The organism is Streptomyces sp. NPDC001508 (assembly GCF_040298665.1).
In the GTDB taxonomy this organism is placed as follows: domain Bacteria; phylum Actinomycetota; class Actinomycetes; order Streptomycetales; family Streptomycetaceae; genus Streptomyces.
Genome location: NZ_JBEPAP010000004.1, coordinates 1 through 57,671, shown reverse-complemented (window position 1 = coordinate 57,671; position 57,671 = coordinate 1). Strand labels below are relative to the sequence as shown.

The window sequence follows — 57,671 nt, the reverse complement described above, 5'->3', positions numbered from 1 at the left end:
GCCGGGGCGATCGGGTCGGGACGCATCAGGCTGAGGGGGTAGTGCTCGATCAGGTCGCCCACGTCGCCCTCGGAGACGACGGACAACCGGCGTCGGCCCGTGACCTTGCGCGCCCATCGACCGGCCCGCTCCTTGAGGCCGCCCTCGGTGGTGGCCGCACGGCCGGCGTCGGGGGTGCCGTGCGCGTCCCCGGTGTCCGTGACCTCCAGGCTCAGCCGGAGCCGGTAGCGGGTGACGTACTCGCCGTGCGCCTGGGTGGTCGTCGCCGTGGCGATGCGGACGCTGCCCTCGGAACGGTTCTGGCCCACGTTCTGCTGGGTGGAGCCGACCTCGGAGTAGGTGGGGCCCGCCGCCCGCACCGTGTCGTTGCCGGTGTGCACGCCCTCGGTGACGACGGTTCCGATGCTGGCGCCCGAGGCCCGGTCGCGGCCCTCCTGCACGGTCTCCACCGCCTGCCGGTGCTCCTCCAGCTCCACGCTGTGACCGAGGCCCGCGAACCCCGGCCCGTCACCCTCGGTGTCGGTGTCGGCCCGGGTGCGCGGCACCCGGACCGGAATCAGTTCCGCGCGGGCCCTGGCCTGCCGCTCACCGATCCAGAACTGCACGCTCTTCGAGCCCCAGCGGCCGATTCCCGCGCTCACCGAGGAACCGGAACCGACCATCTCCTTGCCGAGCGCCCGCACCACCCGGTCCGACATCAGCCGCAGGACGGCGTCCCGGTCCGCCTTGGACCAGCCGAGCGGGCGCAGCTTCTGGTCGAAGTCGAGCAGCACGGACGCCGCGTTGAGCGAGTTCACCGGGAATCCGCCGAAGGGGTTGTCCAGCAGCCACGGCTGCGGTGACCAGGAGCGGCGGGTGTAGAGGGGGACGCCGCCCTGGCGGTCGACGCTCCAGTGGTCGGTGAGCAGGCCCAGCCGGTAGGCGCTCTTCTCCGGGATGTGCCCCGTCCAGCCGTCGTCGACCCGCAGCCGCCGCCCGGCGGACCCGGCCAGCCGGCGCGGTATCCCGCGCCATCCGAGCGCCTTCTGGCCGACCGTGGAGGAGGCGGCCGCGATCTCGTGCTGGACGTCACCGTTCACCAGGACCTGGCGGTTGAAGTCCTTGCGGTTGATCTCGGCGACGGCGGACCGCGACACGGTGAGCACCCGGGAGCGGTCGAGCCGGTACGGGCTGACGGCGACACCGTAGGTGCCGGTCACTCCGGGGCCGGTGTGGTGGGAGTGCAGGTAGCCGAGCTGGCCGCCGAAGAACAGGGTGCTGACGCGGGAGTTGCGGCCGGCGGCCGGGGTGATGCCGCCGATGGTGGTCTCGGTGTCCACCGGGATGGCACCGGTCAGCGCGGTGAGGCTGCGGGGCACGATCGTCGTACGGTGCGCGAGGACCGAGGAGCGGTTCAGGTACGGCGCCTTGTCCCACAGCCCGGACACCCGCCAGGCCAGCGGGCCGGAGGTCTGGTCGAAGTTGGCGGTGAGGTACTGGCTCTGGAAGGCCCGCAGCACGGCGTCGTGCGAGGGGGCGCCTTCCTGCGACAGCAGCCATGAGGCGTCGGACGCCTCCTCCAGCGTCTCCTGGGCGGCCTGGGCGAGCCCGGGGTGGGTGGTGACGGTCAGGGTGGAGAAGGGGTGCCTCTGGTGCTCCTGGGGGCGGCGGCGCGCGGCCTGGTCGAACAGGGCGGGGGTGGCCAGGGCCAGATCGCGGGCGAGGCGGGGCGGCATGCGCAGCGGCATGCCGTGCAGGGGGTGCGGGTCACGGGGGGTGGTGCGGGCCGTGGGGACGTGTTCCACCGGGATGCTCAGCAACACCCGTCCGACCACCTGCGGGGGATCGTGCGGGGCCGGCCCGAGCAGATTGCTCTCCCGCTCGGAGAAGACGAACGGCTGGGTGCCCAGCAGGTTCAGGAAGAGGATGCCGCGCAGCAGGCTGCGGAACCGCCAGAAGCCGCCCCGCCGTGCGGTGATGGTGAGCTGGTAGCTGTAGAGGTGGGAGCCCTTGGTGCCGATCGACATGGCCTCGTGCGTGACGCTCGGGCCGTGGGAGCTGTCGGAGTCGTGCCGGGTGCCGTACCGTCCGCCGAGCGAGGCCGTGCCCGCGTGCAGCGGCACGCCGATGTTGTCCGTGCCGGCGTCGCGTGCCGAGAGCAGGCCCTCCGCGCCGATGTGCAGGCCGCGCCCGCCGCTCTGCTGCCCGCCCAGGTTCTCGCTGCCGGGCGCGCTGAACCGCAGCCGCAGGTCCTTCTGCGACCCCTCGAACCGCCGCCCGGTCAGACTGGCGTCGATCCACACGTACCGCAGGCCCCGGGTGATACGGCCGGAGTCGACCAGCGCGACGCGCAGCCCGCTGGTCATCATGGTTTCCAGGTTGCCCGCCATGCTGTGGTGGGTGAGCGTGTTCAGGACCTCCAGGGTGTTGGAGAGCACGATCTGGAAGTGGTCGGCGTCGCGCCAGCGCGGGTTGTCCGGGTTGAGTTCGGCGAGCGGCGCGACCAGGTCCGGGTAGACCCGGGCGACCTGGGCGACCATCTGCTCGGCGAGGTGTTCGGGGAAGGTGCGCTCCCGGCCGCCGTCGGTGCGGGTGAAGGCACCGTCGGCGAAGGTGAACTCCTCCGGGCGGGCCATGCCGAGGGTCGTCGGGTCGTCCTCGGCGAGATACGGCGGCACGGCGGGCTCGGCGCCGTGCGGCGGGTCCGCGTCGAGTCCGGCCAGCCGCCGGGCCTCCGTACGGGTCAGCCGTTCCACCGCCCAGGTCTGGAAGGTCTGGCTGCGCGGCGGCAGGCTCCACGTCCCCGGCGGGTTCTTGCGCAGCCTGCCGGGCCGCTCTTCCCCATCGCCCCGCTGGTCGGGCAGCGGGGCCTTGGTGTCGGGCGGCACGGTGACGGTGATCGTCTTCTGGACGATGTAGAGCCCGGTCGGGTCGCCCTTGGCCTGCCCCGCGGCCTTGATGGCGCCGGTGCCGCCGGTCGTCGAGGTACGGCCGCGGGAACTGCCGTAACGGACGTTGATCCCGAGCAGCAGACGCAGGTCGAACGCGCCCCGTTCCAGGCCGAAGAACTGGAAGGACGGCCCGACCGAACCGCCGACCTCGGTGTTCTTCGACCGGCCCACCACCCGTTCGTTGCGGATCGTGGCCTGGGTGATGTCCCGCAGTTCGGCGGCCTTGGTCTCGCTGATGCGGACCGCGTCGCCGGAGCGGACCTCCACCGAGAAGACGCCGAGCGGTGACTGGCCCGCCGAGTCACGGAACAACGGCGGTGTGGTGGTCCGGCCGGCGTTCAGCACCCGGCTCATCCGGTGGAAGCCGTCGGTGGAGAAGAAGTCGCTCAGCTGTGATCCGGCGACGCTGTCCGACTTCACCCCGGCCTGTTGCAGCGTCCACTCGCGGATGTGCGCCACGGGACCGTACGCCTCGGTGTTGACCAGGCGGTAGGAGGGTCTGCCGCCGAGGTCCATCCGGTCGGGCAGCGACTCCGGGAGCGCCTTGTCATGGGTGAGGCTGTCGGCGAGCCGGGCTCCCACCCCGTCCCGGACGGCGAAACCGAAGCGGACCGCCCCAGTGCCGCCGTCCCGGACGGCCTTGCCGGTCTCGTCGACGGGACGGCCCAGGCGGTCGGTGACCTTGACGTCGTACCAGACGTCCCCCAGGTGGGGGTGGGATCCGTCGGTGGTACGGGTCTCGATCTGGTTGAACGTCTGGTTCTGCATCGCGTACTGCGCCCGCTTGCCCCAGGACTTGCGGAAGTGGACCCGGCCCCAGACGTGGAACTGCTCCTTGACGGGCCCGAGCGGCACCAGCGGCACCAGCGAGGTGGATGTGCTGTTGACGGCGGTCCGGCCGGTCGTGGTGGTGGACCGCTGCATGGTGTCGACCTTGACCGGGTTGGCGTAGCCGAACGTGAACCGGCTCCAGTTCCCGTACGGGCGGGCAGTCACCGTGACGACGCGGGTACGGCCGCCAGCGGTGCGGTACGTGAACCGCTGCCCGTCGCCGAAGAAGCCGCGCGGATTGCGGGCCAGCCGCTGCTGTACGTTCTCCCGCAGGCTCCGCCCGGCGGTGCCCCACCGCTTCTTGGGCGCGGCGGCGGCCACCCGGCCCGGGAGCCGTCCGACGACCTCCGCCACGACCTGGTCGGCGCCGCGCAACTCGGGGTCGCTCTGGCCGAACGTGTAGGAACGGCGCACGACGTCAGCGGAGAGCCCGGGATGCAGGGCGGCGATGCCGCCCATGTAGGCGGGCAGCCGGGACCCGTCGGCGAACCGCACCGGTCCGCCGCCGTCCAGGGGGGCGGGAGGCAGGTCACGGTCGATACGCGGCGGTCGCCGCCGGTCGATGTCCTGGCCGACCCAGGTGGGCGGCCGAACCCCGCGAGGCGCCGGGGCCGCGGGCGGCGGCGCCGACGGCGGCACGGGCGGCGGCGCCGACGGCGGGACGGGCGGCGGCAAGGTCAGGGGCGCGTCCTCCGGGACGGTGGTCAGCGGGGTGGCGCGCGAGTGCCTGCGCGGGGGCACGGCGAAGCGGGAACGGCCGGCAGGGGGCGCGCTGTCCCTGCTCTCCGTCCCGACGGACCCGACGGCCCGCGTCACGGGAGCGGAGGACGACGTCTTCGGACCGCCGGGCTTGTGGGTGGCCGGTTCGGTGGTCGCTTCGGCGGACGGCGAGATGCCCGCCGACGTCACAACCGGGCCCGGCGGGGTGCCGGTGGGTGGATCGATGGCCGGCGGGGGGCCGGTGGGCGGGCCCGCGACCGAGGGCGTGTCAGTGGACGTTTCCCCGACGGGCGGGGCGCCGGAAAACAGGTCCGCGACAGGCGGCGTATCGGAGGACGTGACCACCGGGACCGGCGGGGTGTCCGAGGACGGGGTCGCGACGGGCGGGGTGTCGGAAGACGTGACGGCCGGGGGCGGGGTCGGCCGTTTGAGGGAACTGGGGCGGGCGGGTGTCCGCGCCCCGCCGGGGACTCGGACCGGCAGGCCCAAGCCGTCCCGGAGGCGGTCGGCGAGATCGGTGGCCGACCGCGGGTCGCCGCCCGTCACCAGCACCTCGGCGACCTGCCGTACGGCGTCCCGGTACGGTGCCCCGGCATACCGGAAGTCGGCGAGCACGGGGTGCGCCTCCGGCGGCAGCACCAGCGCCGTGGCCGTGTTCCACGCACGGGACGGGTCCTCGGCCGGGCTCCCCTTCGTCTCCCCCGCCGTGGAGTTCACGAAGTCCGTGTACGCGTCCCCCCACAGCCGTCGTGTCACGTTCGCGGCGATGGCGTCGAGGGACTGCGGCCACGGCCCGGGATCCAGCATCAACACCCGAACCTGCTCGACCCTGGACAACTCGATGCCCCGCAACGGGAATTGATCGACGCCGAGTTGCTCCTGCACCAGCATCGCGGGCGGGATCGTGATCCCGGCCGCCCTGAGCGCGTCGAGACCCACCGTGCCGTCGGCCTCGGGGTCCGGCGTGCCGGGGGGCAGATCCTCGGCGGAAACCTGTTGGCCGATCCACGCACGCTCGACGCCGTCATGGGGAACGACCGGAACGATGTCGGGCTGGGAGTCCGGCACAGGGCCGTACGGATCCACGCCCAGGTCTCGCAAGTGGCCCTCGATCCGGGCCACATCCGCCCAGGCACGCTCGGCGTCGGCCATGGCCTCGTGAAGGCCGGCGTCGTCGGTTGCCGCGCCCGGCTGCGTACCGTTCCGGAGTTCGGCCACGGAGTGGACGGCGTCTGTGAACGCCCGTATCGCCTGGGCGTGTTGGTCACGGGCGAGGGCGAGGTCCGCGTCGGACGCCGTGTCGATGTGTTCGCCGTCCGTGAAGTCGCCGTGCCTGTCGACCTCCGGCAGAGGTGACCTTCCCCTCGTGTTGCCGTCCGGGCCGGTGCCGGACGGGTTCGGCGCGCGCTGCCCGGGCACGTCCGTGGCGTGGCCGGCGTTGGAGGACGTGGTCACCGGGGACGGTGACGGGGCGGGCGGGGCGGGCGAGGGCGAAGGGGTGAGCGGGGCCGTGTTCGCATCCGGCTCCCTGGTCTCCCTCAGGTCCTGGCTCTGGTCCGGCTTCGCAGTCCCGGCCAGACCTTGACTCTGCTCCGGCTTCGCAGTCCCGGCCAGACCTTGACTCTGCTCCGGCTTCGCAGTCCCGGCCAGATCCTGGCTCTGCTCCGGCTTCGCAGTCCCGGCCAGATCCTGGCTCTGCTCCGGCTTCGCAGTCCCGGTCAGATCCTGGCTCTGGTCCGGCTCCCGGTTCTGGTTCTGGTCGGTCTGTGTGTCGACACGGTGCGTGGGGGTCTCGGAGCCGCTGTCAGAGCCGTTCTCGTCACCGTCACCGACGCTGTCGCCGTTGTCATACGTGGTGCGGTGACCGGTGGAGGACCCCGGAGCGGCGGTGTGCGGTGCCTCGCCGCCGACTGTGGGCGCCCGGCCGCCAGGGACGTCGTTCGTGCTGTCGGCCGAACTCCCCTCAGGCGTGGACTCCTCGTGCGTCTGGTCCTGGCCGGAGTGACCGGGAACGTCCGGGGCGGTCGAGGAGGAGGTGATCGGTCTCCCCGTGTCTCCGGACACACCCTGAGGCACCCCGCTGGACGACGGCGGAACAGTCACGCGCTGCGTGCCACCGTCAGCCGTCGACGGACGGCCGCCGGGAACCTCCGTCGTACGGTCGGCCGAACTCCCCTCAGGAGTGGACTGCTTGTGCGTCTGGTCCTGGCCCTGCTCCCCTCCCTCGCCCTGCCCATCGCTTAGGCCGGAACGAGCGGGGACGTCCGGGACCGTGGAGGACGAGGTGACCGGTCTCGCACCGGTGCTGTCACCAAGGGGCGGTTGTTGCGTGTTGACGTCCGCGTTGGCTGTGCCGGTGACGTCGACAGGGCCGCCGCCGCTGGTGCGCGGGCCATCGGAACTCCCGTTGAAGCCACCGAGGTTCCCGTCGACGCCCCCCACACCCCCGGTGAAGGTCCCCACGTTGCTCTCGAAGCGCCCCACACCCCCGGTGAAGTTCGCGACGTCGCCCTCGAAGCGCCCCTCGCTCCCCCCGTCGAAGCCCCCGCTGTCGAAGCCGGTACCGAAGTTCGTCGGGCCGCTTGTCAGGTCGAGCGAGGACGACAGTCCGCCGTTGGTCGCCCCGGTACCGTCGGCCCCCCGGTTGCCCCCGCCGCCGCCCTCCCCGCGACTGCCGGACGTATCGCCATGCCCGGACCTGCCGCCCATGCCGCCCGTGCCGCCGGAGGACCTGCCGCCCCAGTCCCGCGTGTTCGTGTCCCTGAAGCCGTTCGACGAGGGGCGCTTGAACGTCAGGTCATGCAGCGAGCCGAAGACTTTCCCGATGCCCGCCTCCAGGCCCGCCTCGACCCGTTCGCTGAGCCCGGCCCCGACGAAGGTCATCCAACTCGCGCCGAAGTTCCCGTAGAACGCCCCCATGGTGATGGCCTCGGCCAGCCACTCCGCCCCACCGTCGGCGACGAACTGCAAGGGCTGTTCCTTGAGATCGAAGTCGTGCTCGTCATCGTGGTGGCCCTTGCCGTCGCCGTGGCCGTCACCGCTCCTGGGGCCACCCGTGTCGTCCGGGCCGCCGCGGTGGTTGCCGTCGGGGAAGTCGTGGTGGTTGCCGTTCGGGACGTCGTTGCCACCACCCCGGTGCCTGCCGGGGCCGTTGATGTCGTCGGGGCCGAAGTTCTTGCCCCATTTGTTCGGCGGGTCCTTCAGGGTGTTGTCGAAGACCTTGTCGATGAAGCCGGTGACGTCCTTCGCGATGTTGCTGAAGATCGACGCGAACCCGCCGGCCAGCCCGCCGACGAACGCGCTGATCCCGACGTCCTTCCAGTCGATCCCGTCGGGCCGCTGGCCGTCCGGGCCCCACTTCATCAGGGCCAGCCGGACCACCAGGGTCTGGAACGCCTCCTCGATCGCCTCCGTGATGCTCGGCAGGAAATGCAGACGTGTGCTCAGCTCAAGCAGGATCACCAGCATCCGGGCCTTGGCGACCAGCTTGCGCACGGCGATCGCGCTGAGCGAGGTGCCGCCGGTGAAGTACGACAGCGCCGTGAGCACGGCGATCTCCACCGCCAGCCTGATCAGTTCGGCGATGAGCTGCCACTTGGCCTCGCGGACGTCCATGGCCGTCTTCCGCAGCCCGCCCGCCACCTCGGTCATGCCGTCGGTGAGCTGGTCGAGGTAGGGCAGGACCTCGTTCATGGAGTCGATGAAACTCGCCCCGACGTCACCGGGCAGCGCGTCGCCGACGTACTTGATGGCGTCGCGTATCTTCCCCTTCAGGATGTCGACATTGCCCTTGGTGGCCAGGTAGTCGAGGTTGCGTATGTTGGCCTCGTCCTCATCCGTCCTGGGGAACCGCTCTCCCGTCAGGATGAAGATCATGGCCTCTTGCCATGCGTTGGGCTTGAGCGTCATGAGCTAGCCTCTTCGGCCGCCGTCCCCGCCGCCGTACTCGCTCGACTGCTCGCCGATCGCGTCGAGGATCCCGTCCTGGGTGCCCTTCGTGCTCTGCAGGTTCATCAACGTCGCGTCACCGGTCCGTTCGAGGGCCTCGCCGAGGGAGTACAGGGTGCCGCTGGTGGAGTCCCGGTTCTCCACGAAGTTGCTGAGGATCTTGTGCCCGTTCTCGTCGTCGCCGGTCCAACTGGTGTCGGCCATGACGCTGTTGAACTGAGCCAGGATGCTCCAGGCGTACGAGCCCAGCTCCGTGATGAGGGCGCTGCCCTGGTGGATGCGCTCGGGATCGACCTCGAAGGAACTCTCGTCACCCACGTCTGCCTCCTGGCTCTCGATCGGAATCCGGCGGCGACACCGCTCACCGGTGGCGCCGCGCCCCGTCTGCCGGGCCGACCGCGTCGTCGTCCTCGTCGATCTCGTCGCGCAGCCGGTCGTTCGCCGTGCGCTGCTCCGGCTCCCCGGGCAGCGCATCGGCCGCGGGCCCGACGAGCCGGTCCCAGTCGATCTCCATGCCGGGCAGTTCGGGCAGCGTCGCGCTCGGCCGGGTGAGCGGTTCGAAGAGATCCCGTACGGCGCGGGCGAAGTGCGAGCGCGCCTCCTGCACCGTGTCCAGCACGGCGTCGGCCAGTTGCGCGGGGGGCATGGAACGGTACTTGCCGTCCAGGAACCTCAGGCCCGTCAGCTCGCCCTGCGCGCCGACGGTCACCTCCACCGAGCCGTCCTTGGACACCACGGTGGACGAGAAGGCGCCCATCCGCCGCTCGGCCTCCGTCACGGCGGCCTGTACGGACTCCAGCTCCGCGTTCGCCTGCGCGAGCCGCTTCTCCAGCCGCTCGATGTGGTCGCTCATCGCCGACCCCACCCTCCTGTCATCGTCCGATCACCGCGGGTGTCGTGCCCTCGTCGGTGCCCCAGACGTCCTCGTCCTCGGCCACCCAGGCCACCCGCTCGCGGTCGCCGCTCTGGGTGGCCCGGCCGCGCTGCGCTGGCGGTGGCACCGCGGGCACCAGCGGCGCGCCGGAACGCGTGGTGATCACGTCCTCCTCCACTTCCTCCTCGGGCGTCGCCGCCGCCCGGTTGCGGCCGGCGGCGGCCTGCGAGGACGTCGAACCGCGCCGCATGGCCGTCCTGCTGACCCGGGGGCCGGGACTGGACCGCTCGCGCTCCGTCGGGGACTCGCCGCCGCCGCGCATGCCGCCCATCGGCGGCATCATCGGGCTTCCGCCCCCGCTTCCGGAGCCGCCCGCGCCCAGCGCGCCGGAGCCCGCGCCGCTCTGGTCGCCCTGCGTGAACGGGTTGCCGGAGCCGGTCCCGTCGTAGCCGGTGGTCGATCCGGAGTGCGACGCGGCGGCCGCGTCGTCGTACGCGTAGCCGTCGGATGCCCCGTCGCTCCCGTACCCGGACGAGCGACCGCCCCCCGACCCGGGGCCCGACGAATCCCCCTGGGTTCCGGGGATCGAGGGGTAGGTGGCGTGCGAGCCGGACGACGAGTGCGGCGTGTTGACGTCGACGTGCCCAGAACCGTCGCTCGGGTAGCGGGTGTCGATGTGGGACCCGGAGCCGGAACCGCTGCTGGAGTGGTGGGGGCCGCCGACGGTGGTCGATCCGTCCGACCTGGTATGCGTGCTGGAACCGTCCGGAGGCGTCACAGTGGTGTGGCCGTCCGGAGACGTCACGGTGGTGTGGCCGTCCGGAGACGTCACCCGCGTACTGCCGTCCGGCGAGGTCACCGTCGTACCGCCGTCCGGCGTGGTCACGCTGCTGCTGCCGTCCGGATAGGTCGTGGTGATCCTGCCGCCCGGGTCGGTCACCTGCACGCTTCCGTCGGGCAGCGTCACCCTCGTACTGCCGTCCGGCGAGGTCACCGTCTTGCTGCCGTCCGGCGAGGTCATACTGCTGCTGCCGTCGGGGTGGGTCGTGGTGACCCTGCCGCCCGGATCCGTCACCTGCACGCTGCCGTCCGGGAACGTCACCCGCGTACTGCCGTCCGGCGAGGTCACCGTCTTGCTGCCGTCCGGCGATATCACCGTCTTGCTGCCGTCCGGGCCCGTCACCGTGACCGTGCCGTCCGAGGACGTCGTCGTACGGCCGCTCGGGCCGTCCACGCTCGTCGAACCGTCCGGATGCGTGGTGATCTCACCGCTCGGACCCGAAATGGTGGTCCTGCCACCCGGGGAGGTGGTGATCTCACCGCTCGGACCGGAAACGGTCGTCTTGCCGCCCGGGGAAGTGATCTCGCCGTTCGGGCCCGTCGTCCGTACGGAGCCGTCGGGGGCGGTGACGGTCATGGAGCCGTCCGGCTTGGTGACCGTGACGGTGCCGTCGGGGCCGGTCTGGGTGACCGTTCCGTCCGGGCCGGTGGTCACTTCGCTGCCGTCGGAGTAGGTGGTCGTCTCGCTGCCGTCGGGGTTCTGGACGGTGACGCCGCCGGTGCGCCGACGGGAGCCGTCGGAGGAGCGGTCCGCCGGCTGCGAGGAGGTGACGAAGCTGCTGGTGGGTCCGAGCGGAACGCCGGACTGGTGGTTGCCGCCCTGGAGTTGGTCGTTGGCGTCGCCGATGATGGAGCGCGCCTGTTTGCCGGCCTCGTCGACGGCCTTGTTGGCCTGGTCGTTCGCCGCGTCGATCGCCGACTTGGCGTCGGAGTTCGTCCTGTCGGCCGCGTTGTCGGCCTGGGCGTGCGCGTTCTGGATGGCCTTGTCGGCCTCGGAGTTGGCCTTGTCGATGGCCGACTTGGCGTCGGAATTCGACTTGTCGGCCTGGTTGTTGGCCTCGTCGATGGCCGACTTGGCCTGGTTGTTGGCGTCCTTGGCCGCCTTCTCCGCGTCCGCCTTGGCCTTCTCCGCCGCCTCGTTCGCCTTGTTGACGGCATCGTCGGCCCTGCCGTTGGCTTCGTCGACGGCCTTTTCCGCCTGCTCGCCGGCCTTCTTGATCGCCGCCTCGGCCTGCTCCCTGGCCTTGTCCGCCGCCGCGTTCGCCTTGTCGATCGCGGCCTGAGCCGCCTTGTTCGCCTTGTCGATGGCGTCCTGGGCCGCCTTGTTCGCCTTGTCGATGGCATCCTGGGCGCCGTCCTTGCCGCCACTGCCGGAACCGCTTCCGCCCGACCCGCTGAAGAAGTCGGTGACCTCGGGTTCCAGCACCTCGTCGATGATGCGCCGGGCCGCGATGAAGGCGTTGTTGACGCTCGACAGGGCCTTGTTTGCCGTGGGAGCCAGGTGCTCCTCGACGCCCTTGTTCCAGGACTCGACCGCCTTGGTGCCCAGACCGGCCCACGTGGAGACGTCGTTGAGGTAGCCGAGCCCGGGGATGACCTGCTCGGCCTCGGGCCTCAGGACGTAGAAGTGCGTCGTCGTCTTTGTGTCCTTCCAGCTGCCGGAGCCGCTGGTGTTGCCCCCGTAGTACGTCGACTCGGTGCCCTCTTTTGTGCCTTTCACGGCGAACCTGGCGTTGTGGTTGTAGGCCCAGGTCTGGGCCGACTCCAGCATCGAGAACAGGATGCCGTAGGGGCTGCCGAGGCCCGGCAGGAACTCCACGGGGTCCTCGCCGGTGCTCAGCGCTGTCCAGTCGGCGTTGGTTCCGCTCTCCCAGTCGGTCCACGCCTGGTACAGGTCACGGATCGCGGTGAAGACGGCGTTGCCGGCGCCCAGGATCGCGTCTCCTTGCAGGCTCGACGACGCGTAGTAGTCCCACATCGACTCGTGCTTGGCGGAGAAGCCTTTGGGATGCATCTGGTCGGCGAACCCGCTGTAGTTCTTGTGCAGTCCGTCGATGAGCTCGGCGAACACCTCGGCCGCCTTGCCCTTCCAGGCGGCGGTGTCCTTGCCCATGGACTCCTTCCACTGCTTGAGCGTCTCGGCGTGGTCCATGAAGAACTTGGCCACCCGGTCGTACGCCTGGGCCGTCCTGGTGAAGGACTCGAAGTCCATGGCCCGGGACACGTCCACCGTCACGCCGTTGGACTCGAAGTCGATGTTGTTGTGGCTCGTGATACCCCGGTAGCCGAGCTGGTACAGAGCGCTCCCCGCGCCCTGGACGTACTGGCCCATGGCGTGCTTCATCCCGACCAGAGAGCTGCTGTCGTACTCGTTCCAGCTGAACGGGTTCAGGTAGTCGAGCTTGACGTCCGCACCGTTCGGACCGACGAAGTCGATGACGACCTTGCGGAGCCTCGGGTAGATCTTCTCCTTTAGCTCGTCCTCGGAGTAGTCGTCGACATCCACCTTGTCCGGGTCCTCCTTGCCCGGCAGGAAGAAGTGGATCACGAAGTCGTGCCCGTCGACATCCGGTCCCGAGTAGAGCTGGTACGCGCTCTCCGTCATCTCCATGAACTCGCGGTCCTCGATCTTGACCGAGATCAACGGCGCGTTGCCGTTCGGCTCAAGGCCCTTCACGTCGTCGAACATGCCGTGGCGCTTGGGCATCTTGTAGCCGGTGAACGACTCGACGGCTCTGGCCCAGTGATCGGATTCGTCGGCCATGGAAGGACTCCCGGAGGTGGAACCGGTGGGTGGGGTGAGGGGGAGAGAACGGGAGGGCCGCAAGGGCCCGGAGTACGTTACTTGTCGCCGCCCTTGCCGCCCTTGTCGCCGCCCTTGCTTCCCTTGTCGCCGTCCTTGTCGCCGGACGAGTCCCCGTGATCACCGCTGCCCGAATCGCCCGAGAAACCGGTTTCGGACAGGATCTCGGAAAACTTGTCCGCCCCGATCTTGCCGAGGTTGTCACCCTGGGTCTTAAACAGCTCCTTGACGGTCGTGCGCAGTGCGTCATCGATCTCGTCGAACGTGTCCTGCTGTCCCAGCAGGACGGTGACGACCGTCTCGATGTTCTTCGCCAGCGCGTCGGCGAAGCTGGCGCCGGACACGAGGTCGTCGTCTTCGATCGTCCCCATCACGAGCGGCTTGCCCGCGTGGATCGCCCCCACGGTCTTCTCGGTGGTGACGCCGTCCGCCAGGTCCCGCATGGACGGGTCGCCCTCAAGGATCTGCTTGAGGTCTCCGATGAACGTCGCGAGGTCCCCGTCGATGAACGACTGGAGGGACGTCTTGTCCAGGTGACTCAGGTCCGCCATGGCTGTTTCCCCTCTTACGGATGTCCCCGGCACCGCGGCGACGGCAGCCCGTACGTGCCGTGCATGGCGTGTGTGCCGTCGTGGTACCGCCTCCGGCCGACGGCGCCCTGCTGCTGCCGGAGGCGGTGGCTCTCACGACACGGCTCACCTGCCGATGGACACCTCGGACCAGAGCTGGCTCAGGTTCTGCTCCGTGTACCGGTAGTTGTCCGAGACGTCGGTCAGCAGGTCGGCGTGCGAGTTCAGCAGCTGCTGCATGGCGATGACAGCGTTGTCCCATGCCTTCTGCTTCTCCTCGTAGACCGTCGCGTCACCACCCCACCAGGTCTGCTTGAGCTCGCTCAGCTCCATCTCCAGGTTGCTCAGGGTGCCCTCGATGGCCCGGGTCTGCTGGACCATGTCGTCGGCGGCGTTGCTGACGGGGTTGTACTCGACGTGGATGTAACCGTCGTTCAGGTCGGACATGGGCGATCCTCATCTCGTGGGGGTGCCAGTGGGGCGGGACCGGCGGTGACCGCCGCGGGCATCAGCCGACGGGGGAGGTGGCGGGCTTGATGGCCCCGGAACTGGACAGGGCGTCGAAGGCGGCCTCGCTCGCGCCGAACGCCTGGTCGATGGCCTCGTTGCCGGAGCCCTGGGCCAGGTTGTGCTGCACCAGGCTCTGGTTGAGCCTGTCGATCATTTCTTCGAGGTTGTTCAGGATGATGACCACCTGGTCGTCCCACAGGTCGAGCAGCCTGCCGTAGGCGCCGCCGTCCGACCCCTGGTAGGACTTGGACAGGCTGTTCTTGGTGCCCTCCACGTCCTGAAGGATGCGCTGGACGCCGCTGTACGCCTGCTCCAGCGCCAGGATCCCGCTACGGGTGGACGATTCCGATGACTGCTGTCCGCCGGTCTCGCTCATGTTGCCCCTTCCCTGCTCCACGGCGCCGCCTCCGGCCCACGGCTGGTCGAACCGTCGCACCGGCCGAACCGCGGTGCGGCGCACGTTGGTTCAGATACCGACGCAAAGGACCGGAGGAGCTTCATGACTCGTTTCCCGACCGCTTTGATTCGCTGCCAGCCTAAAGAGTGTCAAATTCATGGCGCAACAGTTCTTGGCTCTTGACGCACAAGCATCAATACCAACTCCGCCCCTATTCACCTCCCCTTCACCTTCCGGTATCCAATGAGACATTTGATGAGCCAAATGCGCCCTCTTTAGCGGGAGTTGGTGTCACCGTGTCCGTTGGAGTCGGTGTCACCGCTTCTGCTCGGTCCCCTCGGGCCTCTCGGGTGATTCCGACTGCCGGCCCGGTGCCGGCGATGCCCCCGTCCGCGGTCCGAAAGCTCCGCAGCCCGCGCCGTCCGGTGCGCTGCGCGCGCCCGCGGCGGTGACCGCGACGGCCGCGTCCGCCGCGTCGAGGTCCGGCCCGGTCGGCAGCATCGACAGCAGCAGCGAGGGCACGGTCCGCACCTGGTCGTCGCTGTAGCCGAGGGCCGACCCGTCGCGGTCCGTGGGCACCCGGTACTTCACCCCGGTGTCCGTGACCAGGTACCGGCTGCCCCCGGCCTCGCCACCGGCGGCGCTGCTCGCCCGGACCAGTGCGCCACCGCCGGGTTCGACCACGACCCCGTCAACGGTCAGGCACGCCACGGAAGTTGGAGTGGCGGGTCGCTGGGCGAGCGGGGTCAGGGCGCTCTCGGCCACCACCGCGACGCCCACCCGCACCCCGGTTCCGGCCGTGGTACCGGGCGTCACGGCCACGCAGGCCCCCTGGTCCTCCTGGACCGCCGCGAGGGTGGGCGGCGACTTCGGCAGTGCCTCGGCGGAGCCGGCCAACGAGCCGGTGTCCGTGCCGCCGGCCGCCAAGTGGCCCTTGAGAGCGCCCGCTTCCAGCTGCCGCGCACTCGCGGGGCCACCACCGTACGCGTCCTTGGCGGTGTCCGGATCGCCGAGCTGCAACGCCGCCTGGGTGTTCGTCAGCGGCACCAGGCCCTCGCCGCGCAGCAGGTAGTACTGGGTCCGCGCGGATCCCGGCACGCTGGTGCGGAAGACCTGCCCGATCCGGGTGTCGAGCCCGCCGAGCGACGGGCCGGGCTTGCCGCGGCCCGGCACATCGGCCGAGGCCAGGTCGGGACCGGCCGGCAGGGCGTCGATGAACGCGGCGGAGACCTCACGGGGTTCGGCGGATCCGTAGCCGAGGCCCTCCAGGGCGCTGCTGCCGGTGTCGATCCGCAGTCGCATGCCCTGCCACACCAGATAACGGTTCCCGGACGGGTCGGCCACCAGCAGCGCACTGCCGGTGGGCAGCGGGCGTTCGGTGGCGCCGGAGGCCACGGAGAGCACGGTGGCGTCGGTGCCCGCGCCGTCCTCGGGCGCCGAACACACCAGCCAGGGGCGGGAGTCGGCGAGCGCTCCGGCGTCCGGCAGTACGTCCGGAGCGCCGCTGATGCCGACGGCGGCGCCGCGCGGGGTGTGCCGCAGCGACTCGGTGCCGACCGCCGTGGTGGACATCCCGCCGCCGCTCGCACCGGCGAGCAGCATCGCGGACGCGTAGTTCAGCACGGGGCGCAGCTCGCCGTCCTGGTAGAAGTAGCGGGCACCGGTGTCCTTGTCCACGATCAGGGTCCCCGAGGCCCGCCAGGAGTTGATGGTGGACGGGGATATCAGGCCGTAGACGAAGGCGCCGGCCGACACCAGCAGCGCGACGACGATGCCGATCGCCAGGCCCCGGTTGGTGCGGCCGACGGGGCTCTCCGGCGCGTCCAGGTCGGTGCGCAGCAGCCCCGAGGTCAGCCGCCCCATGACGAACATGTGCGCCTGGACCTGGTCGCGTCTGTTCTGCACGTCTTGCTCCCTACGGGAATCGGGCTCAGGAGGTGGGCGGCTCGGAGTTCATCCGAGGTTCAGGAGCCGGGCGTCGAGAAGCCGGCGGGGGGCGGTCGGCGTTGCGGAGCCGGACGTCCACGAGGGGCGTCACAGGTCCAGCGCCCGCAGGAACCCGTACACGCCGAGGATCCACAGGGCCAGCGGCAGCAGGCTGATCGCCGCGGCCGAGTGCAGCAGTTCGGCGGCCCGGCCCCAGTACGGCACCAGCCGGCGCCCCGGCACCGTCCAGGACGCGATGGCGCACGCCGCCGCCGTGGCGAACAGTCCGATGAGCAGGGCCGGCCGGGAGCCGGGCGAGAGCGCCAGGGCCGCGGACACCACCAGGCCGGCCACGCCGAGCACGCCGGGGCCGATCAGCGCGAGCCGCTGCCAGGAACTGCCCATGCCGCGGCCGTGCAGCAGCAGAAGCAGCGAGAGCCCGGCGGCCATGCAACCGCCGGGCCAGCCGAACGGCCGGACCAGGGCGGCGATGCAGGCCACGCTGAGCAGCCCGGCGGACGCGAACAGCGCGGTCATCCACACGTCGGCGACCGCGGTGCGGGCGGCCACATCGGCGCTGGGGTGCGGGTCGATCCCCTGCTGGAGCTGCTGGGCGTTGGTCGGCAGCGGTGGGGTGCGCAGACCCGAGAGCCGGAAGGACAGCGCGGGGGTGAAAGCCCCGAACAACACGGTGACCAGGGCGGTCACACCGGCCGCCTGCTGCGGCGTCAGGTCGAGCAGGACCAGCAGCAGCCCGCCGAGCGCGCCGCCCACCGCGAGCGCGGCCATGGCCAGGAACAGCGGGGTGAAGGCCGCCACCACGGCGAGCGCCAGCACCGCGCCGCCCGCCGCGGCGGCGGACGCGGCCAGCAGCCGTGCGCCGAGGACCTGGTCGGCCTGGCCGCCCTGGAAAGTGCCGCCGGGCAGCAGCCAGCCCGCGTGCGTCCAGTACACGGTGGCCATCACGCCCAGCGCGGCACCGGCGCCGGCGTCGCCGACGGCCCGGCTCGCCGAGGCAGCGCCGGCGAGCATCAGCAGCCCGCCGGCGAACAGGATGCCTACGCGCAGCGGGAAGTCCATGCCCGGCAGGGCGAGCAGTACCGATCCGGCGGCCAGCGCGGTGACCGTGAGGCCGATCAGCACCCGCCGGCTCACCGTCGGCGTCCAGGCGAACGGGCGGCGTTCCATGGTGGTGGCGATGCCGTCGACCAGGTCGTCGAAGTGCGGCTCGGGCAGTGCGTCGGCACGTGGCCTCAGATGCAGGGTCTCGCCGTCGCGGACCCCCGTCTCGTCGAGCGTGGCCTCCTCGTCGAGGGGCGCGCCGCCCAGGCGTTGGAGCACCCAGCCGCCGTGTTCGAGGCCAGCCTCCTGGGTCTCTTCGCCGGCGTAGTCGAGCAGCGCGGGCAGCAGATCGGCCACCGGGACGTCGCCGGGTACGGCCAGGTCCATGGACTTCTCGGGTGCTCGCACCGTGATCCGGCACAAATGTGCCACCGTGCTGTCGGTCAAGGCTCGCTCGTCTCTCCGAATTGTGGGCAAGGGGCCTTCGGGCAATGAGGATGGAAGAAACCTTGTGGCAGTGGGGGTGCCGGGACCGACGCGCGAGATCGGCGTCTGGAATCGGACGGCTGTACCCTACAAAATCATTTCCGGTCCCGCCCGGGGTGGCCCGCCCCGAGACATCCGCTCCGGGAAATCCACCTGCTGGAGAACCCACCGCAGAACACCCCCGCCCCACCGACGAGTTCCCCAGCGGAAGGGCTCTACAGTTTCGGTGCGCAACGCCCCGTCTCCCCCAGGCCCCCGCCCGCCCCACCCAAACCCCCGCACCAACCGACCAACGCCCAGCCGACCACACCGCTCCACCCAGCCGACGGCTCCACGCCTCCTGACCGCACCACCCAGTTGACCGCTCCCGTCCGACGGCTCCCGTCCCACCCCCGGCCGATCACACCGCCCGACGTCTCACCCAGCGGACCCCCCGCCCGCCGCCCTCGCCGGACGAACCACACCGACCACGAACGCCCGCCCGCCCGACCAAGCAACTCCGTCCGCCCACCCACCAACCGCCCTGCCACATCAGCCACTTGACCGCCCCCGGCCGACCGCTACGCCCGCCCGACCACCCGACCGCCGACTCCCTGCCCGCCGACTCAGCCCAGCCGACCGATACGCCCGCCTGACCGCCCCGCCCCGCCGACCACTCCCCCGGCCCGCCCCACCACTCGCCCGACCACACCCCCGCCCGCCCCCTCACGCCAGCCGGCCAACGCGCCCACCTGACCGACCCGTCCAGCCGGCCGACCGCCCGACCGCCCAAACCGTTCCGTTTCGTCTGACCGCTCTGTTCGACCGTTTCGATCGGCCCGCCGTTTTGGCCGTGTGGGCTCTCGCCGCCGAGGAGGCTGTCCCTTGAGTGTGGTTCTCTTCCGTCGTCCGGCCCGCCGCCGGGCCCCGGACCTGCCCGAGGGAGAGCTGAGCCTCCAGGAGCCGCCCACCCTGCCGGAGATCGTGCCGGACACCTCCGCGGTGTGGAACTACCTGCCCATGGGCATGATGTCGGCCTCGATGATGCTGCTGTTCATCCGCATGGGCACCGGCAGCTCGACCCTCGGCTACACCGCCCTGGCGCTGATGGTGACCGCCTCCGGCCTGATGATCCTCGGCCAGGTGATGCGCAAGGCCGGCGACCGCAAACGCCGGCTCAAGGGCGAACGCCGCGACTACCTGCGCTACCTCCGGCAGACCCGGATCCAGGTCCGCGGGGCGTTCGTGCAGCAGCAGTACGCCCTGTCCTGGCGGCATCCCGAACCCGCCGCGCTGTCGTCGCTGGCCCGCACCTCCCGGCTGTGGGAACGCAGGCCCGGTCACGACGACTTCGGCGAGGCCCGGCTCGCGGTGGGCGGACAGCGGCTCGGCCTGCGCCTGGCACCGATGTCCACCAAGCCCGTCGAGGACCTGGAACCCCTGTCCGCGCACGCCCTGCGCAGTTTCATACGTGCCTACGCGACCGTCCCCGACCAGCCCATCGCGCTGTCCCTGCGGGCCTGGTCGCGGGTGCTGTTCCGGGGCGACGAGGAACGTATCCGCGGCGCCGTCAGGGCCCTGGTGGCACAGCTCGCCGTGTTCCACTCGCCCGACGACCTGTGGCTGGCCTTCTGCGTGGCCGAGGACCGCCGCGCGGACTGGGAGTGGGTGAAGTGGCTGCCGCACGCCCTGCACGCCGAGGAGCAGGACGGCGCAGGCCCGGTGCGGCTGGTCGTGTCCACCATGACCGGCCTTGAGGACCTGCTCGGCGCGGAGTTCCAGGAGCGGCCGGCGTTCGACCCGGAGGCCGTGCCGGGCCGGGAGGAGCCGTTCACGGTGATCGTGGTGGACCAGGGGAGCGTGCCGAGCGGCCACCGGTTCGACGGCGCCGGATTCCGCAACGCCGTTGTGCTGGACCTGTCCGGCGAGCTGACCTGGCGTCCCGGACGCTCCACGCTGCGCCTGGAGTTCAGCGAGGACGAGGGCAGGGGCGGGCGCCGGAACCGGACCACCGGCACCGTCACACTGGTACGCACCGACCGCAACCGCCAGGAGCAGCACACGCTGCTCGGCCGTCCCGACCGGCTCGGCCCGGCCATGGCACGGGCGGTGGCCATGCGGCTGTCCCCGTACCGGATGGCGTTCGGCGGTGACGGCGCCGAACCGATGTCCGCGGACATCGAGTTGACATCGCTGCTCGGCCTCACGGACCTGCACCGCTTCGATCCGCGGGAGCTGTGGGCGCGCCGTGGCGGTTCGGACCGGCTGCGGGTGCCCATCGGCATCAGCGCCGAGGGCGGCCCGGTGGAGCTGGACATCAAGGAGGCCGCGCAGGGCGGTATGGGCCCGCACGGCATGCTGATCGGCGCGACCGGTTCCGGCAAGAGCGAGACGCTGCGCACCCTGGTGCTGGCGCTCGCGCTCACCCACTCCTCGGACACCCTCAACTTCGTGCTGGTGGACTTCAAGGGCGGCGCCACCTTCCTCGGCCTGGACGAACTCCCGCACACCTCCGCGGTGATCACCAACCTGGCCGACGAGGTCGCGCTCGTCTCCCGTATGCAGGACGCCCTGCACGGCGAGCTGATACGACGTCAGGAACTGCTGCGGGCGGCCGGCAACTACACCTCGGCCCTGGAGTACGAGCGGGCGCGGGCCGCGGGCACCCCGCTCCAGCCGCTGCCCAGCCTGTTCGTCATCGTCGACGAGTTCAGCGAACTGCTGGCCGCGCACCGGGAGTTCATGGAGCTGTTCGTGATGATCGGCCGGCTCGGGCGCAGCCTCGGCGTGCATCTGCTGCTGGCCTCGCAGCGGCTGGACGAGGGCCGCATGCACCAGTTGGAGAGCCATCTGTCCTACCGCATCGGTCTGCGTACCTTCTCGGCCATGGAGAGCCGGGGTGTGCTGGGCGTGCCGGACGCCTACCATCTTCCGCCGCAGCCCGGCAGCGGCTATCTGAAGAGCGGTGTGGAGGAGCTGACCCGGTTCCGTGCCGCATATGTCTCCGGGCCCTACGAGCACCGCAGCGGGCCGGTGGCACAGGCGCGGGCGGCCGGCCAGGTGGTGCCCTGGACGACGGACTGGATCGTGCCGCGCCCGGCGCCGGACACTCCGGATGATCCGGAGGTACCGGACGTGCCGGAGGGGAACGCCGCCGCGCCGGACGAGGAGGAGCTGCCCGGCGCCGGGCAGACGCTGCTGGCAGTGGCCCTGGACCGGCTGCGCGGCTCAGGACCGCCCGCCCACCAGGTGTGGCTGCCGCCGCTGGACGCCTCGCCCGCCCTCGACCAGATCCTCCCGCCGCTGGCGCCGCACCCCGACTACGGTCTGACCACGGTGGGCTGGGCGGGTCGCGGCCGTCTCACGGTGCCCGTCGGCATCGTCGACCGCCCCTTCGACCAGGTACGGGACCTGCTGACGGTCGATCTGTCCGGCGCCGGCGGCCATGTGGCCGTCGCGGGTGGCCCGCAGAGCGGCAAGAGCACCGTCGTACGGACCCTGATATCGGCGCTTGCCCTCACCCACACCCCGCGTGAAGTGCAGTTCTACTGCCTGGACTTCGGCGGCGGATCACTGGCCGGGCTGGTCGAACTGCCGCACGTCGGCTCGGTGGCCGCCCGGGTCGACACCGAGCGGATCGGGCGGACCGTCGCCGAGGTCACCGCCATCCTGGAGGACCGCGAACGGCTCTTCCTCCAGCACGGCATCGCCTCGATGCCCGACTACCGCGCCCGCCGGGCGGCCGGTGAGTTCGCCGACCAGCCGCACGGCGATGTGTTCGTGGTCGTGGACGGCTGGTCCACCGTCCGCCAGGACCACCAGGACCTGATCCAGACGTTCACCCGGATCGCCGCCCGCGGTCTCAACTACGGCATCCATCTGATCGTCACCACCGCCCGCTGGGTGGAACTGGCCGCCGCCGTGCGCGACCAGGCGGGCACCCGCATCGAGTTGCGGATGGGCGACCCCATCGAGTCCATGGTGGACACCCGCCGGGCCAGGACGGTGCCCGCCGCCCCGGGACGTGGCCTGACCATCGACGGTAAACTGCACTTCCTGTCGGCGCTGCCGCGGATCGACGGCGTGGAGAGCGCCGACGACCTCGCGGCCGGGGCGTCCGCCCTGATCCTGGACGTCAAGGAGCACTGGACGGGTCCGCGGGCGCCCGAGGTACGGCTGCTGCCGCAACTGCTGGCCGTCGGCGAGCTGCCGCCCGCGCAGACCACCGCGGAGGGCGGGCTGCGCGTCGCGCTGGGCGTGGAGGAGGACAAACTCGCCCCCGCCTGGCACGACTTCTCCGTCACCCCGCACCTGCTCGTCGTCGGCGACACCGAGAGCGGCAAGACCAACCTGCTGCGGCTCGTCGCCCGCGCGATCACCGAGCGGTACACACCCGAGGAGGCCCGGGTGCTGGTCGTGGACTACCGCCGTGACCTGGTGGAGGCGGTACCGCAGGAGTACCGGCTGGGGCACGCCGTGTCCATCGACGCGCTGCGCGAGCTGGTCAGCGGCGCGGCACGGGCGATCCGGCTCCGGGTGCCGGGGCCGGACATCACCCCGGACCGGATGCGGCGGTGCGACTGGTGGACGGGGCCGCGGCTGTTCGTCCTGGCCGACGACTACGACATGATCGGCGCGGGCCCCGGCAACAACCCCTTCATGCCGCTCCTGGACCATCTCGCGCTCGGCTACGAGGTCGGTCTGCACATGGTCGTCGCCCGCTCCGCGTCCGGCGCCGGCCGCGGCCTCCAGGAGGCCCTGCTGCGTCGCATCCAGGAGGTCAACTCCCCCGGTCTGCTGCTGTCCTGCCCGCCCACCGAGGGCTATCTGTTCGGCAACATCAAGCCCCGCATCCTGCCCCGCGGCCGTGCCATGCGGGTGGCCCGGCGGGCCATGACCCTGGTACAGACAGCCCAGGTCGACTAGCGGCACCACTGCGCCGCCCGAGCCGTTGACGCCGCCGTTCACCTGCGGCGCCATTGCGTCGGCCGGCTCATGGCACGCCGGCGTTCGTCCGCAGCGCCGCCGCGCCAACCGCACCGTGGCACGCCGACGTTCACCTGCGGCACAACTGCGCCGACCGGACCGCTGACGCCGGCGTTCACCTGCGGCACCGCTGCGTCGGCCGACTCGTGACACGCCGGCGTTCGTCCGCGGCGCCGTCGTGGCCGGTCGCGCAGTTCCCCGCGCCCCCCCACCGGGGCGGCAACCGCCGGCCGACCGCCCCAACTGCGGGCAGTCATGCCGCTGGGACGGCACACGTGGGCGCAGCGGCACCCGCAAACACGGGCCAGCCACCCACCGCCCTACACACCCACAAGCCAGTCGTGACCGCGCGCGCAGGCCCCCGCGCCCCCACCGGGCGCAACCGCCCGCCGACCGCCCCAACTGCGGGCAGTCATGCCACTGGGACGGCACACGTGGGCGCAGCGGCACCCGCAAACACGGGCCAGCCACCCACGCCGTACACACCCGCAGGCCCGTCGTGTCCGGTCGCGTAGCTCCCTTCACCCCAATCGTGGGCGCACGCCCGCAGGCAAAGCCGACCCGGCACCCGGCAGCACCCGCCACCGCGCCGCAGGCTCACGCTCAGGTCGGCGGGCGCCAGCCGCGTGCTCGGCCGCGGGGGATCACCGTCGCCGCCGCGGCCACCACCAGCACCAGCACCGCCATGACACCGGCGGACAGCAGCGCCCGGTCCCGGGGGGTGGTGGACACCGCGGGCAGGTGCAGCGGGGCGATGCTCGGCGGTGCGGCGGGGGTGCCGGAGCCGGGCGGGACCATGGAGACCGCCGCGTACGGGTCGAGCCGGGGCGCACCGCCGGTCGGCGCGGCGGAGCCGGTCAGCCGGGCGGCGGTCTCGGCGGCGGTCAGGTCGGGGTGGTAGGCGCGCACCAGGGCCGCGGCACCGGCGGCGAACGCGGCGGCCGCGGAGGAACCCGCGGCGATGTAGTGCCCGGAGCCGCGCGGCCCGATGCCGACCACCGGGCCGCCGGGGGCGGCCAGGTCCGCCCCGGCGAGACCGGCGGCGCTGTCCAGCATGCCGCCGTCGGCCGTCACCCCGACCACCGACAGGGCGCCGGGCGCGGACGCCGGCCAGTACCGCGGGGCGCCCTCGCCGTCCCGGGGCTCGATGTCGGGCGCCGCGGCGGCGACGACGAGGACCTGGTGATCGGTGGCGTACCGGACGGCGGCCGTCAGTTCGGCCTCCCCGGTGGTCAACGCCGCGGACACGGCGATGACTTGGGCGCCGTTGTCGACGGCCGCTCGGATGCCGTCGGCGACCCGCTCGGCGGTGGCGTCGCCCCGCTCGTCGGTGCCGCGCACGGCGAGTATCCGGGCGCCCGGTGCCACGCCGTGGACGTCCGTGCCGTCGGTCTGCGCGGCGGCGACGAGGCCGGCGAGCAGGGTGCCGTGCCCCACGCAGTCGTCGGCGGCGTCCCCGACGGCGGTGACCCGCCCGGACAGCGCCGCCGCCGTGCCCGACACCCCGGTGTCCACCACCGCCACGGTGATGCCCGCGCCCCGGGACAGCTGCCACGCGTGGGGCAGCGACAGGCTCCGCTGGGCCCAGGTCGCGGCCCGCGCCGTACGGTTCGAGGCGGCGGTGCAGGGGTCGTCGTCGCCCAGAGTGAGCGGGATCGGCGGCAGGCTCGTACTGCCGCTGCCGTCGCCCGCGGACGCCGAGGACGAGGGGGCGGGAGAGGGGGAGGCGGCCAGGGCGGGCACCGGGGCGTACAGGGCGCACACCGCCGTCACGGCCAGCGCGCCCAGCCCCGCGGACAGCCTGAAGTGGAAGCGGGAGCAGGGGGGTTGGGGAAGCCGTGGGGACCGGAGAAACCGGGATTGCCTCATGTGGCGCATGATAAGGGGAAGCCCCCGGCGTACTCGGGCGGGCGTTCGAGCGGGCATGATGGCCCCAGCACCACGACCCGTACCGCCCCGGGGAGGATCCAGCGCAGCCCTCGCGACGCTCTGCCGCCGCCCGCTGTTCACCGCCCGGTCCTACAGTCTGTTTACTTGTCCCCTGTCGCCCCACCTGACTGCCGTCGCCCTGACGTCGCTGACGAGGAGGAGATTCGAGCGTGGCACGCCAGCTGCTCTCGGTCGGTCCCGAAAGGCCCGATGGGCCGGACAGCTTCCGAACGATAAGCGAAGCCTTGGCCAAGGCCCGTACGGGCGCGGTGATCAGCGTCCTGCCGGGGCGATACGAGGAGAACCTGCGGATCTCCCGACGGGTCACCATCGTCGCCGAGGGCTCGCGCGGCAGCGTGGAGATCGCGCCCCGCTCCGGCTCCGCCGTGACCCTGGCGGCCGACGCCGTGATGCTCACCGATCTGGTGCTGCGCGGCCCGGACGGCGACGACGTCCCGGTCGTGGACGCCTTCCAGGGCCAGGTCGCCCTCGACGGATGCGATATCGCCGGCACCGGCTGGACCGCGGTGCTCAGCCGCAACACGGGCTCACTGGCCATGCGCGGCTGCCGGATCACCAACCCGGAGGGCGCCGGCGTCGTCGACACCTCGTCCGAGGAGAGCGTCGTCGCCGACTGTGTGCTGGAGAACCTGGGCAGCTCCGCCGTCGTCATCAGCGAGAAGGCCCGCACCACGGTACGCGGCTGCACGATGCGCGACAGCCGCGGCAACGGCGTCCTCGCCAACGGCCAGGCCCGCGGATCGGTCGAGGACTGCGACATCTCCGCCACCGACAAGCCCGGTGTCGCGCTGGAGCAGCACAGCGCCACCCGGGTGCTCCGTACCCGGGTGCACGACCTGGCGATCGGCGCCCTGGTGACCAGCGCCTCCCGCCCGGAGCTGACCGAACTCGACGTTCTGGCCACCGCCGAGCACGGCATCCTCGTCTCCTCCGGCGCCGAGCCCGTGCTGCGCCACTGCCGGGTGAGCCGCACCAAGGGCAGCGGCCTGGCCGTCACCGGACGGGCCCGGGGGACGTACGAGGACTGCGCGTTCACCGACTGCGCGGGACCCGCCGTGCTGGCCACCGAGAGCGCGGCGCCGATGCTGACCCGGACCGTGGTACGGGACTGCTCGGCGGCGTCCGCGGTGCTGCTGACCGGGGAGTCGGCGGCCGAGTTCGACCGTCTTGAGGTGACGTCGGCCACCGGTGTCGGCATCTCCGTGTTCTCCGGCGCCAATCCGCTGATCCGGCGGGCCCGCGTGGTGTCGGCCGGCGGCCACGGCGTGGAGGTCGTCAAGGGGGGACGCGGCCGGCTGGAGGACTGCGTGATCGAGAAGGCGGGCGACGCCGCCCTGCGGGTCGCCGACGACGGCCGCCCGCACCTCGGCAACAGCAGCCTGTCGGACGCCGCCGGACCCGGCGTCCTCGTCGCGCCGGGCGGCCTGGCCGACCTCCGCGACACCGTCGTGGACGGCAGCACCGCGGAGGGCGTCCGGGTCGAGGAAGGCGGCGAGGCGTCCCTGGTGCGCAGCCGGATCACCTCCTCCGGATCGCACGGCGTGCTGCTGGCCGCCGGGGCGCGCGCCGCGCTGGGCGGCTGCGAGGTCTCCAGCGGTCAGGCCGACGGCATCCGGGTCGAGACCGCCGAGCGGGTCTCCGTCCGTGACTGCACGGTCAGCGACAACCGGGGCGCCGGGCTGCGGCACACCGTCCGGGACGGCATGCTCACCGTGGACCGGCTGTCCAGCGTGGCGAACGGCGCCCGGGACGCCTGGGACGGCGCACCGCCGCCCGCCCCAGCGGACCCCGCAGGACCGGCCGCCAAGGACGAAGGGCCGGCCGAACCACAGGGCCCCGTCGAGGAGTTGGAGGCCCTGGTCGGACTGGAAGGCGTCAAGCACCAGGTCAAGAGCCTGGTCAATCTGACCCGGCTGGCCCAGCGCCGGGCCAGCCTCGGCATGCCGGCCCCGCCGATGAGCCGGCACCTGATCTTCGCGGGCGCCCCCGGCACCGGCAAGACCACGGTCGCCCGCCTGTACGGCTCCATCCTGGCCGAGCTGGGCGGGCTGCGCTCCGGCCACCTCGTGGAGGTCTCCCGGGCCGACCTCGTCGCCCAGGTCGTCGGCGGTACGGCGATCAAGACCACCGAGACGTTCAACCGGGCGCTCGGCGGCGTGCTGTTCATCGACGAGGCGTACACGCTGGCCTCCGACAGCAAGAACTCCGGGGCCGACTTCGGCCGTGAGGCCGTCGACACCCTGGTCAAGCTGATGGAGGACCACCGCGACGACGTGGTGGTGATCGCGGCCGGCTACTCCAAGGAGATGGACTCCTTCCTCGCCGTCAACCCCGGTCTGGCGTCCCGCTTCGCGCGCACCATCGAGTTCGTCAACTACACGGTCGACGAGTTGGTGACCATCGTGGAGAGCCTGTGCGAGCGGCACCGCTACGAACTCGCCCCCGACACCAGGGACGCGCTCGCCACGCACTTCGCCGATATGCACCGGGGCCCCAACTTCGGCAACGGCCGGGTGGCCCGGCAGGTGTTCGAGGAGATGGTGGACCGGCAGGCGTTCCGGCTGGCCTCGCTCCCGGAGGCCGGGGAAGTGGATCTGACGGTCCTGCTGCCCGAGGACGTCGGCGAGGCCGCGGCCGCCGCCGTCAGGGCCGCCTCGTCCGGTCACCGGGCCACCTCACCGCTGGACGAACTCAGCGCGATGGTCGGCCTCGAAACCGTCAAGCACGAGGTCACCGACATGATCAACCTGCTGTCGGCGTCCCGGCAACGGCAGGCCGCCGGGCTGCCCGCCTCCCGCATCAACCGGCACCTGGTCTTCGCGGGACCGCCCGGCACCGGCAAGACCACGGTGGCCCGGCTGTACGGGAAGCTGCTGCGCTCGCTGGATGTGCTGCCCCGCGGCCAACTCGTCGAGGTGGCCCGCGCCGACCTCGTCGGACGCTATGTGGGACACACCGCCCAGCTCACCCAGGAGGTGTTCGAAAAGGCGCTCGGCGGCGTGCTGTTCATCGACGAGGCGTACACCCTCACCCCGCCCGGATCCCCCTCGGACTTCGGCCGGGAGGCGGTGGACACGCTGCTGAAACTGATGGAGGACCACCGCGAGGACGTCGTGGTGATCGTGGCCGGCTACACCGACGAGATGCACCGCTTCCTGGGCTCCAACCCCGGCCTCGCCTCCCGCTTCTCACGGCACGTCGAATTCCCCGACTACAGCTCGGAGGAACTCGTCACCATCGTCCAGCAGCACGCCGCCGCCTCCGGCTTCGAGTGCGCCCCCGACGTGCCGCAGGCCCTGCTCGCGTTCTTCAAGGCCCAGCCCCGGGACCGCTCCTTCGGCAACGCGCGACTGGCCCGGCAGACCGTCGAACAGATGGCCACCCGCCAGGCCCGCCGCCTGGCGGCAATGCACTCCCCGACCATGTCCCAACTCCAAACCCTGCTCCTGGAGGACCTGCCCACCCCATCCCCTAGACAGCACGACACCGCCCATGGCGGCACCTGATCAGAGCGGCTGACGGCCCGCCACCTCACGGCCGCGCAAGTCACCGAATCGCACCGGCAGTTGGCCTCCCGCTACCACCCCGAAGCCGACCGCCGGGGCAGCATCGAAACGTCCCGCGGGCGCCGCCCGATTTTGCTGTCGCCCGTGGGACACGGACCGCGCCACGTCCTGCCGCCTACGGGTGCGACTGTCGCGTGATCCACACGATCGACAACGGCGAGCTGGTGGTCTGGGGGGTACACGTCGGACATCGCTCCACCGTCCACGGCACCTGAAAACTCCTGCCGTCACGCCAGGCAGTAAGGGGCCGAGGTCGAGGGACTCATCCGCACCGTCCGTTCAGCCTGATCGCGCTCCCCGGCTCTTCCCGTGCCGCGCCTGCCATCCGGCACTCACAGCCGCCAGGCGGTCAGCAGATCGCCGGGGCCGTACGCGGCGTCCAACCCCGGACAGTCGACTCCGCTGCGCGAGACCGCCACAACGGGAACGGGTTCGCCGGTGAGGGCGGCGCGGTGGCGGTGGAGAGCGGCCAGGTCGTGCCGGTCGAAGGGCGACTGTTCCAGCCACTTGATGGAGCCGACGAAGAACAGTTCCTTGGCAATGGGGGCGCGGTCCGCCCCGACGACATCGATCTCGACATCGTTGGTACGGGTCCAGTAGCCGCCCACTGCGGGGGCCGCGGGCAGCCGGTCGTCGGGCAGTATCCGCGCCAGGGCCTCCCGGACAAGGGGCTCGACGGCCCGGCCGCGCCAACTGGTCCAGTTCTCCCGGATGCGCGCCAACGTCAGATCGCCGCGCCCCCGCTCGATCTCCTCCATCGACGGGCCGAGCAGGTGCAGCCAGAACCGCAGGTAGGGATCTGTCACCCGGTAGCGGCGATCCTTCGACGGGCGCAGCGATACGGGCAGCTCGCCGGCGACGATCCGTTTGTCCGTAAGCAGCTCCAGCGCTCGCTGCAGCGGTGTGGCCCCGATACCGCCGGCTGCACGGGCGATATTGGTGAAGGTCCGCTCGCCACTTCCGATGGCCGCCAGCACCGTACGCGCCTGAGCCTGCGGGGGGAATTCGGCAGCCAGCGAGCGCTCGGCCGACACCAGCAGGGCCGAGACCGGGTCGCTCAGCGCCTCACCGAGGAAGTCCCACAGCCCCGCGCCCCGCGTCCAATCCGCGCAGATCAGCGGTAGCCCGCCGGTGACGAGCGCGGCGTCGAAGGCTTCCGCCGGTTCCAGTCCGAGCATCCGCCCCACCTCGGCTGGGTTGAGCGGTCCCAGCACCATCTCCCGGCCGCGCTGATGGAACGGTCGTCCGTAGCTGTTCAGTGCCTCCATCATCGACAGATCGGAGCCGATGAGGACCAGCAGCACCGGCTTGGTCTCCAGCACCCGGTCCCAGGCCCGTTGCAGCATCCCCTCAAAGACACCACCGGCATCCATCAGATACGGCACCTCGTCGATGACCAGAACGCTCGCCCGGTCGGCGGGCAGCGCGGCGGCCAGCACATCGAAGGCGGTATCCCAGCTCTCCGGCCGGGCGGCGGCCACCAGCCCCGCCAACGGCAGCGTCGACGCTCGGGCATCCCGGGCCAGCCGTGCCAGCTCGTCCCTGAGGGACGCACCGGTCGCCGCGTAGAACAAGAACGGGGCTCCGGAGCGCTCCGCAAACCGCTCGACCAGTCGCGACTTGCCCACCCGGCGCCGCCCGCGCAACATCACACACCGACCGGGCCGCTCCCTGCCAAGCCCTGCCGCCACCTTCTGGAACTCTCGCTCCAACGTCGCCAGCTCCTGCCGACGGCCTACGAATTCGACCATTCCTGCCGACCTCCACCCATGACACCAACGTCGATGTTACTAACACTTACATTAGTAGACCAGGCGGCCGCATGGCATTCGGCAGGATCTCCCGACAACCGATGGCCACCCTGGCGTTGCAGAATTTGCACTCCTCTGTTGCGTTCACCACATCACGCCGTGAAAGTGGCCCCCTGAGACCTGCGGCACACTCTCGACATTTGCGCAGGAATCCCAGCCAGCAGAAGCGGTGGAGGCAGCCCGAGCGAGCGGGGCTGAGCCGGCCCATCGGACCAACACAAGGACTCATCGTGATCCAGAAGGAAACCGCGTTCTACAGCGAGGGCAGCCGTCTCAAGGCCACCATCTACTACCCCGACGACATGCCGGAGGGCGGACAGCACCCGGCGCTGGTGATCAACTCCGGCTACCAGGGATTCAACGAGTTCTACCCGAAGATGTTCGCCCAGCGGATGACCGAGCGCGGGTTCGTCTGCCTGGGCTTCGACTACCGCGGCATGGCAGACAGCGAGGGGGAGAAGGGCCGGGTCCTGATCGAGGAGCAGGTCCAGGACGTGCGCAACGCGGCGACCTTCATCCGCTCGCAGGAGGACATCGACCCCCGCCGCGTCGGCCTGATCGGCTGGGGCATGGGCGCCGCGAATGTCGTCCTGGCCGCGGAGAAGGCCGGCGACATCGCGGGCGTCGCCGCCCTGAACGGCTTCTACGACGGGGAGCGCTGGCTCCAGTCCATCCACACCTACGACGAATTCCTCAAGATCGTCGACGAGGTGGCCGAGGACCGGGTCAACCGAGTCCTGCACGGCGAATCCAAGCTCGCGGACACCTTCGCCCACTACCCGCTCGACCCGGCGACCGGCGACTACGTCGAGAAGGAACTGTCACAGGTCTATGGGTTCGGGCATCCCACCCGGCTACAGTTCACGGAGTCCATCCTGGACCTGAAGGTGGAAAACGTGGTGGCGAACCTCGCCCCGACACCTCTGTTCATCGCCCATGGCAAGCAGAACTCGCTGCACCCGTATGCCGAGGCCGAATCCCTGTACGCGGCCGCCGGTTCGCCCAAGAACCTCTACACGATCGACGGACGGCACAACGACTTCATGTTTGTCGACCACCCGGAGTTCGTGCTGCTGTGCGACCGCCTGCGGAGCTTCTTCGACGAGGCGTTCAGTGTCTCCGCCGCTCCCGTCCGGAGCATCTCGGCCTGACTGCCCGGCCAGGCGGTGCAGAAAATGCAACACCGTGTTGCATGTGACATCGCCCACCATCTAGCTATTCATACCGCTACCAAGGACTCGGTATGGCTCTTGAGCAGAAACAGACGACCCACGCTGCGCGGAGCGGTGCTTCGCGCGTGATGGCGATCCTGGACGCGCTCGCGTCGGCGGATCTGGCCGCTTTCCCGGACGGGCTGAGCGTGGCCGATGTCGCCAGGGTGCTCGGACGCGAGAAGTCCGTCGTGTCCCGTCAGCTCAAGAGCCTGCTGGAAACCGGCATGGTCGCCCGCCGTGATTCGGGGCGGTACGAGCTGAGCTGGCGGCTCTTCGCGCTGGCGGTCCGGGCGGGCGACCAGCGGCTGACCAAAATGGCGGCCCCGCTGCTGCTCAAGCTGACCGAAACCGTCCGGGAGCGCACCTACCTGAGCGTTCTCAGCGACGGCGAGGTGCTCACCGTACTGTCGGAGGGCTCCCGCCGGTCGATCGAGGCCGTGAACTGGGTGGGCCGCACCATCCCGGTGCACCGCAGTTCCAGTGGCATGGCACTGCTGATGGACTACGAGGACGAGCACATCCTGGACACGGTCCGGCGCAGCGTGAACAGGGTCTCCGACCGCGAGGCACGCGAGTTCCTCGCCCAGGTGCAGGAGTCCCGCCGACGCGGATACACGGTCGCGAACCGGATCTTCGACCCGGAACTGCTGGGCATCGGGGCACCGGTCCGGGACTTCACCGGCCGGATCAAAGCCGCGGTGAACATTTCCGGTCCCGCGTTCAGGATCGAGCCGCACATCCAGGCATTCGGCGGGCACCTGTTGTCGACGGTGCGGGCCTTGCAGGCTTCCCTCTGCTCCGACGTGCGCCCCGGCGCCGATCCGAGCGATTGCTGACGGCCGCCGAAGCGTACCGACACCCATTCCGAGCCCCGGAGAACCGGAGATCACCATGCGATATCTCACTCATCCCCGTCCCCAGTCCGGTCTCGCCGGCCCCCGGCAGCGTGTCCTGCCCGCTCCCGCCGACTGTGCGTGCGGAGAGTCGGTCACCCCATGAACCTCGTCTCGTACATGGCCGACAACGCGAGCTATCTGGTGTTCCTGACCGAACAGCACATCGAACTCGTCCTGGTCAGCGTCGCGATATCCACGGTCGTCGGGATCGGGCTCGCCCTTGTCACCCAGTCCGCTCCTGGCCTGCGCCAGGCCCTGTTGTCCCTGACGGGGTCCCTGCTGACCATCCCCTCGTTCGCCCTGTTCGCCCTCATGATCCCCGTCCTGGGACTCGGGGTGGCCCCGACGATCGCCGCTCTGGCCGTGTACGGGGTCTTCCCGATCCTGCGCAACACGGTGACCGGCTTCGAAGGGGTCGACCCGGCCGCCGTCGAGGCGGCACGCGGCCTGGGCATGGGGGCGCGGCAGCGGATGCGCACCGTCGTACTGCCGCTGGCCTGGCCGGTGATCCTCAACGGGATCCGGACGGCGACGATCATGCTGGTCGCGACGGCGGCCATCGGAGCCGTCGTACGCGGCCCCGGCCTGGGACAGCTGATCTTCCGGGGGCTTGACCGCATCGGGGGAGCGAACGCGCTGGAGGAAGCCCTCTGCGGAGTGATCGGGGTGGTGCTGGTCGCTCTGGTCCTCGACCTGCTGTTCATCGGTATTGCCAAGATCACTGCTCTGCGAGGCTTGAATGTCTGACCGACCCACCCCCAGCCCCGACACCGTGATCTTTCTGGACGAGGTCTCCAAGCGATACCCCGGCCAGGGCAAGGCGGCCGTCTCCGAGCTGTCCATGGAGATCAAGCGGGGAGAGTTCGTCGTCCTGGTCGGCCCGTCCGGCTGCGGCAAGACCACCACCCTGCGGATGATCAACCGACTCGTCGAGCCGACCGCCGGGCGGATCTTCATCGACGGCAAGGACGTCACCCACGCCGACGTGGACGAACTGCGGCGCGGTATCGGCTACGTCATCCAGCAGATCGGCCTGCTGCCCCATCTGACGATCGCGGACAACATCGCCCTCGTGCCCAGGATGCTCGGGGTGAAGAAGTCCGAGCGCCGTCAGCGGGCGAAGGACCTGCTGGAGATGGTCGGGCTCGATGCGACCGTCTACGCCGATCGCTACCCCCGCCAGCTGTCCGGCGGCCAGCAGCAGCGGGTCGGCGTGGCCCGCGCGCTCGCGGCGGATCCGCCGGTGATGCTGATGGACGAGCCGTTCGGCGCCGTGGACCCCATCGCGCGGGAGAAGCTCCAGATGGAGTTCCTGCGGCTACAGGAGCGGATCCGCAAGACGATCGTGATGGTCACACACGACATCGACGAGGCACTGCGGCTGGGCGACCGCATCGCCATCTTCGGCCCCGGCTCCCGCCTGGCCCAGTTCGACACCCCGCTGGAGATCCTCACCAACCCCGCCGACGACTTCGTGCGCGACTTCGTCGGATCCGGCGCCCCGGTGCGGCGGCTGTCGCTCCTGAAGGTCTCGGACGTCCTCGCCTCCGCCCCCACCGGCACGCCCGCCACGGCGAACGCCATAACGGTCGACGCCGGTGAAAGCGTGCACCGGGCGCTCGAACTGGTCCTGGCCGCCAGGGCGGAGGGCATACAGGTCAGCGTTCCCGGGGACACCGGCCGTTTCCTCGACCTGCAGACCCTGCTCACCGCGGCCGCCCAGCCGGCGAAGGTCCTCTCGTGAGCGCCGGGGCCGTCGAGGCCATCACGGAATCCGACACACGCCGCTCCCGGACATGGGTGCTGCCGGTGGTCGTCCTCGTCCTGCTGGGAACCCTCTGGGCCTACGTCGGCTCGCTCCGGCTGGACTCCATCGAGACCCGCAGCCTGGCCTCCGACGTCGTCATGACCGCCCTGTGGGAACACATCCAGCTCGTCGTCACCTCGACGCTGCTGACCATCGCCATCGGTGTTCCCCTGGGCGTGCTGCTGACCAGGCCCGGCATCAGCAAGGCGGGCGTGATCGTGCTCGCGGCGGCCAACGCCAGCCAGGCGGTGCCGTCCATCGGCGTGCTGGTCGTGCTGGCCATGGTCTTCGGTGTCGGCTTCTGGATGGCTGTGCTGGCGCTGGTGCTGTACGCCCTGCTTCCCGTACTGCGCAACACGATGGTCGGGATCCGTCATGTCGACCCCGCCCTGATCGACGCGGGCCGCGGCATGGGGATGAGCGGCCGGGAGGTGCTGTTCACCATCGAACTGCCCCTGGCGGTCCCGGTGATGCTGGCCGGCATCCGCGTGGCGCTGATCCTCAACGTCGGCGTGGCCACCCTCGCCGCGTTCACCAACGCCGGTGGCCTCGGCTCGGTCATCTCCGCCGGCATCTCCCTCGACAGGACACCCGTCCTCGTCGTCGGCAGCGCCCTCACGATGGCCCTGGCCCTGACCGTCGACTGGCTGGCCGGCCTGGCCGAGCGAGTCCTGCGTCCGCGCGGCATCTGAGACCGCCCGTCGTTCTTGATCCACCCCAACGTCCACCCCAACGCCGTCAAGCACCAGGAAAGGACTTCAGCATGCGCAGAAACATGATGGCCGCGGCAAGCCTGCTCAGCCTCGCGCTCACCAGCGGCTGTGCTCTCGGCAGCAGTGGCGCCGCCGAGGGCAGCGGCCCGGCCGAGAGCGGCCCCCTCAAGGGGGTCACTGTGAACGTCGCGTCCAAGAACTTCACCGAGCAACTGCTGCTGTGCGAGATCACCGCCGAGCGGCTGGAGTCGCAGGGCGCGAAGGTCAAGCGGACCTGCGGCATCAGCGGGACCAACGCCGTCCGCGCGGCGCTGGCCGGCGGCGACGTGGACATGTACTGGGAGTACACCGGTACCGGCTGGCTGGCCCTGCAACAGCACGGCACCGTCAACGACCCGGAGGCCATGTACAAGAAGGTCAGCGCCCTGGACAAGGCCAAGAACGACGTGGTGTGGCTCCCGCCCGCCGCGGCGAACAACACGTACGCCGTCGCGGTGAAGACACAGACGGCGAAGAAGCTGGGCGTCTCCACGCTCTCCGAGTACGCCAAGCTCGCCGCGCAGAAACCGGGCAGCGCCGGCTTCTGCGGTGCCTCGGAGTTCTTCGGCCGTGACGACGGCTGGCCCGGGCTGCAGAAGGCGTACGGCTTCAGCCTTCCCAAGAGTGAGGTCGCGGAGCTGGCCGAAGGCCCGATCTACAACGCCATAGCCAAGGGAAACCCCTGCCCCTTCGGTGAGGTCTTCGCCACCGACGGCCGGATCTCCGCGCTCGGGCTGACCGTCCTGAAGGATGACAAGAAGTTCTTCCCGCCCTACAACCTGTCCCTGAACGTTCGAGGCGCCGTCCTGAAGAAGTACCCGAAGATCCAGACGGTGATGGATCCGGTGAGCAAGCTGCTGACCACCACCGCACTGCAAAAGCTCAACGCGGAGATCGACGTGGACGGCAAGAGGCCCGAGGAGGTCGCGAGCCAGTGGCTCAGCGCCAACAAGCTGAAGTGACAGCAGGCGTGGAGGAGACCCGCACGCTTCGCGTGGGACTCCTCCAGACCGCGCCGGTCTTCGGCGCGGTCGAGGAGAACCTCGCCCGCATCGCCGAGCTGCACAACGGCCTCGGCCCTGTCGACCTCGCTCTCACCCCGGAACTCTCGGTCAACGGCTACGGATTCACCCCGCACGCGGAGACAGCCCTCTTCACCAGCGACGATCCCCGGCTCGCCGCCCTTGTGTCCGCAGGTGTCGCGGTGGGCTTCGCCGAGAAGAACCCTGACGGGCTGCCCTGGAACAGCTATCTGCTGGCCGACCCGCTGACCGGCACCCGGCACCTCCAGCGCAAGCTCCAGCCCGTTTCCTACGCCCCGTGGAACGAGCACCTGTCGTTCCAGCCGGGTACGGAGCTGCGGACCGCCGACTTCCCCGCGGCCAGGATCGCCACCGCCATCTGCAACGACATGTGGCATCCCTTCGTCCCCTGGCTGGCGGCCCGACGCGGTGCCGAAGTCCTGATCGTGCCCGTGGCCAGCATCGAAGGCGCCGACCCGGCAAGGATCCGTCGCACGTGGGAGGTGATCCTGGAACACACCGCGGTACTGCTGCAGTGCTACGTCGTCTTCGTCAACCGCTGCGGTACGGACGGCGGATACCGGTTCTGGGGCGGCTCACGCGTTCTGGGCCCGGACGGCAGCCTCCTCGCCCACCTCGGGGACGAGCCGGGTACCGCCTTCGCCGAACTCGATTTGACAGCCCTGCGTCGGCTGCGCGCAGATGTCCCCCTGCTCGCGGAAGCCCGGACCGAGTTGCTCACCGGGACCTTCGGAACCGGCGATGACTGCGAAGGGGAGCAGCTCCGTGTTTGACGTACATGTCCATGCCGCCCCCGACGTCCTCGACCGGATCGGATACGACGACCAGATCGGGGCCGGTTACGCCGCGGCAGGCTACAGCGGCTTCGTCCTGAAGGCCCACCACGAATCCACCGTGGGCCGGGCCAGCGCCCTCAGCCGTTCCTCCGGACTCGAGGTCGTGGGCGGCATCGCCCTCAACCGTGCCGTCGGCGGGATCAACCCGGCGGCCGTCCTCGCGGCCCTGACCACCGGCGGGCGGGTCGTGTGGTTCCCCACGGCGGACTCCCACACCCAGGAAAGCGCCCGGCTGCCCCGGCTGGGAGACCTGGACGGGCGTCTGGACCGCGCCGTGCTCGCCGTCCCGCCGGTCCTTTCCCCGGGCGACCCGGCCGCAAAGGACGTCGCCTTCGTTCTCGACCTGATCGCCGAGCACGACGCCGTGCTGTGCACGGGACACGTCAGCGGTGCCGAGTGCAGATGGCTGCTGGACCAGGCCGAGGCCCGGGGCATCAACCGGTTCCTGCTCACCCACCCCTCCTACACCGTCCCCGGCATGGAACCGGATGAGATCGCCGCGCTCGCCGAGCGGGGCGCGCACGTCGAGATCACCGCCTACCAGCTCTTCCACCAGCCCGGGATGACCGCCGCCCGGCTGGCAGCCGTCGCCCGGGCGGCGGGCTCCCGTCTGGTCCTCGCCTCCGACGCGGGACAACCCGACAGCCCAGAACCTCCCGCGGCCCTCGAACAGCTCATCACCGCGCTCGCCGCCGAAGGACTGGACCCCGGCCGGCTTCGGGACGCCGCCGCCGACATCCCCAGACGGCTCGTCCTCCCGTAACAGCCGTCGAACACAGACCCAAGGCCGGCCCCCAGCACACCCGAAGGCCCCTCAGGAGCAACACGACATGGACGCGATCATGGCACCCCATCCGAAGGCCGAGGCGTTCCTCGACGCCCTGCGCGGACGCCTCGGCGACCTCGTCGACGACTCGTCCCTGACCAGGGCCCTCTACTCGACGGACGCCTCCAACTACCGGATCACCCCCCAGGTCGTGCTCACGCCCAGGTCGAAGAGCGACGCGATCACCGCCGTCGGCATCGCCCGCGCCCACAAGGTGCCGGTCACGGTCAGAGGAGCAGGCACCTCCTGCGCCGGCAACGCCGTGGGCCCCGGCCTCGTGATCGACTTCTCCCGTTTCATGAACCGTGTGCTGGCGATCGATCCCGACGCCTGCACGGCCGTCGTCGAACCCGGCACCGTCCTGGCCACCCTCCAGAACACGGCCCAGCCCCACGGGCTGCGCTTCGGCCCCGATCCCTCCACCGCCACCCGCTGCACGATCGGCGGGATGATCGGCAACAACGCGTGCGGTCCGCACGGCCTCTCCTACGGGCGCACGGCCGACAACGTGGTGTCCATGACCTGGCTGACCGGCAACGGCGACGTCATCACGGTCGGCTCGGGGACCGACGCGCTCACGGTGGTGCCCGGTCTGGACACCTTCGTGGCGGAGAACCTGGCCGTACTGCGCACCGAGTTCGGACGCTTCGGACGCCAGATCTCCGGCTATTCCCTGGAACACCTGCTCCCGGAGAACGGACGCAACCTCGCGGCCGCCCTGACCGGAACCGAAGGCAGCTGCGGCATCCTCCTCGAAGCCACGGTCAGACTCGTCCCCCGGTCCCCCGCGCCGGCCCTGGCCGTCCTCGGCTACCGCGACATGCCCACCGCCGCGGACGACGTCCCCCACCTGCTCCCCTTCCACCCGCTCGCCCTGGAGGGCCTGGACGCCCAACTCGTCGACGTCGTCCGCCGGGCACACGGCAGCACCAGCGTCCCCGCCCTGCCCGTCGGCGGTGGCTGGCTGATCGCCGAAGTCGCCGGCGCCACCTCCGAAGAGGCAGTCGCGGCCGCACACGAACTCGTCGCCGCCTCCCGCTCGCCGGACGCCGTGGTGCTGCCCGCCGGCCCCGAGGCGACCAGGCTCTGGCAGATCCGCGCCGACGGTGCCGGCCTGGCCGGACGTACCGCCGACGGCAAGCAGGCCTGGCCCGGCTGGGAGGACTCCGCCGTCCCCCCGGAACACCTCGGAGACTATCTGCGCGGCCTCGAAGCCCTCATGGCCGACGAGAACGTCTCCGGGCTCGCCTACGGCCACTTCGGCGACGGCTGCGTCCACGTCCGCATCGACTTCCCCCTGGACACCGACGGCACCCCGATGCGCAGATTCCTCGAACGCGCCGCGGCCCTCGCCACCCAGCACGGCGGTTCCCTCTCCGGCGAACACGGAGACGGCCGCGCCCGCTCCGAACTGCTGCCCGCCATGTACAGCCCCGACGCCCTGCGCGCGATGGAGACCTTCAAAGCCCTTTTGGACCCCGACGACCTCATGAACCCCGGGGTCGTCGTCCGCCCGGCACCGGTGGACGCCGATCTGCGCCGGCCCCAGGCCCGCCGTCTGCACGCCACCGACGGCTTCGCCTTCGCCCACGACGACGGGAACGTCACGGATGCCGTCCACCGGTGCGTCGGGGTCGGCAAGTGCCGGGCCGACCTGCGCGAACAGGGCGGATTCATGTGCCCCTCCTACACCGCCACCCGCAACGAGAAGGACTCCACCCGCGGCCGCGCACGGATCCTCCAGGAGATGCTCAACGGCGGCGTCGTCACCCACGGCTGGAGTTCCCCCGAGGTCCACGACGCTCTCGACCTGTGCCTGAGCTGCAAGGCATGCGCGAACGACTGCCCCACCGGCATCGACATGGCCACGTTCAAGTCCGAGACGCTCCACCAGACATACAAGGGACGCCTGCGCCCACTCAGCCACTACACCCTCGGCCGGCTTCCGCAATGGCTCAGGCTCGCCGCACCGCTCGCCCCCCTCATCAACCTCGCCGGCCGCACCCCGCTGCTGCGCAGAGCCATGACGACGATGATGGGAGCCGACCCCCGCCGCTCGCTCCCGACACTGCCCCGGACACCGTTCCGCCGGAGCAGGCGACGAAGGACCACCGGAGAACGGACGGACGGGCCCAAAGTCCTGCTCTGGGTCGACTCCTTCTCGGATGCCATCAGTCCGGGCATCCCCCGGGACGCCCTTCACGTCCTCCACGCCGCCGGGTGCGACGTCGAGATCGCCGACTCCAGGGCCTGCTGCGGCCTGACCCTCGTCTCCACCGGCCAGCTCACCGCCGCCAAAGCCAAGCTCCGCAAGACCCTCGACCTCCTCGTCCCACACGTCCGTGACGGGCGGACCGTCGTCGGCATCGAGCCCAGCTGCATCGCCACCCTCCGCTCGGACCTCGTGGAACTCCTCCACGACGACCCCCGCGCCGCCGAACTGTCCAACTCGGTCAAGACCGTCGCCGAGTTCATGGCCTCCATCGGCTGGACCCCGCCGCAAGCAGCCGAGAAGCTCCTCGTCCAGCCCCACTGTCACCACTACTCGGTCATGGGATACGACGCGGACCAGGCGCTCCTGGAGACCATGGGCTGCGATGTCGAGACCTCCGCGGGCTGCTGCGGCCTCGCTGGGAACTTCGGCATGGAAAAAGGCCACTACGAAGTCTCGGAGAAGATCGCACAGGACGGCATCCTCGCCAGGGCATCCGCGAGCCCCGACCGGCAAATCCTCGCCGACGGATTCTCCTGCCGCACCCAGGTACGCGACCTCGCCGGCCTCGACAGCCGCCACCTCGTGCAGATCATCGCCGATGCCCTCCGCAGCTCGACGACCACACGGAGGCCACCGTCGTAACAGCGACTGCCGCAACGCCGTGAGGCACACCCCCGACACCCCGGGGTCGCTCGCCAATCAATGAGGCTTCTGGATTCCTGCTGCACCGGTCCCCCGACGGCACTGGCACCAGGCGATGCGAAAGGGGCACGGCTCGGGGAAGAGCCTGCACGGCACGTCCGGAATCACCAAGCGCACGGAGGCGAGCCGGCTCGCGTGGTTGGGCGACTGGTGCCGGGAGAACGAGACCTTTCGGCATGACCTCGACCGCCGGCGCGAGGCGAGCAAGCACTCAGGCCCTGACCGACGCTGCCACCCGCCTGATTGGCGAGCGGCCCCCCGCGGACTTCCTGGCCGCGTACGAGCAGGCGATGCCGTTTTCCCGGCACGTGCCCTTCCTGGACGCGCTCGGACCACTCGACGCCGTGGTGTGCATCGGCAACCGCGACTGCGGATGCCATTTCACCATGACTGTGAGCGTCACTGCCTGACCGGGTGCCTGCTGTCAGTTTGTCTCGACGTCAGCGGATCGTCCCGCGGCCTGCGCTCGATACCGCCCCGGTGTGGTGCCGAACTCCCGTTGGAAGGCGTGGGAGAGCGCGTACGGGCTGCCGTAGCCGACTCGGCCTGCAATGGTGGCCAGGGTGTCCGGGGTGTCCCGGAGCAGGGTGGCGGCGCGGATCACGCGCCACCAGGTGAGGTACGCCATCGGAGGGCGGCCGACCAGGGTGGTGAACCGGCGCGCCAGGGTGGGACGGGAGACACCCGCCTCCGCCGCCAGACGGTCATTGCTCCACGGCGCGGCCGGGTTCGAATGCAGCGCCCGCAGGGCGGCGGCCGCCACCGGGTCGCCCAGTACGCGGGGCCAGGCTCCGCTGGGAGCCTCGGTCATCCAGGCGCGGATCATGTAGACGAGCAGGAGGTCGAGCAGGCTCGGGAGCGCCACGCAGGAGCCGGGTCGCATCTCATCCAGCTCACCGGCGAGCAGATCGATGGCGGCACGGAGTTCGAGGTGGCTGCTTACTCGGCTGGAAAGGTGGACGACCTCAGGCAGCTCTGCCATGAGCGGATGCATACGGCTGCAGTCGAGCCAGTACTTGCCGCAGAGCATCTCTGTCTCGTAGCGATCGGGCTGGGTTCGCGGCTCTGTCTCCGCAAGCCATCCCCGGAACAAGCGATGGCCAGCCGCCGTCGGATTCTCGGGCGGGCGGCTGACGAACGGGAGTTGCTCGTTCCCGCGCACTTCGGTGGCGCAGGGGCCCTGGAAGTACGACGTGACAGTGACAGGTTCGCCCTCGGCCCATGGGCAACAGCCAGCCGGAAGAAGAGTGCTCCCGCCTTCGAGTGAGCCGCGACCTCACCCGCTCACCGCCCCGCCGTCCTCCGTAGCCCTCGACGCCTCAGCGGACGGCGCGACCGTCGCCACCTGCTTCAGCCCGGGATTCCACGGGCTGAGCCGGGTGCATCGGCATCCGACACGGAACCACCCCCCTCGGCCCGGACACCGTCCACGAGGTGAAGCGCCTCGGCCGCGGCGCCGCCGAGCTGCTGGCCATCGCCGAGGACCTGCGGCACCACGACATCGAAGCCCGCGAACACGGCCGGCACGGCGGGCGCCCCGAGGTCATCGACGACCACCTGTCCGGGCCCACGACGGTCACGACCAGTGCTTTGAAGGGGACGCCACCAACACGGCGAAGGCAGTCTCGGTCTGCGTGGTACAGGACGCACGCGGCCGTTACACCGTCGAGGTGCGCCACGCGACAGGCCGGCGAGCACGCCGGCACGAGAAGAGCGGACTACAACGAGACAGCCTTCTTGCCACTTTGCGCACCGTGCTTCGCAATCTCCAGCACGGCAGCGAGAACCGCAGAATTCCATACTGTGCTGTTCCACCCACCAGCACGAGTGAGCGGGTGACTGGCTGTCTCCCTGCCGAGCTACACATGCGTACCAGCGGAGGCAGTCACGGCCTCAGCAGCCGGAGCTGCGGGTCGAAGCACACAAGCCCCATCATGCCGCAAGTTCCGCGGCGTAGGCCGAAGCCTCCTCGGCCATGCTGTAGCGCATGGGGAAGTAGATCAACGGGCCGGCCGCCTCACCGCTCAACGGCCCGGTCGACCAGGGAGAGGTGTCCTCCTCGTCCTCCGTGAGATCCACCCATCGCGCCAGGAGCCCTGCGACGTACTCGGAGATACGCGGTGACGGTGGAACCGCTTCGTCCGTGTCGATGTAGCGGTCGTACAGCTGGGCGAAGACCTCTCCCGCTATCGCATTGTCAGCGGGTTCTTCGCCTTGCCGAACTGCCAGGTCGTAGCTCATGGCCGCACTGTGGCACACGCCCATGACAGCGCGCCTTCGGCGTCACGCAGCATGCGACCAGACCCACTGTCCGAGGGCGCTGTTATCTTCCGCCCATGACCGCATCAGACGCTCTGCTACGCCGCCTCGAGCAAGACTCGTCGCTGGCTGCCGCGCTGGCCTGGCCAGGCGACTTCGACATCGATCGCCGGGATCCCGTCGAGGATCTCGTACTCCCATCTGGCAGGCCGCTGCGCCCGGTAGCCGGATGCGGCGCCGGCGGCACGTACTTCCTCTGCGGGGAAGCCGAGGCCGAGGAGCGGCCTGTCCTGTATGCCGATTCTGAGGGCCAGGCCACATTGATCGGCGCCGACCTCGTCGAGGCCATCACGCTCATCGCCGTACTGCCCTTCTGGCGCGACCTGGCGAAGGGCTTCGCGATCAGCGAGCTCGGCTCGGACCTTCGGGCCGACCACCCGGACTTCGACACCGAGCGCGACCGCCTTCTGCACGCCCTGGGGCTTGCTCCCATATCCGAGCAGGAGGCTACCGCTCGGCTGCTGGCCGTGGCTGCACGCACGGCCCCCGACTACGTGCCGCGCGTACCGGACGACGATCACCTGCCGTACGAGCTTCTGTTCCCGAGTGGTCCTGCGTAGCGAAGCCGGCGCTTGACGTCAGTACCTGGCGATGACCTGTCGTAGGTCCGTGCCAAGGATGTCTCCCAGTGCTCTGACGCCAGCCAGGGCCTGTCGGACCTCGCGCGTGGAGCGGCCGAACTGTACGACCGTCTCGGCCGGGACTGCAGCACCTGGTTCGGTCCGGGGCACAGCCGCACGCTCGACGCCTTTGAAGGTATGGCGCGGTGGTCAGCGCCTGAGACGAGGAACCCAGAAGTTCATGCGCCAGGCTATGGGTATGGCCTGTGTTCGAGAATCTCACATACTGCCCGTCGGATCCTGGTCTTCCTCTGCGGAAATTCCCCTTCGATCGCCCAGCATCAATCCGGCATGAGAGCGCCGACCCAGTACGGACGATCCTCCGGTCAGTAGTGATAGCGGGCTGCGAGGATCACGATCTCCTTGTCCGTGACCAGGTAGACGAGGCGGTGCTCGTCATCGATCCGCCTCGACCAAGCCCCAGGCAAGTGATACTTGAGCGGTTCGGGTTTGCCGATCCCCGTGAAAGGGTCACGCTTGACGTCTTCGACGAGCTTGTTGATCCGAGCGAGCATCTTTCTGTCGTTCTTGAGCCAGGACGTGTAGTCCTCCCAGCCCTGGTCCTCGAAGACGAGCCTCACTCAGCACCCACAGCAGAGTCCGCCACATCTGGATCAATCAGCTCGCGCTCCGACACGTTGATGTTGCCCAGGGCATTCTCGTACGCCTTGAGCAGTCTCCGTGCGTTCGCAGGCGAGCGCAGCAGGTACGAGCCCTCACGCAGTGCCGCGTAGTCCTCGGCCGAGACGAGCACAGCGTTGCCATGCTTGGACACGATCTCGATGGCCTCGTGATCGTCGTTGACTTTCTTGATCAGCGGAAAGAGAGCCTTACGGGCTTCGCTCGCAGTTATCGACACGGGTTGACTCCCTCCATCATGTGGTACCGAATAACGTACCACTAATAACCGCCCGAAGCGGGGGTTAAATGAGTGACAACCCGTCAGAAATCCCAGCACCGTCCCAGCACGGGAAGGAGCGAGGGGCTCGACTCCGATGAGTCCAGCCCCTCTGACCTGCGCATTAAACGAAGCCGACGTGGTGGATTTGCGCCTACACGTTGAAGCGGAACTCCACCACATCCCCGTCCTGCATCACGTAGTCCTTGCCCTCCATGCGGGCCTTGCCCTTCGCGCGGGCCTCTGTGACCGAGCCGGTTTCCACCAGGTCCGTGAAGGAGATGACCTCGGCCTTGATGAAGCCCTTCTGGAAGTCGGTGTGGATCACGCCGGCCGCCTCGGGGGCCGTGGCGCCCTTCTTGACGGTCCAGGCCCGGGACTCCTTGGGGCCGGCCGTCAGATACGTCTGCAGGCCGAGGGTGTCGAAGCCGACGCGGGCGAGGGTGGCGAGGCCGGGCTCCTCGGCCCCGACGGACTCCAGGAGTTCCAGCGCGTCCGCCTCGTCCAGCTCGGCGAGGTCCGCCTCCAGCTTGGCGTTGAGGAAGATCGCCTCGGCGGGGGCGACCAGGGCACGCTGCTCGTCCTTGAAGCCGTCGTCGGTCAGCTCGTCCTCGTCGACGTTGAAGACGTAGAGGAACGGCTTGGTGGTGAGCAGGTGCAGGTCGTGCAGCAGCTCGGCGCGCTCGCTGCCCTGGACGATGCCCTGGGAGAAGAGTGTGTCGCCCTTCTCCAGGATCTCCTTGGCCTCCTCGACCGCCTTGACCTTGGGCGCGACGTCCTTCTTGATCCGCGACTCCTTCTGCAGGCGCGGCAGGACCTTCTCGATGGTCTGCAGGTCGGCGAGGATCAGCTCGGTGTTGATCGTCTCGATGTCGTCCTTGGGCGAGACCTTGCCGTCGACATGGACGACGTTCTCGTCCTTGAAAGCGCGGATGACCTGGCAGATCGCGTCGGACTCCCGGATGTTCGCGAGGAACTTGTTGCCCAGGCCCTCGCCCTCGGAGGCGCCGCGGACGATACCCGCGATGTCCACGAAGTCCACGGTCGCCGGGAGGATGCGCTGCGAGTTGAAGATCTCGGCCAGCTTCGTCAGGCGCGCGTCGGGGACGCCGACCACACCGACGTTCGGCTCGATCGTGGCGAACGGGTAGTTGGCCGCCAGCACGTCGTTCTTGGTCAGGGCGTTGAACAGGGTCGACTTGCCGACATTCGGCAGGCCGACGATTCCGATCGTGAGCGACACGTTGCGACTTCCCGTACGTGAGGAGGAGGGCCAGGGGGCCAGCAGACCGGCCGATCCCCCAGTTTACGGCGTGCCGGACACCGCCCCGGCTGAAGCTTCGAACACCTGGATACGCTCCGCTCCACGGCGTGTCTGTAGGGCCATTCGGCACATAAGCCGACCTAAGTTGGTCCAATGGAGCAACCCAGGACGCGACCCCCGCAGCACGGACCGCGACGCGGCACGCCACCGGCACCCCTGCCGCCACAGGCCAGGCGCGGTCCGGCGGGCGGGCAGGCGGCGGCCCAGCGGCCGGTGCGTCCGGGTCCGGCGCAGCCGCCGCACAGAACGGGCCCCCGGCTCACCGGGCTCGGCGGGGGCCTGTTCTGCGCGGCCCTGATGTTCCTGCTCGCCCTGATCGACCAGCTGCTGTTCGGGGCGTCCCTCACCGTGTACGGGGTGCTGTTCCTGCCCGTGTGCGCGCTGACCGCGCTGTGGGTGCGCGAGAACGACCTGCTGACGGCCCCCGTCCTGGTGCCGATCGGGTTCGCGGTGGGGCTGCTGGCCGTCGCCGACGGCGGCGGCGGGGTGGCGGGCCGGCTGATGGGTCTGGTCACCGCGCTCGCCACTCAGGCCGGGTGGCTGTACGGGGGGACGCTGATCGCGGGCGTGACCGTGATCGTACGGCGGATCCGGCGGGTCAGGCGCCGACGGCGGCTCGGGCCCGCCAGGCCCGCGGCACAGGCCTGACCGACGTCCACCGGGCCCACGGCACGGGCGGCCGGCCGTGGAGACCGCTAGCCGTCCTTGGAGGCGTGCATCGCCGCGCCCACGATCCCCGCGTTGTTCTGCAGTTGCGCGGGCACGATCTCCGCCTCGACACCCTCGATGAGGTGCAGGAACTTGTCCGCCTTGCGGCTGACGCCGCCGCCGATGATGAACAGCTCCGGGGAGAACAGCATCTCCACGTGCGCGAGGTACTTCTGCACGCGGCGCGCCCAGTGCTCCCAGGACAGCTGGTGGTCCTCCTTGACCTTGCTGGAGGCCCGCTTCTCCGCCTCGTGACCGCCCAGCTCCAGATGGCCCAGCTCGGTGTTCGGGACCAGGGTGCCGTCGACGAACAGGGCGCTGCCGATGCCCGTGCCGAAGGTGAGCAGGATGACCGTGCCGCCGCGGCCGCGGCCCGCGCCGAAGCTCATCTCGGCGACACCGGCCGCGTCCGCGTCGTTGACGACCGTGACGTCATGGCCGCCGAGGCGTTCGCTGAACAACGCGCGCGCGTCCATGTCGATCCAGCTCGGGTCCACGTTGGCGGCCGTACGGATGGTGCTCCCGCCGCTGACCACGCCCGGGAACGTGAGTCCGACCGGGCCTGTCCAGCGGAAGTGCTCGACGACCTCCTTCACGCCGTCGGCCACCCCGTCCGGCGTCGCCGGGTGCGGAGTGAGCACCTTGAAGCGCTCCTCCGCTAGGTCGCCCCGCTCCAGATCGACGGGTGCGCCCTTGATCCCGGACCCGCCGATGTCCACGCCGAAGATCTGCATGGCCCCACCGTACGACGCACGACTGACAGTCACGCGCCGGGCTGTGCCCTGCTCACACGTCCGCCGTACCCGAACCGCCGCGCGCGGCGGCCAGCGCGGCCGCCTCCTCGCGCAGATCGCGGCGCAGCTCCTTGGGGAGCGAGAAGGTGATGGACTCCTCGGCCGCCTTGACGATCTCGACGTCCGCGTAGCCGCGCTCGGCGAGCCAGTCCAGGACCTGCTCGACCAGGACCTCCGGAACGGAGGCGCCGGAGGTCACGCCGACCGTGGTCACGCCCTCCAGCCAGGACTCGTCGATCTCGGCGGCGAAGTCCACCAGGTACGCCGCGCGCGCCCCGGCCAGCTTGGCGACCTCCACGAGCCGCTTGGAGTTGGAGGAGTTGCGGGAGCCGACGACGATGACCAGGTCGGCCTCCTCGCCCATCTGCTTCACGGCGAGCTGGCGGTTCTGTGTGGCGTAGCAGATGTCGTCGCTGGGCGGGGAGAGCAGCTGCGGGAACTTCTCCTTCAGCGCGTCCACGGTCTCCATGGTCTCGTCCACGGAGAGCGTGGTCTGGGACAGCCAGACCACCTTGGACGGGTCGCGGACCTCGACCCCTGCGGCGTCCTCGGGGCCGTCGACCAGCTGGATGTGGTCCGGGGCCTCCCCGGAGGTGCCGATGACCTCCTCGTGGCCCTCGTGACCGATCAGGAGGATGTCGTAGTCCTCCTTGGCGAAGCGGACGGCTTCCTTGTGGACCTTGGTGACCAGCGGGCAGGTGGCGTCGATGGTGGCGAGCCGGCCGCGCTCGGCCTCCTCGTGGACGACGGGGGCCACGCCGTGCGCCGAGAACATCACGATGCTGCCCGGCGGCACCTCCTCGGTGCGTTCTACGAAGACGGCGCCCTTCTTCTCCAGGGTCTGGACGACGTACTTGTTGTGAACGATCTCGTGCCGGACATAGATCGGGGCCCCGTACTGCTCCAGGGCCTTCTCGACGGCGATCACGGCGCGGTCCACGCCCGCGCAGTAGCCCCGGGGGGCGGCGAGCAGGACACGGCGGCCAGGAAGGGCAGTCATGGCACCTATCGTAAGGCCGCCTCCGGAGGACCGGAGATCGCGTGCCCGTACCTCCACGGGAAGACCGGGCGACGACCGGGAGGTGCCACAGCTACGCCCGGATGGTGCAGGGCGCTGCCGCTCGCGGGTCGGTGTCCGCCTACGCGCGCGTGGGGCGTCGGAGATGGCCTGCCGCCTGGTTGGCGGTGGCGAGGTGTTCGCCTACCGGCTCGGTTCGCCGTCGTGAGCGTCTGTCGTACCGACCGCTGTTCGCTTTACGCGCGCGTGGGGCTCGGCGACGGCGCCGGTTTCGTCGCCTGCCGGACGGCGATGCGGCACTGGCCGCCGGGCCGCCCACACCGCGGCGACCAGGGTGATTCACGGCCGCGCACGGCGGGGCCGCCCGCGGCACCCCGGGATCCGTCCTCGCCCGTGCCCACGGCAGCCGGCGGTCCCGGCTCATCGCGAACAGCAGGCCTCCCGCCGCCGCCTGCCCGCCCGGCGCCGCGAACGCCGCCCCGATCGCCTTGCTCACGGCCGGGGATTGTCGGAGGGGCCCGTTAGTCTCGCGGCATGGCTGTGAACACGTCCGCGCAGACCCCGCTGCCCGTCGGCGAGGTGTCGCGGCTCATCGGGAGATGGATCGACCGGCTCGGGGCGGTGTGGGTCGAGGGGCAGATCACGCAGTTGTCGCGGCGGCCGGGCGCGGGCGTCGTCTTCCTGACGCTGCGCGACCCTTCGTACGACATCTCGGTGAGCGTGACCTGCTACCGGCAGGTGTTCGACGCGGTCGCCGACGTCGTCGGCGAGGGCGCCCGCGTCGTCGTGCACGCCAAACCGGAGTGGTACGCGCCGCGCGGGCAGCTGTCGCTGCGCGCCGCCGAGATACGGCCGGTGGGGGTCGGCGAGCTGCTGGCCAGGCTGGAGCACCTGAAGAAGGCCCTGGCCGCGGAGGGGCTGTTCGCGCCCGAGCGCAAGCGCCCGCTGCCCTTTCTGCCGCAGCTGATCGGCCTCGTGTGCGGTCGCGCCTCCGCCGCGGAGCGGGACGTTCTGGAGAACGCGCGCCACCGCTGGCCCGCCGTCCGCTTCGAGGTGCGCAACGTGCCCGTGCAGGGCGTGCACGCGGTGCCCCAGGTCGTGCAGGCGGTCAAGGAACTGGACGAGACCGACGCCGTGGACGTGATCATCGTCGCTAGGGGCGGCGGCAGCGTGGAGGACCTGCTGCCGTTCTCCGACGAACAACTCGTCCGCGCGGTCGCGGCCTGTCGTACGCCCGTGGTGTCCGCGATCGGCCACGAGCCGGATCATCCGCTCCTGGACTTCGTCGCCGACCTGCGCGCCTCCACCCCGACGGACGCGGCGAAGAAGGTCGTACCGGACGTGGGCGAGGAACTGGAGCGGGTGCGGATGCTGCGGGGCCGGGCGCGACGGTGCGTGGAGGCGCTGGTGGAGCGCGAGGAGCGAGGGCTCGCGCATGCGCTGGCCCGGCCCTCGATGGAGGACCCGCACCGGATGATCGACGAGCGCGCGGACCATGTCGCCTCGCTGGTCGACCGCGGCCGGCGCACCCTGGGCCATCTCCTGGACCGCGCGGACTCCGAGCTGGCGCACACGCACGCGCGCGTGGTGGCCCTCTCCCCCGCGGCGACGCTGAAGCGCGGGTACGCGGTGCTGCAGCGGGCCGACGGGCACGTGGTGCGGGATCCGGCGCAGGTGACGGCGGCCGAGGCGCTGCGGGCACGGGTCGCCGAGGGCGAGTTCACGGTACGAGTCGACGCTTAGGGTGAACGGATGACCGGCAAGGTGGAAGAGGCGCTCTCCTACGAGCAGGCGCGGGACGAGCTGATCGAGGTCGTACGGCGGCTGGAGGCGGGCGGGACGAGCCTGGAGGAGTCCCTGGCCCTCTGGGAACGCGGCGAGGAACTGGCCAAGGTGTGCCGGCGCTGGCTGGAGGGCGCGCGGGCGCGGCTGGACGCCGCCCTGGCCGAGGAGGAGGAAACGGAGGCGGCAGCGGACGCGGAGGGCTCGCGGGAGACCGGCGAGTAGCGGGTGCCGAGGGGCGTCGCCATCGGCGAGCCGGGCGGCGGCTCCCCCGCGCGCGTGCCGGGTTCGCTGCTGGACCGCACGCCTGAGGCCGTGGTGCGGAGGCTCCCCCGCGCGTGCCGGGTTCGCCTACCGGACCCGGCCGCCTGTGGACAACGCTGGGGCTCCCCGGCGCGGGGTCCGCGGGTTACGACAGCTTCAGCGACTCCGCCAGCTTCGCCAGCCGCTCGAACGAGGCCGTGCCCGCGACCACCGTGGTGGAGCCGGGCGTGTCCTCCAGCACGAGGGCGTCGTAGCGACCGCCGGTGTAGCGCTTCCAGGTGTGGCCGCCGATCTTCTCGGTCACGTCGGTGGCCCGCGCGCCCTGACTGGCCTGGTCGATGAACTCGGCGCGCTGCTGAGTGGACTGCTCGATCTGCACGTACTGTCCCTCGGGGTCCTGGAAGCCCAGGTGCCAGCGCTCGGAGTTCGCCCCCTGGAAGCGGACCGAGGTCGCCTTCCAGGAGCCCGGCAGGCCCTCGGGCGCGGCGACCGGGTAAGAAGCGGCGCGCTGCGCCGTGAGCAGTTCCACGCGGTAGTCGACCCGCTTGAGGTCGGGGGCGTGGTCGTCGTGCGGGATGAAGACGTAGATGACGGCCGCCGCCATCCCGATCAGGCCCAGGGAGAGAATCATGTCCCGGACCGTTTTCTGCTTGCCGTTCGAACCTGCCACGCCCCTATCGTCGCAGGTGCCCAGCGTGCTCATCCGTGGGGGCCCCTGCTCATTCTGTACCCCTGACGGTAGAGTCGGGACGAACACCCTCATCCGGCCGTCGTCGTATCAGAAAGGTGCGCTCCGATGACCGAGCATCATCATTTGCCGTCAGAACTCGACGTCCCCTCCGAGGCTCCCGACCGGAACCTGGCCCTGGAACTCGTCCGGGTGACCGAGGCCGCGGCGATGGCCGCCGGCCGCTGGGTCGGGCGCGGCGACAAGAACGGCGCCGACGGTGCCGCGGTCCGCGCCATGCGCACCCTCGTCTCGACCGTCTCGATGAACGGCGTGGTCGTCATCGGCGAGGGCGAGAAGGACGAGGCCCCGATGCTCTTCAACGGAGAGCGCGTCGGCGACGGCACCGGGCCCGAGTGCGACATCGCCGTCGACCCGATCGACGGCACGACACTGACCGCCAAGGGCATGCCGAACGCGATCGCGGTCCTCGCCGCGGCCGAACGCGGCTCCATGTTCGACCCGTCCGCCGTGTTCTACATGGACAAGCTGGTCACGGGACCGGAGGCGGCGGACTTCGTCGACATCGACGCGCCCGTGTCGGTGAACATCCGCCGGGTCGCGAAGGCGAAGCGGTCCACGCCCGAGGACGTCACGGTCGTCATCCTCGACCGGCCGCGGCACGAAGGCGTCATCCAGGAGGTCCGGGAGACCGGCGCGCGCATCAAGCTGATCTCCGACGGCGATGTGGCCGGCTCGATCCTCGCCCTGCGTGAGGGCACCGGCATCGATCTGCTGCTCGGCGTGGGCGGCACCCCCGAGGGCATCATCTCGGCGTGCGCCGTGAAGTGCCTGGGCGGGACCATCCAGGGCAAGCTGTGGCCGAAGGACGACGAGGAACGGCAGCGGGCGCTGGACGCGGGGCATGACCTGGACCGGGTGCTGACCACGGAGGACCTGGTTACCGGCGAGAACGTCTTCTTCGTCGCCACCGGCATCACGGACGGCGAACTGCTGCGCGGGGTGCGGTATCGCTCCGAGACCGCGACGACCGACTCGATCGTGATGCGTTCGCGGTCCGGAACGGTCCGCCGGATCGATTCCGAACACCGCCTGAGGAAGCTGCGCGCCTACAGCGCGATCGACTTCGACCGGGCGAAGTAGCCCACATCAGCCGGCGCCCCCGGTGCGGAGGGGGCGCCGACGACCCGCCCAAGGTCTACGCCACCGACCGCTGGGGCGCGGACCCGAACCGGGTTCAGGACGCGCAGCGCCGGGCGCGCACCCGGAGCAGCGCGCGCCCTCGACCAGGACTCACGGCACCGAGCGCCCGGTGGGGCGGCCCGGGGCGGGGCAGCACGTCCAACGCCACGACGCGGACTCGGCGCAGCGCGCTGCTCGGGCGGGGCCCGGAGCGTGCCGAGGGGGGCCTGGGCTCATTGTGAGGGTTCGGTGCGGGGTCCAAGGCGCGGGAGTCCACGCACGGTCGCTGAGCCGAGGCTCGGCCCCGGACCAAGGCCCGGGCTCTCCAGGTGGGGCAGGCTCGGCCGAACCCCGGATTCGGGCGGAAGCTGGGGGCCGGGCGCAGGCTCGGAGGCGGGTCCAAGCCCGGCTCGCCCCAAAGCTCGGGCTCGGGCGCAGACTCGGCGTCGGATCTAAGCCCGGCTCGCGCCAAAGCTCGGATTCGGGCGGAAGCTGGGGGCCGGGCGCAGGCTCGGAGGCGGATCCAAGCCCAGCTCGGACCGAACCTCAGGCCCGGGCGGAAGCTGGGGGCCGGGCGGAAGCTCGGAGTCGCGTCCAAGCTCGGCTCGCGCACGCTCGGCCGAAGCCCGGATTCGGGCGGAGGCTCGGAGGCGGGTCCAAACTCGGCTCGGACCGAAGCTCAGGCCCGGGCACAGGCTCGGAGGCGGATCCAAGCCCGGCTCGCGCACGCCTCGGCCGAAGCCCGGATTCGGGCGCAGGCTCGGAGGCGGGTCCAAGCCCAGCTCGGACGAAAGCTCAGGCCCGGGCGCAGGCTCGGAGGCGGATCGAAGCCCGGCTCGGACCGAAGCTCGGGCTCGGGCAGCGGCTCGGCGTCGGATGTGCGCCCGGCTCGGGCCAAGCGCACGCTCGGCCGAAGCTCTCGGGATCGGGCCGAAGCTCTGGGTCGGGCCGAAGCACGCGGTCCGGGCCAAGCTCGGCTCGGGACGGAGCTTGGGGTCAGCCTGCTGCTGCTATGCGGCCTGTTGCTCGGGCCGTCTTCTTCAGTTCCAGGTCACGGCGGCGGCGCCGGGCCAGCACCACACGGCGTTCGGCAGCGGTGAGGCCGCCCCACACGCCGTACGGCTCGGGCTGGAGCAGCGCGTGTTCGCGACACTCGACCATCACCGGACAGCGCGCGCAGACCCGCTTGGCCGCCTCCTCGCGGGACAGCCGGGCGGCGGTCGGCTCCTTCGAAGGGGCGAAGAACAGGCCGGCCTCGTCCCGCCGGCACACCGCCTCGGTGTGCCAGGGGGCATCCTGGTCCCGCTCTTGCGCTGGCACCCGCTGGGCCGGAACGGCAGCTACCTGCAGGGACGAATGCGGCGGTTGCAGCACGGTCTACTCCTGACGACGGCTTCGCGAGCGAGAGACGATGCAGCAAGCCCTACCCGCTGTGCGCGCGCCTATGCACTGCGTCCCGATCCACGGGAGCGTGGCGGCCGGTTCACGACCCCCCGCGCCGGGCGGCCCGGGACCGCGCCGTTCCGGATCCGGCCCGATTCGCGGCCGTCAATGGCCGAGATGCTTGCGCAAAGTCCTGTCGACCCTGTGGTGCACGCGGTCGAGGATGTCCGCGACGAGTTTCCCCCGCTTCGGCCGGGCCTCGACGTTGCCCAGCACGGCCCACCCGTCCACATAGACCACGGGCGCCTCGGGCTCGGCCGAATCCAGCGTGTGCACCTCGAAGTTGCCGAGCACGCCACCGCCGGTGCCGCGCAGCGACACGTTCTCCGGCACGCGGATCTGGACGTCGCCGAAGACCGACACCGCCTTGATGACGACCTGCTGGTACTCGAAGATCGCCTCGCTGAGGTCGATCTCGACGCTGCCGAAGACGGAGTACGCGTGCATCCGGCGCCCGGCGCGCCAGCGGCCCTTGCGTACCGCGCTGCTGAACACCGCGACGATGTTGGTGTCCGCCTCCGTCGGTATCGCGCCGGGGGCCGGGCGGGGCTGCGCGTACGCCGAGGCGGCCGGGCGGCCGTGGGCGGCGGGCAGGTCGCGGATGAAGACCTCCAACTCGCCGACCGTCTTGGCGTTCAGCACCCCCTCCACGCGCTCCGCGTGTTCGTCGGCGGTCAGGCGCCCCTCGGCGAGGGCGTCACGCAGGATGTCGGCGATCCGGTCCCGGTCCGCGTCCGAGGCGCGCAGTTCGGTGACGCGCGCTGCCGCGTCCTGCCGCTGGGCGTGCTTCTGAAGGTCCACGACGGCAGCGTACCGAAACGCGATAGATCGCGACTAGGGGTGTGGACGACCCGCGCGTGGCGAACCGGCCAAGGCGTGACCTAGCGGACCGGTGCATGACCTAGCGGACCGGACGTAGCGCACTGGGCGTAGCGGACCGGACCGCGGCGTGGCCTGGCGGGCCGGGGCGTGGCGGACCGGGGCCGGACGGAGGCGTGGCCTGGCGGACCGAGGCGTGGCATGACCGGGGCCGGACGGAGGCGTGGCCTGGCGGGCCGAGGCGTGGCATGACCGGGGCCGGACGGAGGCGTGGCCTGGCGGGCCGGGGCGTGGCGTGGCCGACCGGACCGCGCGATGGCCTACGAGCGGACCGGAGTGTGGTGGACCGAAGTCGGACTGAGGCATGACGGATCGGACCGGAACGAGGCGTGGCGGGCCGGTGCCGGGGCGAGGTGGGGCGGGCTGAGCCCGACCTCACAGTCCGGCCGTCACCGCCAGGTTCTACGCTGGGGAGGCCCGCCGACGCCGGCGGGCCGCAGGCGACCGCCCCGCGGCCAGCACGCCGAGGAGGCGAGTCGCCCGGACACGCTGCCTGTCGAGTGAGGAATGGGCGAAGATGCCACAGAGTTCCCCCCCGAACCGCCCTGCGTTCGCGTACACCGATCTGCTCCCCCAGGGCGAGGACACCACCCCGTACCGGCTGGTGACCTCCGAGGGCGTCTCCACCTTCGAGGCCGACGGGCGGACGTTCCTCAAGGTCGCGCCGGAGGCGCTGCGCAAGCTGGCCGAGGAGGCCATCCACGACATCCAGCACTATCTGCGCCCGGCCCACCTCGCGCAGCTGCGCCGCATCATCGACGACCCCGAGGCGTCGGCCAACGACAAGTTCGTCGCCCTGGACCTGTTGAAGAACGCGAACATCGCGGCGGCGGGCGTGCTCCCGATGTGCCAGGACACCGGCACGGCGATCGTGATGGGCAAGCGCGGGCAGCACGTCCTCACCGAAGGTGAGGACGAGAAGGCCCTCTCGCACGGCATCCACGACGCCTACACCAAGCTCAACCTGCGGTACTCGCAGATGGCGCCGCTGACCATGTGGGAGGAGAAGAACACCGGCTCCAACCTCCCCGCGCAGATCGAGCTGTACGCCACCGACGGCGGCGCCTACAAGTTCCTCTTCATGGCGAAGGGCGGCGGCAGCGCCAACAAGTCGTTCCTGTACCAGGAGACGAAGGCTGTCCTGAACGAGGCCTCCATGATGAAGTTCCTGGAGGAGAAGATCCGTTCGCTGGGTACGGCCGCCTGCCCGCCGTACCACCTGGCGATCGTGGTCGGCGGCACCAGCGCGGAATACGCGCTGAAGACCGCGAAGTACGCCTCCGCGCACTACCTGGACAACCTGCCCGCCGAGGGCTCGCCGCTCGGCCATGGCTTCCGGGACAAGGAACTGGAGCAGAAGGTCTTCGAGCTGACCCAGCGGATCGGCATCGGCGCGCAGTTCGGTGGCAAGTACTTCTGCCACGACGTCCGCGTGGTCCGGCTGCCCCGGCACGGCGCGTCCTGCCCGGTCGCCATCGCCGTGTCCTGCTCGGCCGACCGCCAGGCGCTCGCCAAGATCACCGCCGAGGGCGTCTTCCTTGAGCGGTTGGAGACGGACCCGGCTCGCTTCCTGCCGGAGACGACGGACGAGCACCTGGACGAGTCCTCCGACGTCGTCAGGATCGACCTCAACCAGCCGATGGACGCGATCCTCGCCGAGCTGACCAAGTACCCGGTCAAGACCCGGCTGTCCCTCACCGGTCCGCTGGTGGTGGCCCGTGACATCGCGCACGCGAAGATCAAGGAGCGGCTGGACGCGGGTGAGCAGATGCCGCAGTACCTGAAGGACCACCCGGTGTACTACGCCGGCCCGGCCAAGACCCCGGAGGGCTACGCGTCCGGCTCCTTCGGCCCCACCACGGCCGGCCGCATGGACTCCTACGTCGAGCAGTTCCAGGCCGCGGGCGGCTCCAAGGTGATGCTCGCCAAGGGCAACCGCAGCAAGCAGGTCACGGACGCGTGCGGCACGCACGGCGGGTTCTACCTCGGCTCCATCGGTGGTCCGGCGGCCCGGCTCGCCCAGGACTGCATCAAGAAGGTCGAGGTCGTCGAGTACGAGGAACTGGGCATGGAGGCCGTCTGGAAGATCGAGGTCGAGGACTTCCCGGCCTTCATCGTCGTCGACGACAAGGGCAGCGATTTCTTCACTTCGCGGGAACCTGACCAGCCTACGTTCACCAGCATCCCGGTGCGGGGTCCTGGCCTGGCCTGAGCCATCCCGTAAGCGCCTCACGGACCCCTCGGCGTCGCCGGGGGGTCTGCTGCTGTCCGTGGGTGGCGCTATGGGCTCCCCCGCTCCCGTGGCTTGAAGCGCACCCTTGACGCCAGCACGGCAGCATCGGGAGGGCCCGTGCGTAGAAGTCCGTGCAATCCGCGTAGCCCGGGAGGCTGCTGTGTCGCTACGGTTCATCGCCAAGGACCCGAACACGGACGGGGCGAACTGCCCCATGGTTTGGCTCGACGAGGAGAAGCAAGAGATCGTGTTGCAGGGTTGGACGGTGGACGAGGTGACGCGCGCCGAGTGCCTGAAGACCGGCCCCATCCCGGACAGTGAGACCGTCATCCGGCTGCCTGTGCGTATGGTCGCCGCCATCAGGGAGGCTTGTGATGCCGCAGACGGCCCCACCGTTCAGTGAGTTGCTGGCGAACTGCCAGCGGTCTGCCGTGCATCTGGAGATGCGCGACTTCTACGACGACCCGGACGAGGCTCCACGCGTGGCCGCGTGGAGGGCCGGGCATCGGCCGGACCCGAACGACCGCGCGTCCTGGTGGCGCCCCTGGCTCGACATGGTGTCCGAGGCGGTTTCCCGTGGTGTCGTGATCCGCCGCTCCCGGATCGTCTCCGAGCCGGTGAGCGAGTACACCCGGTACCTCTACGACGGCACGTTCACCAACATCGCCGCTGGTGAGCAGATCCGTTGGCTTCCGCGGCGGAACGCGTCGGATCTGGCACTCCCTGGCAATGACTTCTGGTGCTTCGATGACCAGCTGGTGAGATTCGGCTACTTCTCCGGTGAGGGCGTGTACCTCGGCGACGAAGTGGACGACCGCGCCGAGGTGGTCAAGCTGTGCGCCTCGGCGTTCGAAGCCGTCTGGGACCGGGCCGTTCCGCACGAACGCTACAGGATCTGAGAACGCACAGCACCAATGGCCCGTTCCCCTTCATCCAGCGTCCAGGCCCTCCCTGTCAGTCTGTGATGAGACACCCGGTATGCCGGGTTATCCTTCCTGGGCGAGACAGGAGCCCCACCCCAGATGACCAGCACGAATGGC

General features: G+C 70.6%; 40 protein-coding genes and 5 pseudogenes (1 of these 45 running past the window's edge). 22 read left to right on the top strand and 23 right to left on the bottom strand.

What is annotated here, in order from left to right:
* The 9 genes from ABT245_RS05940 to eccD form a co-directional block, all read right to left on the bottom strand.
* Positions 1 to 8,390, bottom strand: the beginning of a protein-coding gene (locus tag ABT245_RS05940) for a lonely Cys domain-containing protein (RefSeq protein ID WP_351729128.1). 14,758 nt of this gene lie to the left of the window's left edge; 8,390 of the gene's 23,148 nt are visible here — the first part of the coding sequence; its start codon is at positions 8,388 to 8,390; the stop codon falls past the left edge of the window.
* A gap of 3 nt (positions 8,391 to 8,393) precedes the next feature.
* Positions 8,394 to 8,747: a hypothetical protein gene (locus tag ABT245_RS05935; protein WP_351729125.1), complete on the bottom strand. Its 354-nt coding sequence runs from the start codon at positions 8,745 to 8,747 to the stop codon at positions 8,394 to 8,396.
* Positions 8,748 to 8,790: 43 nt separating this feature from the next.
* Positions 8,791 to 9,282 (bottom strand): YbaB/EbfC family nucleoid-associated protein, encoded by a 492-nt coding sequence (locus ABT245_RS05930; protein ID WP_351729122.1) that lies wholly within the window; start codon positions 9,280 to 9,282, stop codon positions 8,791 to 8,793.
* A gap of 19 nt (positions 9,283 to 9,301) precedes the next feature.
* Positions 9,302 to 12,907 carry an AAWKG family protein gene (locus ABT245_RS05925; protein ID WP_351729120.1) on the bottom strand — a complete coding sequence of 1,202 codons (3,606 nt, stop codon included), beginning with the start codon at positions 12,905 to 12,907 and terminating at the stop codon, positions 9,302 to 9,304.
* A gap of 77 nt (positions 12,908 to 12,984) precedes the next feature.
* On the bottom strand, positions 12,985 to 13,497 hold the full coding sequence (locus ABT245_RS05920; protein WP_351729117.1) for a type VII secretion system-associated protein: 513 nt from the start codon (positions 13,495 to 13,497) through the stop codon (positions 12,985 to 12,987).
* A gap of 144 nt (positions 13,498 to 13,641) precedes the next feature.
* On the bottom strand, positions 13,642 to 13,962 hold the full coding sequence (locus ABT245_RS05915) for a WXG100 family type VII secretion target (RefSeq protein WP_351729114.1): 321 nt from the start codon (positions 13,960 to 13,962) through the stop codon (positions 13,642 to 13,644).
* Positions 13,963 to 14,023: 61 nt separating this feature from the next.
* On the bottom strand, positions 14,024 to 14,401 hold the full coding sequence (locus ABT245_RS05910) for a hypothetical protein (protein ID WP_351729111.1): 378 nt from the start codon (positions 14,399 to 14,401) through the stop codon (positions 14,024 to 14,026).
* Positions 14,402 to 14,737: 336 nt separating this feature from the next.
* Positions 14,738 to 16,327: a type VII secretion protein EccB gene (gene eccB / locus ABT245_RS05905; RefSeq protein ID WP_351729109.1), complete on the bottom strand. Its 1,590-nt coding sequence runs from the start codon at positions 16,325 to 16,327 to the stop codon at positions 14,738 to 14,740.
* Positions 16,328 to 16,456: 129 nt separating this feature from the next.
* Complete coding sequence (gene eccD, locus ABT245_RS05900; protein ID WP_351729107.1) at positions 16,457 to 17,857, bottom strand: type VII secretion integral membrane protein EccD; 1,401 nt, start codon at positions 17,855 to 17,857, stop codon at positions 16,457 to 16,459.
* Positions 17,858 to 18,760: 903 nt separating this feature from the next.
* Between eccD and eccCa the strand changes: the two genes are divergently transcribed.
* Entirely contained in the window at positions 18,761 to 22,801 is a 4,041-nt protein-coding gene (gene eccCa, locus ABT245_RS05895) for a type VII secretion protein EccCa (protein ID WP_351729105.1), read from the top strand.
* Between the two features lie 663 nt (positions 22,802 to 23,464).
* Here eccCa and ABT245_RS05890 read toward each other — a convergent pair.
* Positions 23,465 to 24,730 carry a S8 family serine peptidase gene (locus ABT245_RS05890; RefSeq protein ID WP_351729102.1) on the bottom strand — a complete coding sequence of 422 codons (1,266 nt, stop codon included), beginning with the start codon at positions 24,728 to 24,730 and terminating at the stop codon, positions 23,465 to 23,467.
* 230 nt (positions 24,731 to 24,960) lie between these two features.
* Between ABT245_RS05890 and ABT245_RS05885 the strand changes: the two genes are divergently transcribed.
* Together ABT245_RS05885 and ABT245_RS05880 are read left to right on the top strand one after the other, a co-directional pair.
* Entirely contained in the window at positions 24,961 to 28,317 is a 3,357-nt protein-coding gene (locus ABT245_RS05885) for a right-handed parallel beta-helix repeat-containing protein (protein WP_351729099.1), read from the top strand.
* Positions 28,318 to 28,502: 185 nt separating this feature from the next.
* Positions 28,503 to 28,592 (top strand): annotated as a pseudogene (locus ABT245_RS05880) (type II toxin-antitoxin system RelE family toxin); the annotation flags it as partial.
* Positions 28,593 to 28,709: 117 nt separating this feature from the next.
* Here the strand turns inward: ABT245_RS05880 and ABT245_RS05875 are convergent.
* Positions 28,710 to 30,128: an ATP-binding protein gene (locus tag ABT245_RS05875; RefSeq protein ID WP_351729096.1), complete on the bottom strand. Its 1,419-nt coding sequence runs from the start codon at positions 30,126 to 30,128 to the stop codon at positions 28,710 to 28,712.
* 290 nt (positions 30,129 to 30,418) lie between these two features.
* On the opposite strand from ABT245_RS05875, the gene ABT245_RS05870 reads away from it, so the two are divergent.
* The 10 genes and pseudogenes from ABT245_RS05870 to ABT245_RS05825 form a co-directional block, all read left to right on the top strand.
* Positions 30,419 to 31,339 carry an alpha/beta hydrolase gene (locus ABT245_RS05870; protein WP_351729093.1) on the top strand — a complete coding sequence of 307 codons (921 nt, stop codon included), beginning with the start codon at positions 30,419 to 30,421 and terminating at the stop codon, positions 31,337 to 31,339.
* A 92-nt stretch (positions 31,340 to 31,431) separates the two neighbouring features.
* Entirely contained in the window at positions 31,432 to 32,238 is an 807-nt protein-coding gene (locus tag ABT245_RS05865; protein ID WP_351729091.1) for an IclR family transcriptional regulator, read from the top strand.
* A gap of 159 nt (positions 32,239 to 32,397) precedes the next feature.
* On the top strand, positions 32,398 to 33,045 hold the full coding sequence (locus tag ABT245_RS05860) for an ABC transporter permease (protein ID WP_351729087.1): 648 nt from the start codon (positions 32,398 to 32,400) through the stop codon (positions 33,043 to 33,045).
* Complete coding sequence (locus ABT245_RS05855) at positions 33,038 to 34,042, top strand: ABC transporter ATP-binding protein (protein ID WP_351729085.1); 1,005 nt, start codon at positions 33,038 to 33,040, stop codon at positions 34,040 to 34,042. Before ABT245_RS05860 ends, ABT245_RS05855 begins: the two co-directional genes overlap by 8 nt.
* On the top strand, positions 34,039 to 34,797 hold the full coding sequence (locus ABT245_RS05850; protein WP_351729082.1) for an ABC transporter permease: 759 nt from the start codon (positions 34,039 to 34,041) through the stop codon (positions 34,795 to 34,797). The genes ABT245_RS05855 and ABT245_RS05850 overlap by 4 nt, the downstream gene beginning before the upstream one ends.
* Positions 34,798 to 34,868: 71 nt before the next feature.
* Positions 34,869 to 35,819, top strand: coding sequence for a glycine betaine ABC transporter substrate-binding protein (locus ABT245_RS05845; RefSeq protein WP_351729079.1), 951 nt, complete (start codon positions 34,869 to 34,871; stop codon positions 35,817 to 35,819).
* Positions 35,816 to 36,673 (top strand): carbon-nitrogen hydrolase family protein, encoded by an 858-nt coding sequence (locus tag ABT245_RS05840; RefSeq protein WP_351729076.1) that lies wholly within the window; start codon positions 35,816 to 35,818, stop codon positions 36,671 to 36,673. Before ABT245_RS05845 ends, ABT245_RS05840 begins: the two co-directional genes overlap by 4 nt.
* Positions 36,666 to 37,499 carry a DUF6282 family protein gene (locus tag ABT245_RS05835; protein WP_351729073.1) on the top strand — a complete coding sequence of 278 codons (834 nt, stop codon included), beginning with the start codon at positions 36,666 to 36,668 and terminating at the stop codon, positions 37,497 to 37,499. Before ABT245_RS05840 ends, ABT245_RS05835 begins: the two co-directional genes overlap by 8 nt.
* A gap of 67 nt (positions 37,500 to 37,566) precedes the next feature.
* Positions 37,567 to 40,419: an FAD-binding and (Fe-S)-binding domain-containing protein gene (locus ABT245_RS05830; RefSeq protein WP_351729070.1), complete on the top strand. Its 2,853-nt coding sequence runs from the start codon at positions 37,567 to 37,569 to the stop codon at positions 40,417 to 40,419.
* Positions 40,420 to 40,507: 88 nt separating this feature from the next.
* Positions 40,508 to 40,832: pseudogene (locus tag ABT245_RS05825) on the top strand (JmjC domain-containing protein); the annotation flags it as partial.
* 71 nt (positions 40,833 to 40,903) lie between these two features.
* On the opposite strand, the pseudogene ABT245_RS05820 reads toward ABT245_RS05825, so the two are convergent.
* A pseudogene (locus tag ABT245_RS05820) lies at positions 40,904 to 41,569 on the bottom strand (AraC family transcriptional regulator); the annotation flags it as partial.
* Between ABT245_RS05820 and ABT245_RS05815 the strand changes: the two are divergent.
* Positions 41,561 to 41,746, top strand: a pseudogene (locus tag ABT245_RS05815) (MBL fold metallo-hydrolase); the annotation flags it as partial. The pseudogenes ABT245_RS05820 and ABT245_RS05815 overlap by 9 nt on opposite strands.
* Positions 41,747 to 41,829: 83 nt before the next feature.
* On the opposite strand, the gene ABT245_RS05810 reads toward ABT245_RS05815, so the two are convergent.
* Complete coding sequence (locus ABT245_RS05810; protein WP_351729068.1) at positions 41,830 to 42,036, bottom strand: hypothetical protein; 207 nt, start codon at positions 42,034 to 42,036, stop codon at positions 41,830 to 41,832.
* A gap of 375 nt (positions 42,037 to 42,411) precedes the next feature.
* Complete coding sequence (locus tag ABT245_RS05805; protein ID WP_351729066.1) at positions 42,412 to 42,720, bottom strand: hypothetical protein; 309 nt, start codon at positions 42,718 to 42,720, stop codon at positions 42,412 to 42,414.
* 95 nt (positions 42,721 to 42,815) lie between these two features.
* On the opposite strand from ABT245_RS05805, the gene ABT245_RS05800 reads away from it, so the two are divergent.
* A complete protein-coding gene (locus ABT245_RS05800; protein WP_351729063.1) occupies positions 42,816 to 43,358 on the top strand; it encodes a hypothetical protein in 543 nt (180 codons plus the stop codon).
* 386 nt (positions 43,359 to 43,744) lie between these two features.
* Here the strand turns inward: ABT245_RS05800 and ABT245_RS05795 are convergent, their stop codons facing one another.
* The 3 genes from ABT245_RS05795 to ychF form a co-directional block, all read right to left on the bottom strand.
* Positions 43,745 to 43,999: a Txe/YoeB family addiction module toxin gene (locus ABT245_RS05795; RefSeq protein ID WP_351729060.1), complete on the bottom strand. Its 255-nt coding sequence runs from the start codon at positions 43,997 to 43,999 to the stop codon at positions 43,745 to 43,747.
* The gene (locus ABT245_RS05790; RefSeq protein ID WP_351729057.1) at positions 43,996 to 44,277 is read right to left on the bottom strand and encodes a type II toxin-antitoxin system Phd/YefM family antitoxin; all 282 of its coding nucleotides are present in this window, start codon (positions 44,275 to 44,277) and stop codon (positions 43,996 to 43,998) included. The genes ABT245_RS05795 and ABT245_RS05790 overlap by 4 nt, the downstream gene beginning before the upstream one ends.
* A gap of 193 nt (positions 44,278 to 44,470) precedes the next feature.
* Complete coding sequence (gene ychF / locus ABT245_RS05785) at positions 44,471 to 45,559, bottom strand: redox-regulated ATPase YchF (RefSeq protein ID WP_351729055.1); 1,089 nt, start codon at positions 45,557 to 45,559, stop codon at positions 44,471 to 44,473.
* A gap of 174 nt (positions 45,560 to 45,733) precedes the next feature.
* Between ychF and ABT245_RS05780 the strand changes: the two genes are divergently transcribed.
* On the top strand, positions 45,734 to 46,288 hold the full coding sequence (locus tag ABT245_RS05780) for a DUF6542 domain-containing protein (RefSeq protein WP_351729052.1): 555 nt from the start codon (positions 45,734 to 45,736) through the stop codon (positions 46,286 to 46,288).
* 47 nt (positions 46,289 to 46,335) lie between these two features.
* Here the strand turns inward: ABT245_RS05780 and ppgK are convergent, their stop codons facing one another.
* The 3 genes and pseudogenes from ppgK to ABT245_RS46000 all read right to left on the bottom strand — a co-directional run.
* The gene (gene ppgK / locus ABT245_RS05775) at positions 46,336 to 47,082 is read right to left on the bottom strand and encodes a polyphosphate--glucose phosphotransferase (RefSeq protein ID WP_351729048.1); all 747 of its coding nucleotides are present in this window, start codon (positions 47,080 to 47,082) and stop codon (positions 46,336 to 46,338) included.
* A gap of 52 nt (positions 47,083 to 47,134) precedes the next feature.
* The gene (locus ABT245_RS05770) at positions 47,135 to 48,151 is read right to left on the bottom strand and encodes a 4-hydroxy-3-methylbut-2-enyl diphosphate reductase (RefSeq protein ID WP_351729586.1); all 1,017 of its coding nucleotides are present in this window, start codon (positions 48,149 to 48,151) and stop codon (positions 47,135 to 47,137) included.
* A 312-nt stretch (positions 48,152 to 48,463) separates the two neighbouring features.
* Positions 48,464 to 48,659, bottom strand: a pseudogene (locus tag ABT245_RS46000) (amino acid permease); the annotation flags it as partial.
* 35 nt (positions 48,660 to 48,694) lie between these two features.
* On the opposite strand from ABT245_RS46000, the gene xseA reads away from it, so the two are divergent.
* On the top strand, positions 48,695 to 49,903 hold the full coding sequence (gene xseA, locus ABT245_RS05765) for an exodeoxyribonuclease VII large subunit (protein WP_351729045.1): 1,209 nt from the start codon (positions 48,695 to 48,697) through the stop codon (positions 49,901 to 49,903).
* A gap of 9 nt (positions 49,904 to 49,912) precedes the next feature.
* A complete protein-coding gene (locus tag ABT245_RS05760) occupies positions 49,913 to 50,167 on the top strand; it encodes an exodeoxyribonuclease VII small subunit (protein WP_351729043.1) in 255 nt (84 codons plus the stop codon).
* Between the two features lie 184 nt (positions 50,168 to 50,351).
* Here the strand turns inward: ABT245_RS05760 and ABT245_RS05755 are convergent, their stop codons facing one another.
* Complete coding sequence (locus ABT245_RS05755; protein ID WP_351729041.1) at positions 50,352 to 50,876, bottom strand: DUF4245 domain-containing protein; 525 nt, start codon at positions 50,874 to 50,876, stop codon at positions 50,352 to 50,354.
* Positions 50,877 to 51,002: 126 nt separating this feature from the next.
* Here ABT245_RS05755 and glpX point away from each other — a divergent pair, with 126 nt between their 5' ends.
* On the top strand, positions 51,003 to 52,037 hold the full coding sequence (gene glpX / locus ABT245_RS05750) for a class II fructose-bisphosphatase (RefSeq protein ID WP_351729038.1): 1,035 nt from the start codon (positions 51,003 to 51,005) through the stop codon (positions 52,035 to 52,037).
* A 1,035-nt stretch (positions 52,038 to 53,072) separates the two neighbouring features.
* On the opposite strand, the gene ABT245_RS05745 is transcribed toward glpX, so the two are convergent.
* Positions 53,073 to 53,450, bottom strand: coding sequence for a WhiB family transcriptional regulator (locus tag ABT245_RS05745; RefSeq protein ID WP_351729035.1), 378 nt, complete (start codon positions 53,448 to 53,450; stop codon positions 53,073 to 53,075).
* A 174-nt stretch (positions 53,451 to 53,624) separates the two neighbouring features.
* Positions 53,625 to 54,320: a DUF1707 SHOCT-like domain-containing protein gene (locus tag ABT245_RS05740; RefSeq protein ID WP_351729032.1), complete on the bottom strand. Its 696-nt coding sequence runs from the start codon at positions 54,318 to 54,320 to the stop codon at positions 53,625 to 53,627.
* 595 nt (positions 54,321 to 54,915) lie between these two features.
* Here ABT245_RS05740 and ABT245_RS05735 point away from each other — a divergent pair.
* The 3 genes from ABT245_RS05735 to ABT245_RS05725 all read left to right on the top strand — a co-directional run bounded on the left by ABT245_RS05735 (position 54,916) and on the right by ABT245_RS05725 (position 57,530).
* Positions 54,916 to 56,610, top strand: coding sequence for a fumarate hydratase (locus ABT245_RS05735; protein WP_351729030.1), 1,695 nt, complete (start codon positions 54,916 to 54,918; stop codon positions 56,608 to 56,610).
* 181 nt (positions 56,611 to 56,791) lie between these two features.
* Positions 56,792 to 57,034, top strand: coding sequence for a hypothetical protein (locus tag ABT245_RS05730; protein ID WP_351729028.1), 243 nt, complete (start codon positions 56,792 to 56,794; stop codon positions 57,032 to 57,034).
* Entirely contained in the window at positions 57,006 to 57,530 is a 525-nt protein-coding gene (locus ABT245_RS05725; protein ID WP_351729026.1) for a DUF6879 family protein, read from the top strand. The genes ABT245_RS05730 and ABT245_RS05725 overlap by 29 nt, the downstream gene beginning before the upstream one ends.
* Positions 57,531 to 57,671: the final 141 nt, after the last annotated feature.

Excerpts from the sequence above, each read along its gene's own strand:
- ABT245_RS05875 (WP_351729096.1), bottom strand. The coding sequence starts at position 30,128 with ATGGTCGAATTCGTAGGCCGTCGGCAGGAGCTGGCGACGTTGGAGCGA.
- ABT245_RS05930 (WP_351729122.1), bottom strand. The coding sequence starts at position 9,282 with ATGAGCGACCACATCGAGCGGCTGGAGAAGCGGCTCGCGCAGGCGAAC.
- ABT245_RS05890 (WP_351729102.1), bottom strand. The coding sequence starts at position 24,730 with ATGAGGCAATCCCGGTTTCTCCGGTCCCCACGGCTTCCCCAACCCCCC.
- ABT245_RS05855 (WP_351729085.1), top strand. The coding sequence starts at position 33,038 with ATGTCTGACCGACCCACCCCCAGCCCCGACACCGTGATCTTTCTGGAC.
- ABT245_RS05780 (WP_351729052.1), top strand. The coding sequence starts at position 45,734 with ATGGAGCAACCCAGGACGCGACCCCCGCAGCACGGACCGCGACGCGGC.
- ABT245_RS05805 (WP_351729066.1), bottom strand. The coding sequence starts at position 42,720 with ATGAGCTACGACCTGGCAGTTCGGCAAGGCGAAGAACCCGCTGACAAT.
- ABT245_RS05925 (WP_351729120.1), bottom strand. The coding sequence starts at position 12,907 with ATGGCCGACGAATCCGATCACTGGGCCAGAGCCGTCGAGTCGTTCACC.
- ABT245_RS05735 (WP_351729030.1), top strand. The coding sequence starts at position 54,916 with ATGCCACAGAGTTCCCCCCCGAACCGCCCTGCGTTCGCGTACACCGAT.
- glpX (WP_351729038.1), top strand. The coding sequence starts at position 51,003 with ATGACCGAGCATCATCATTTGCCGTCAGAACTCGACGTCCCCTCCGAG.
- ABT245_RS05830 (WP_351729070.1), top strand. The coding sequence starts at position 37,567 with ATGGACGCGATCATGGCACCCCATCCGAAGGCCGAGGCGTTCCTCGAC.
- ABT245_RS05760 (WP_351729043.1), top strand. The coding sequence starts at position 49,913 with ATGACCGGCAAGGTGGAAGAGGCGCTCTCCTACGAGCAGGCGCGGGAC.
- ABT245_RS05865 (WP_351729091.1), top strand. The coding sequence starts at position 31,432 with ATGGCTCTTGAGCAGAAACAGACGACCCACGCTGCGCGGAGCGGTGCT.
- xseA (WP_351729045.1), top strand. The coding sequence starts at position 48,695 with ATGGCTGTGAACACGTCCGCGCAGACCCCGCTGCCCGTCGGCGAGGTG.
- ABT245_RS05910 (WP_351729111.1), bottom strand. The coding sequence starts at position 14,401 with ATGAGCGAGACCGGCGGACAGCAGTCATCGGAATCGTCCACCCGTAGC.
- ABT245_RS05860 (WP_351729087.1), top strand. The coding sequence starts at position 32,398 with ATGAACCTCGTCTCGTACATGGCCGACAACGCGAGCTATCTGGTGTTC.
- ABT245_RS05725 (WP_351729026.1), top strand. The coding sequence starts at position 57,006 with ATGCCGCAGACGGCCCCACCGTTCAGTGAGTTGCTGGCGAACTGCCAG.
- ABT245_RS05845 (WP_351729079.1), top strand. The coding sequence starts at position 34,869 with ATGCGCAGAAACATGATGGCCGCGGCAAGCCTGCTCAGCCTCGCGCTC.
- ABT245_RS05920 (WP_351729117.1), bottom strand. The coding sequence starts at position 13,497 with ATGGCGGACCTGAGTCACCTGGACAAGACGTCCCTCCAGTCGTTCATC.
- ABT245_RS05915 (WP_351729114.1), bottom strand. The coding sequence starts at position 13,962 with ATGTCCGACCTGAACGACGGTTACATCCACGTCGAGTACAACCCCGTC.
- ppgK (WP_351729048.1), bottom strand. The coding sequence starts at position 47,082 with ATGCAGATCTTCGGCGTGGACATCGGCGGGTCCGGGATCAAGGGCGCA.
- ABT245_RS05800 (WP_351729063.1), top strand. The coding sequence starts at position 42,816 with ATGACCGCATCAGACGCTCTGCTACGCCGCCTCGAGCAAGACTCGTCG.